Annotated in this window: 40 protein-coding genes and 1 tRNA gene (1 of these 41 cut by a window edge); 3 read left to right on the forward strand and 38 right to left on the reverse strand. The window is 44.7% G+C overall.

The window, feature by feature from the left end; all coding sequences use genetic code 11:
- The 28 genes from rdgB to G632_RS0112745 all read right to left on the reverse strand — a co-directional run.
- Positions 1–354 carry the 5' portion of an RdgB/HAM1 family non-canonical purine NTP pyrophosphatase gene (gene rdgB / locus G632_RS0112605; protein ID WP_022769634.1) on the reverse strand. It extends 270 nt beyond the left edge of the window, so 354 of the gene's 624 nt are visible here — the first part of the coding sequence; it begins with the start codon at positions 352–354; its stop codon lies beyond the left edge, outside the window.
- Positions 351–1349, reverse strand: a complete 999-nt coding sequence (locus G632_RS0112610) for an N-acetylmuramoyl-L-alanine amidase (RefSeq protein WP_022769635.1) — start codon at positions 1347–1349, stop codon at positions 351–353. The genes rdgB and G632_RS0112610 overlap by 4 nt, the downstream gene beginning before the upstream one ends.
- The gene (locus tag G632_RS0112615; protein ID WP_022769637.1) at positions 1346–2500 is read right to left on the reverse strand and encodes a THUMP domain-containing class I SAM-dependent RNA methyltransferase; all 1155 of its coding nucleotides are present in this window, start codon (positions 2498–2500) and stop codon (positions 1346–1348) included. The genes G632_RS0112610 and G632_RS0112615 overlap by 4 nt, the downstream gene beginning before the upstream one ends.
- Before the next feature lie 111 nt (positions 2501–2611).
- Positions 2612–11044 carry a pectinesterase family protein gene (locus tag G632_RS21335; protein WP_022769638.1) on the reverse strand — a complete coding sequence of 2811 codons (8433 nt, stop codon included), beginning with the start codon at positions 11042–11044 and terminating at the stop codon, positions 2612–2614.
- A 337-nt stretch (positions 11045–11381) separates the two neighbouring features.
- Positions 11382–11455 (reverse strand) — tRNA-Arg (locus tag G632_RS0112630).
- 60 nt (positions 11456–11515) lie between these two features.
- Positions 11516–12637 carry an HD domain-containing phosphohydrolase gene (locus tag G632_RS0112635; RefSeq protein WP_022769639.1) on the reverse strand — a complete coding sequence of 374 codons (1122 nt, stop codon included), beginning with the start codon at positions 12635–12637 and terminating at the stop codon, positions 11516–11518.
- Positions 12638–12647: 10 nt separating this feature from the next.
- On the reverse strand, positions 12648–13829 hold the full coding sequence (locus tag G632_RS0112640; RefSeq protein WP_022769641.1) for an acetyl-CoA C-acetyltransferase: 1182 nt from the start codon (positions 13827–13829) through the stop codon (positions 12648–12650).
- Between the two features lie 161 nt (positions 13830–13990).
- Positions 13991–14737 carry an energy-coupling factor ABC transporter ATP-binding protein gene (locus tag G632_RS0112645; protein ID WP_035782702.1) on the reverse strand — a complete coding sequence of 249 codons (747 nt, stop codon included), beginning with the start codon at positions 14735–14737 and terminating at the stop codon, positions 13991–13993.
- A gap of 17 nt (positions 14738–14754) precedes the next feature.
- Positions 14755–15531, reverse strand: coding sequence for a cobalt ECF transporter T component CbiQ (gene cbiQ / locus G632_RS0112650; RefSeq protein WP_022769644.1), 777 nt, complete (start codon positions 15529–15531; stop codon positions 14755–14757).
- A 15-nt stretch (positions 15532–15546) separates the two neighbouring features.
- The gene (locus G632_RS0112655; protein ID WP_022769645.1) at positions 15547–16563 is read right to left on the reverse strand and encodes an energy-coupling factor ABC transporter permease; all 1017 of its coding nucleotides are present in this window, start codon (positions 16561–16563) and stop codon (positions 15547–15549) included.
- 102 nt (positions 16564–16665) lie between these two features.
- Complete coding sequence (locus tag G632_RS0112660) at positions 16666–16995, reverse strand: DUF7021 domain-containing protein (protein ID WP_022769646.1); 330 nt, start codon at positions 16993–16995, stop codon at positions 16666–16668.
- A gap of 18 nt (positions 16996–17013) precedes the next feature.
- Positions 17014–18126 carry an S-methyl-5-thioribose-1-phosphate isomerase gene (gene mtnA / locus G632_RS0112665; RefSeq protein ID WP_022769648.1) on the reverse strand — a complete coding sequence of 371 codons (1113 nt, stop codon included), beginning with the start codon at positions 18124–18126 and terminating at the stop codon, positions 17014–17016.
- Between the two features lie 46 nt (positions 18127–18172).
- Positions 18173–18985 carry a hypothetical protein gene (locus G632_RS21340; protein ID WP_022769649.1) on the reverse strand — a complete coding sequence of 271 codons (813 nt, stop codon included), beginning with the start codon at positions 18983–18985 and terminating at the stop codon, positions 18173–18175.
- Between the two features lie 258 nt (positions 18986–19243).
- On the reverse strand, positions 19244–19387 hold the full coding sequence (locus G632_RS22010) for a hypothetical protein (RefSeq protein ID WP_022769650.1): 144 nt from the start codon (positions 19385–19387) through the stop codon (positions 19244–19246).
- Positions 19388–19428: 41 nt separating this feature from the next.
- Positions 19429–20478, reverse strand: coding sequence for an electron transfer flavoprotein subunit alpha/FixB family protein (locus tag G632_RS0112680; RefSeq protein WP_022769652.1), 1050 nt, complete (start codon positions 20476–20478; stop codon positions 19429–19431).
- Positions 20479–20503: 25 nt separating this feature from the next.
- Complete coding sequence (locus G632_RS0112685) at positions 20504–21298, reverse strand: electron transfer flavoprotein subunit beta/FixA family protein (protein ID WP_022769653.1); 795 nt, start codon at positions 21296–21298, stop codon at positions 20504–20506.
- A 30-nt stretch (positions 21299–21328) separates the two neighbouring features.
- Positions 21329–22489 (reverse strand): acyl-CoA dehydrogenase, encoded by a 1161-nt coding sequence (locus G632_RS0112690; RefSeq protein ID WP_022769654.1) that lies wholly within the window; start codon positions 22487–22489, stop codon positions 21329–21331.
- Positions 22490–22523: 34 nt separating this feature from the next.
- A complete protein-coding gene (locus tag G632_RS0112695; protein WP_022769656.1) occupies positions 22524–23396 on the reverse strand; it encodes a 3-hydroxyacyl-CoA dehydrogenase NAD-binding domain-containing protein in 873 nt (290 codons plus the stop codon).
- Between the two features lie 41 nt (positions 23397–23437).
- Complete coding sequence (locus G632_RS0112700) at positions 23438–24232, reverse strand: enoyl-CoA hydratase-related protein (RefSeq protein WP_022769657.1); 795 nt, start codon at positions 24230–24232, stop codon at positions 23438–23440.
- 79 nt (positions 24233–24311) lie between these two features.
- Complete coding sequence (locus G632_RS0112705; RefSeq protein WP_022769658.1) at positions 24312–25505, reverse strand: acetyl-CoA C-acetyltransferase; 1194 nt, start codon at positions 25503–25505, stop codon at positions 24312–24314.
- Between the two features lie 218 nt (positions 25506–25723).
- Complete coding sequence (gene hpf / locus G632_RS0112710) at positions 25724–26254, reverse strand: ribosome hibernation-promoting factor, HPF/YfiA family (protein ID WP_022769661.1); 531 nt, start codon at positions 26252–26254, stop codon at positions 25724–25726.
- A 442-nt stretch (positions 26255–26696) separates the two neighbouring features.
- Complete coding sequence (locus G632_RS0112715) at positions 26697–28025, reverse strand: C40 family peptidase (protein WP_022769662.1); 1329 nt, start codon at positions 28023–28025, stop codon at positions 26697–26699.
- A gap of 80 nt (positions 28026–28105) precedes the next feature.
- A complete protein-coding gene (gene trxB / locus G632_RS0112720; protein ID WP_022769663.1) occupies positions 28106–29044 on the reverse strand; it encodes a thioredoxin-disulfide reductase in 939 nt (312 codons plus the stop codon).
- A 103-nt stretch (positions 29045–29147) separates the two neighbouring features.
- A complete protein-coding gene (ymfI, locus tag G632_RS0112725; RefSeq protein ID WP_022769671.1) occupies positions 29148–29870 on the reverse strand; it encodes an elongation factor P 5-aminopentanone reductase in 723 nt (240 codons plus the stop codon).
- Between the two features lie 69 nt (positions 29871–29939).
- Positions 29940–30299 carry a response regulator gene (locus tag G632_RS0112730; protein ID WP_022769672.1) on the reverse strand — a complete coding sequence of 120 codons (360 nt, stop codon included), beginning with the start codon at positions 30297–30299 and terminating at the stop codon, positions 29940–29942.
- An 18-nt stretch (positions 30300–30317) separates the two neighbouring features.
- Positions 30318–31205, reverse strand: coding sequence for a chemotaxis protein CheX (locus tag G632_RS21345; protein WP_022769673.1), 888 nt, complete (start codon positions 31203–31205; stop codon positions 30318–30320).
- 94 nt (positions 31206–31299) lie between these two features.
- Positions 31300–32589, reverse strand: coding sequence for an SseB family protein (locus G632_RS0112740; RefSeq protein WP_022769674.1), 1290 nt, complete (start codon positions 32587–32589; stop codon positions 31300–31302).
- 16 nt (positions 32590–32605) lie between these two features.
- Complete coding sequence (locus G632_RS0112745; protein WP_022769675.1) at positions 32606–33880, reverse strand: M18 family aminopeptidase; 1275 nt, start codon at positions 33878–33880, stop codon at positions 32606–32608.
- A gap of 118 nt (positions 33881–33998) precedes the next feature.
- On the opposite strand from G632_RS0112745, the gene G632_RS0112750 reads away from it, so the two are divergent.
- On the forward strand, positions 33999–35144 hold the full coding sequence (locus tag G632_RS0112750) for a glycoside hydrolase family 88/105 protein (protein WP_022769682.1): 1146 nt from the start codon (positions 33999–34001) through the stop codon (positions 35142–35144).
- Here the strand turns inward: G632_RS0112750 and G632_RS0112755 are convergent.
- The 10 genes from G632_RS0112755 to G632_RS0112800 form a co-directional block, all read right to left on the reverse strand.
- Complete coding sequence (locus G632_RS0112755) at positions 35134–37119, reverse strand: glycoside hydrolase family 31 protein (RefSeq protein WP_022769683.1); 1986 nt, start codon at positions 37117–37119, stop codon at positions 35134–35136. The genes G632_RS0112750 and G632_RS0112755 overlap by 11 nt on opposite strands.
- Positions 37120–37125: 6 nt before the next feature.
- Positions 37126–39093 (reverse strand): glycoside hydrolase family 127 protein, encoded by a 1968-nt coding sequence (locus G632_RS0112760; RefSeq protein ID WP_022769684.1) that lies wholly within the window; start codon positions 39091–39093, stop codon positions 37126–37128.
- 125 nt (positions 39094–39218) lie between these two features.
- On the reverse strand, positions 39219–40514 hold the full coding sequence (locus G632_RS0112765) for an ABC transporter substrate-binding protein (protein WP_022769685.1): 1296 nt from the start codon (positions 40512–40514) through the stop codon (positions 39219–39221).
- 106 nt (positions 40515–40620) lie between these two features.
- Positions 40621–42396: a cache domain-containing sensor histidine kinase gene (locus tag G632_RS0112770; protein WP_022769686.1), complete on the reverse strand. Its 1776-nt coding sequence runs from the start codon at positions 42394–42396 to the stop codon at positions 40621–40623.
- A gap of 84 nt (positions 42397–42480) precedes the next feature.
- Positions 42481–43326 carry a carbohydrate ABC transporter permease gene (locus G632_RS0112775; protein WP_022769687.1) on the reverse strand — a complete coding sequence of 282 codons (846 nt, stop codon included), beginning with the start codon at positions 43324–43326 and terminating at the stop codon, positions 42481–42483.
- On the reverse strand, positions 43326–44225 hold the full coding sequence (locus G632_RS0112780) for a carbohydrate ABC transporter permease (RefSeq protein WP_022769688.1): 900 nt from the start codon (positions 44223–44225) through the stop codon (positions 43326–43328). The genes G632_RS0112775 and G632_RS0112780 overlap by 1 nt, the downstream gene beginning before the upstream one ends.
- A gap of 107 nt (positions 44226–44332) precedes the next feature.
- On the reverse strand, positions 44333–45856 hold the full coding sequence (locus G632_RS0112785; protein WP_022769689.1) for a response regulator transcription factor: 1524 nt from the start codon (positions 45854–45856) through the stop codon (positions 44333–44335).
- A 112-nt stretch (positions 45857–45968) separates the two neighbouring features.
- Complete coding sequence (locus G632_RS0112790) at positions 45969–47729, reverse strand: methyl-accepting chemotaxis protein (protein WP_022769691.1); 1761 nt, start codon at positions 47727–47729, stop codon at positions 45969–45971.
- A 120-nt stretch (positions 47730–47849) separates the two neighbouring features.
- Complete coding sequence (locus G632_RS20025) at positions 47850–50549, reverse strand: translation factor GTPase family protein (RefSeq protein ID WP_022769692.1); 2700 nt, start codon at positions 50547–50549, stop codon at positions 47850–47852.
- A 6-nt stretch (positions 50550–50555) separates the two neighbouring features.
- Positions 50556–51005, reverse strand: coding sequence for a DUF6553 family protein (locus tag G632_RS0112800; RefSeq protein WP_022769694.1), 450 nt, complete (start codon positions 51003–51005; stop codon positions 50556–50558).
- Between the two features lie 174 nt (positions 51006–51179).
- Here G632_RS0112800 and G632_RS0112805 point away from each other — a divergent pair, with 174 nt between their 5' ends.
- Together G632_RS0112805 and G632_RS0112810 are read left to right on the forward strand one after the other, a co-directional pair.
- A complete protein-coding gene (locus G632_RS0112805; RefSeq protein ID WP_022769695.1) occupies positions 51180–53198 on the forward strand; it encodes a methyl-accepting chemotaxis protein in 2019 nt (672 codons plus the stop codon).
- A gap of 16 nt (positions 53199–53214) precedes the next feature.
- Positions 53215–54216 (forward strand): substrate-binding domain-containing protein, encoded by a 1002-nt coding sequence (locus tag G632_RS0112810; RefSeq protein ID WP_022769697.1) that lies wholly within the window; start codon positions 53215–53217, stop codon positions 54214–54216.
- The last annotated feature ends 966 nt before the right edge of the window (positions 54217–55182 follow it).

Consider the following 55182-nt stretch of genomic DNA (forward strand, 5'->3'; position numbering starts at 1 on the left):
TACTCCTTCGAGCCTTTCAAGGATTATCCTGTTCTTTTCGCTGTACGGAGTATCTTTTCCCAGATATCTTGCAGAGTAAATTCCGGGTTCACCGTTTAAATAATCTATCTCAAGTCCGGAATCATCGGCCAGTACCACAGTCTGCATAGCCTGCTCCGGCTCTTTTTCCTGAAGGAGCTTATAAATGGCATCTGCCTTGATCCTGGCGTTTTCGGAAAAGGTCTTGCCATCTTCCACAACGTCCTCGAAAACTCCCGCCTCCTTCATGGAGAGTACCTCTGCATCTATACCCCCTAAAATCTGGCGAATCTCCCTCATTTTGTCCTTATTTCCTGTTGCAAATACAATTCTCATTCCATCACCTCAAAAGCCTCTAAAACGGCGTTATAAACGCCTTCAGCCACCTTATTCATATCAGTCTTGCCGGCAGGATCTTGTGCCTCATCACCAGTGGCAGCAATGCCGATCTTAAGCCTTGCCGACGGTATACTTGAAGCAGAAAGCAGATCATCTTCCACGGCCGGCATAACTCCAAACGCCTGCGCGCCGCTTGCCACTGCACAGTTTCTCTCTACCATATCTGCGAACTGGGCGTTGGTAAGTCTTCTTAAGAAAAACCTGTCATTATAATAACAGGTAAGTCCTTCATCCTTCCCCGAATCATCAGCAGAAAGTCCAACGAGAAGGTCCGCCTGGCAATCCTTGACCAGCGCTTTCCTCTGATCCATACTCACATCCTCGTCAGCCTGACTTGTGAAGTAGAACTTGATGTCATTGCTCTGATCCCGGGACGCAATGTTTTTCAGCAAAAGAGCTGTCTCCGAGAGCACTGCGTCCGTATCCACCGCGACTATCCTGTCATACTTCTCAGCGGGCCTTAAAAACTTAACCTCAATGGTACTTGATTCTGTCAATGTACTCTCATTGGCATACAGATTATCAAGATCAAAATCCAGACACACGCTGCCCGTGTCATTCTGCGCAACACATACAGCGTTCTCAATGATATCAAGGTCTGTAACGATGGCATTATCCTTATAAAAGCCCTCTTCTCTGCTGTCGATATAGATCCTCAGCTGATGGTCCAAATATCTGTCTTCCAGCACGATGTTGTCGGAGCTGACGCTCTTTGGAAGAGGAATTATCAGGACATCGCTTTTGCCCTGCGGAACATTTTTATCAACCAAAAGTGTATATGCATTTTCAGAACTGCCCCTCTCAAGCTGTACTCCGGCGGCATCTGTGATCATGATGTGCTTGGTCGCCGATCTGTAGAGCATCAGAGAAATGGAGACAATTGCAAAAACCGATGCCTTGATGGCAACTTTTTTCATTTCCTTGTTAGTCATGCCTCTGTATTTCTCCTGGGAGGTTTGGGACCCATATACTGATAAAAATAGGTCTTTAGCATTCCGTTGTATATCTTTCTGTTCTTATCCGCTTTTCTGCCGATGTACTTCTCAGCAGTTTCAAACCCTGTGATCAGGTACATGGACCAGGAATCAAGAGCTCTGTATCTCTCTCCTATGGTCTTGTACAGCTCAGGAAGCAGCTTGTTGTCACCGATTCTCTCACCGTAGGGCGGATTAGTGATGATAAAGCCGTATTTCTTCCTGTGGCTAAGATCTGCTATGTCCCTGGCCTGGAAGTGGATCATATTCTCCACGCCGGCCTTTTTTGCATTTATTCTGGCAATCTCGATCATCTCAGGATCGATATCGTAGCCCTGAATGTCCGTCTCTACATCTGTCAGGATTTCATCCCTTGCTTCGTCTCTGACATCAATCCAATTCTGCTTGTCTATGATGTGTGTCCAGCTCTCTGCTGTGAAATTCCTGTTCATGCCCGGAGCGATATTGGCAGCCATCATGGCAGCCTCGATCGGAATGGTTCCACTTCCGCAAAAAGGATCCACCAGTATCCTGTCTCCTCTCCAAGGCGTAAGCATAATAAGCGCCGCAGCCAGATTCTCAGCGATAGGCGCCTTGGATTCAAGCTTTCTGTAGCCGCGCTTATGAAGAGAATCTCCGGTGGTATCAAGCGCCACGGTAACCTCATCCTTCATAAGGAATACCCTTACCGGGAAGTCGTCTCCGTTTTCATCAAACCAGTCTGTGTGATAGCTCCCCTTCATCCTCTCCACCATAGCTTTCTTCATGATGGACTGTATATCTGATGGGGAAAAGAGCTTGCTCTTCACACTACTTGCCTTCTTAACCCAGAATCTTCCGTTCTTTGGAATAAACTCTTCCCATGGAAGTGCCTTGGTGCCCTGGAACAGCTCCTCAAAGCTCTCAGCATGAAAACTTCCAACCTTGATAAGGATCCTCTCTGCTGTCCTAAGACCGATATTGGCACGACAAACAGCGTCCGGATCTCCTGCAAAGGTAACTCGGCCGTCTGCAACCTCTGTGATATCGTATCCCAGATCAATTATTTCTTTTTTAAGTACTGCCTCCAGGCCAAAATGGCATGGGGCTATCAGTTCAAATTTCATCATAATAACTGATTATAGCATACCTTTTGTGTATAGCGAAACAGCCCCGGACGGGTTATTCCGAGGCTGTTTCTGAAAGTATTATGAAAGGTGTGCAGTAAATGCAAAACCGCATTACTTAATGATATGAAGGATTGCAAGGAGCTTTGCTAAAAATCCTGTCTTGATGGCAATAGCAACTGCTGCAATTACAAGAACTGCTGCCCCTGCGATTGGAAGTACAGGTGATACAGGTTTATTCTGTGAATCAGGTGTATCTGTTGTAGGAGTCTGTTCATCAGTAATTGTCTGCTGACCATCAGTACCGCCTGTGGTGTTATCTACAGTCTGGTTGTCTCCGCTACCGGTATTTCCGGTATTGTCTGTATTTCCGGCATTTCCGGTGTTGTCGCCGGTTGTTGTCTCTGTAGATGTTCCTGTACCGGTTTCTGATGAATCGCCGGTTGTTGTTCCTGTACCTGTTCCTGTTGAACCACCGGTTGTTGTTCCTGTGTCTGTTCCTGTTGAGCCACTGGTTGTTGTTCCTGTTTCTGTACCTGTTGCAGAACCTGTAGTTGATCCGGATGTTGAGCCGCTTCCCGAAGTGCTGCCGGTGCTGCTTGATCCGCTTGTGCTGCTTGAGCTTCCTGTGCTGCTTGAATCACTGCTGCCGGACTCACTTGAAGAGCTTCCTGAGCCACTTGAAGATCCGCTTCCTGAGCTTGATCCGCTGCCTGATCCTGAGCTTGAGCTTCCGGGCTCTTCGTCTTCCTGATTCTCTTTATCCTTCTCTGCAGCTTCAGATGAGCCATTGATATCTCTCTCATACTGAATTGCTTCGTAGTTACCGCCAAGGTCAGCTGCGATGTCTTTTGCATCAAGGCCTGCATTTGCAAGAGCTGCAAGTCCTGTCTCGGAGAGCTTCATGAAATCGCCAAGATCTATTGAACCGTCTGCATTTCTAAGTCTCTCAGCTACTGCGATAGGATTCTGCGCATCAGCCTTAGGTGCTGAAAGTGATACGAACCAGTCATCTGTTACAGTAAGGCCGTCCTTATTTGAGGACTTTCCATCCTGCCAGAAGAAGTTCAGTGTTCCATAGATGTTGTTTGTATCCTGTGTTCCCTTAGGCTTGATGTTCTCGCTTGTTCCGGTGTTCTCTGTCCTATAGGACATTACTCCGTCTACATAGTAGTTGGTATTAGCTGTGTCATTTGTATAAAGAGCTACGTTGTTTGATCCGTTGTTGAAGGATGTTGAGTTGTAAACCTGAATATCAGGACCTGAGTTGGAATCAATACCCTTGGCCTTGTTGCACCATGCAACAGAGTTAATGAGCTTGTGGTTGCCGGCAATGCTTGAACCACCCATCTTGAATCCGTTACCGTTTCCTTCATTTGTTCCGTCAACGCCATATCCGTTATCAAATGCCACGCAGTTCTGGATTGTAACCTGACCGATTGAGCCTGTCTCTACCTTTGCAAAGAGATCCCAACCATCATCAGCGTTGTTGTAGGCAATACATCCATCAAATACGATACCTTCGCCACATGTAAGCTTGGCAGCAAATCCGTCTGCATCCTCATAGCCTGCATCTGCATTGCTGTAAGATGTGCAGTTGAGGATCAGGTCGTATGAAGGCCAGAGGTCTCTGCTATCTGATGAGAGATATCTGCTTACCTGGATACCTGTGTTTCCGTTCTCGTATGTACGGATATTGTTAAGAGTAATATGACTTCCGGATACCTGAATACCTTTTTGTCCATTGGCTGACTTGGTGCAATCAATTCCACTAATGTACCAGTAATTACCTGCAAGAATGAATCCTGCACATTTTGTTCCAAAGTCGAAGATTGCTCTTCCGCCATCAGTAACCATATTGATCGGCTTATCAGGTGTTCCGTCAATTCCTCTGTCAATTGTAACTGTCTTTGTCAGATTATAAGTTCCGCTTGCAAGGACAATTGTCTGACCGGGCTGTACATACTTAACAGCTGTATAGATATCTACAGGGTCAGCCTGTGTTCCTCTTGCATCTGACTTACCGTTTTGTGATACATAAACCTTTTCATCGCTATTGATGGTTGCATATCTTACAGTGTGTGTGAACTCAGCCATCTCATAAGATGAAAGTTTCTTGTACTCATCGTTTTCAGGGTTAAAGAACTCGTCAGGAATGAACTTTATTGTAAATTTGTTATCGCCCTTAACAAGCTTTGTTGTAACGCTTACAACTTCGCTCTCCTTAACTTCCTTGGCACTTACAAGCTCTTTTCCTGATGCATCGGTAATTGTAAGTACGCCGTCAGCGTTTCCTGTGTACTGAAGCTCATATTTAGCTGTATTTGAATATGTAGCTGAGATTATCTTGTAGCTCGGTACTACATATTCAATTTCTCTCTCCTCTGCAGGAGCATCGTCTGCAGGATCTGTAAGCACAAGTTCAATATCACTGAAGGTTGCCTTCGCTGCTCTTGATGCAAATACTCCGATATATACATTGTTCTCATCAAGATTTGAAAGAGCCTCTGTATCATAGAACTTCTTTGTAGCAATAACATTGTCATTGCCATCAAGGTAGCTTACAAAGTATCCTGTATTGTTCTTCTGAATACGAAGCCTTACTGTTGTAAGAGGATTCTCAACTGTTCCGGGAACTGCTGCAGTAGCATTTCCAAAGAGGTTATATGTTCCGGCTCCGTTTGCACCGCATGAGCTCTCGAGAGGATACATCTTGGATGAGAATTCTCCGGTAACAGTTGCCGTATCGTTCGCCTCTAAGCGAGCGAGGTTTTCTTTTGTAACACCTACTTTCTGCTGAGCGCCAAGTCCATCTTTCATTGTGATCTTAGCTTTTGTGTCATCTTCAGTAGCTTCGCCCTTTTCAGTGTCATAGAAATACTCAACCTTTGTTCCGGATGCCATGTAGGAGTTATTCCAGAACACGCTGCTATCTCCGTTTACACCGACTCTGTCTGCAGCCATGATACCGAAGCCTTCCTGTCCGTTTGTAAATGTCCAGGAATCAATGGTTGCTGTTGCAGTAAAGGTAAAGTTCATATCAGAAGGAACTGATGTATAGTAGTAGCAAAGTCCGTCTGTACTTGCAGGAACCAGCTTGCCCTTATTTCCTGTATTCCAAACAGTTATTGTTCCGTCTTCATTTTCTGTGTATCCACAATTGCTTCCTGTAGAAACGCCCTGTCCGAATGCTGAGAATACCCACTCACGCTCAGATTCTGCAGTAACAACTTTCTCTACTGTTGTTGTCTTGGATGTATCTGTAACTGTCTTTCCGTCTTCTTCTCTGTCTCTTGTTGCAGTGAGTGAAATCTCATAGGTATCACCAACATCAAGTCCAACAAAAGTATATGAATACTCTGTCTTAACATTGTCTACAACTTCGCTTGGCTTGTATGTATCTCTTGAAGATTTGCCATCTGCGTTTGTCTTATTTGTTGCAACGATTGTGTAACCTGTTGCCTCTGCTACAGAGTAGAACTTAACCTGCAGAGTGCCATTACCTTTATTAACAACGCTCTTGAATGCAGGAGCTGTCAGCGGAAGAACAAAGCTGATCTTCTCGTCATTGCTTGTCTTCTTGGTCTCTTCATCATCTCTTATAAGAGCTGCAACAAAATGGTAATCTCCTGATTTTGTAGGAGCAAACGCAAATTCAAACTCATCCTTTTCAGCTGAAGATCTCTGTGTTGTAACTATCTGATCGTCTGTACCAATGCAGTCAAGTTCAAGCCTGTCTCCACCATCTGTGCCAATAACCGCCTTAATGGTAATAACTATCTTGCCATTATCTTCTGCATCAAGGGCAACGTTCTCGATAACAGGAGCTGCAACGCTGCTCCAGTCAGCTCTTACAACTTCTGTAGGAGCTCCGTCCGTAACCTTAACCTTGAAAATGTAGTTGTTGTTTGTAGCGCCGCCAAGGTAATAAGTTCCGGCGTCAGAGAGCTTAAATGATGAATAGTAAGGAGAGTTCTTGATATATGTTCCATCTGTTATAGCAACCGCTTCTCCTGATGAATTCAGAATTGTCATCTGACGGTTGTCATCTCCGCCTTCTACCCACCAAACTTCTACTGTAGACTCTGAAGATGTAGTGAACTTTATAGAGTTCATATCTGTGGTAGCCTTGCCACCAAGATTAAATCTCACACCTGAAGCATAGCCATCTTCCCAGGTCTTTGAGCTTGTATCAACCTTTGACTTTGCGCTGAAGATAACTGAGAAGTAATCGTCTGTTCCACCCTTTACTTCCTCACCATCAGCCTTTGCACCTGCTGCAAAAGTATCAAATGAAGATGCTTCAATTACATATTCTACAGGCTCTGCGGCTTTATCTTCTTCTACTTCAATCTTGAAGATGTAGTTGTTTCCGGCAGATCCGCCGAGGTAATAGGTTCCGGCTGCATCAACCTTAAGTGTTGAAATATATACTGAATTCTTAACGGCTGCATCTTCCGTAGTAGCAACTGCTTCTCCGGATCCGTTAAGTATTGTCATCTGACGGCCGTCACCTCCGCAAGCCCACCAAACCTTAACAGTTGCCGAATTGGACGTTGTAAACTTAACTGCATTCTTCTCAGTGGAAGCTGCTCCACCAAAGTTAACCCTCTGCTCCGAATAATAATCGTCTTCGAAAGTCTTCTTGCTTCCGTCAACCTTACTCTTTGCGCTGTAGATAAGAGTGAAGTAATCCTCTGTTCCGGCTTTTTCTGTATCTCCATCAGCCTTTGCATTCTCACCAAAAGCAGTAAGAGCAGATGACTCAAACACAAACTTTGAAGTTGTGGAAGCAACCGGCTCATCCTCTGCTACAGGAACCTCTCCTGTTGACCCGTCAGGGAAGGTGATCGTCATGTCTTTTCCTTCAAATGGATTGAAATCTCCAAGGAAAGCTTCTGTGCTGATCACAGTGCCATCTGCGCAAACAGCTTCTTTAGGCTGCTGCGCCCATGTAACACGCTGGTCTGCATTGTTCTCAGCTGATACTTCAAAGGTGCCATACTCAACATTTCTTGCTGACTCTCCGGTAAGAGATGCATTCCATCCTGCCGGCTGGATCAGTGAAACTGTAGAGTCTGCATCGTATGTATATGTCTTGCCATCTGAACCAAGTTTCCAGTTTGTAGCCTCAACAACAGTATCAAAGAATACTACTTCTGATGTGTTTGCTGCCCAAGGTCTTCCGAAGAATCCGGGCTTTGAAGTGTACTTGGATGCTGTGTTAACACCGGGCTCTGTGCTCTTAACAGTACAGTTGTACATCAGGTATCCACGAGCTGATGCTGATCCCTGCTGTGCTGCAGTTATGTAAGAAACATCATTCTTGTCTTCACTGGTGTTCATGACAAGGTCGCACTTAGCAAATACTGCTGTCATACCACCAAAGATAAAATCTGTTCCGCCGTATACATCGCAGTCATAGAAACCTGCTGTTGTGCCTACTGCGCCGTAAAGTGTATCCTGGCGTCCGATGAATGCACAGTTATCAAAGAAAGCTTCTTTTGCAGAACTTGTCATAGCCAGTGCTGCTGCTCTCTCAACGTACTTCTTATCCTGAACGGTCACGTCACCTGCTGCCATAGTTGAACGGGCAACAGATCCCTCTTTTGCACCGCTCTGAGGAACGATAACGTCCTCTGCTGCCTTCTCAGACATATACTGGTTAAAAGAGTTCTCGAAGATAATGCCTTCTGCTTCAAACCCTTCGGCACTTACTACAACAGAAGCGTTCCAGTAGCTTCCTGCTGTTGTGCCCGATCCGGGATTTTCGAATGAAGCATATCCGTTAGCCTTGTTAACTGCCAGCAGTTCCTCATCGTACTTGCAGTCACTACCCATACTGTAATATGTGTATCCATGTCCGTAGTACCAAGTAATACGAACTGCGTTAGGATCAATGCCAACACCCTGATCTGTAAGAGCAATGCTGGGTGCAGAGCTTGCATTCTTAAGAGTTACATTAGGAACATCAACTACCAGCATCTCCTCGTAGTTGCCGGGTTCAATGCTGATGGTAACTCTCTTGCCATCTCTGTCCATGAGCCTTACAGCTTCAAGAGCTTCGCCGATGGTTGCAAAGTCAGCATCATCCGATGAACCAACCTTAAGATCCGACTTATACTCTGTCTGATATACCGTAGCAATCTTGGTTATATAAGAAGTTCCAAGAACTGTTATGTCAAAAGAGCCTTCGCCACCCTTATAGTCATACTCAAATGTATCATTTTGACTTGTGGATCCGGTTTTAACATTGACAGAACTCTCATTTTCATTTTCAAAGTAATAAGAATACTGATAATTGCCGGTAACCTGGATCTTGCAATCTCCCTTTACAGGAACAGAAATTGTTCCCGCGCCTGAATAGAGGTAAGTCGCATTGTGAGATTTTCCGTTTGTCCAGGAAAGGCCGTTGTATGTGCCTGATGTAGCGTTTGCAAACTTGGCTGCAAAGGCTGCATCACTGAAGTTCCATTCAGTAATGTCTGAGGCAAAAGAAATCTCTTTTACCACATCAGAGCCGTTAACTACAAGGTCACTTGTACGCTTCTGGACAAAAGCTCCTGCGCCTGTTACTTCAACAACGTACTGTCCGTCTCTGAGTGCAATATTGTCAGTTCCTGTAAACTCATATACATAGCCGTCAGGCTCAAATCCGTTTTCTGTATCAAGTCTTGTGAATGTAAAAGTTGCATCCGCAAGATCAGCAAGTGTAGCTCCCTTAGGAGAAATTGTAACCTTGTAAACAGGCTTTGCTTCAAACTCGATATTCAGGTTGCTGTTATCCTTTGAAACAGTAAGCTCTTTTGTTACGAGGTCATAATCGTCTACAGCTGCATAGTTCTCTGTAGTTGTATCCTCCCTATCAGCAACAGTAACATCGTAAGTTACGCCGCTCTGAAGCTTAAGGTCATAGTAAATGTCTGAACCCTCAGACTGAAGGCTGATCTTAGGTACATATACAGAATCTTCATCCTGCGGCTTAAAAGTAAACTCTGCAGCAGCCACGAAATCCTCGGCATCATCAGCCGCAATTCCTGTAAGTTTACCCGAAACATTTACAAGTTCTACGCCAACAAGATCAAGATCAATGCTCTCATCACCACTGATTGATACAGTCTTGGGAGAAACGATCGCGTAATCATCTGCACCCTCGAGAGAGAGTTCATATTCAAAGCCTTCCGCAAGTGTTGCAGCAAATGCTCCGTCTGAAACTTCTGCCTTAGCAACATTTCCGTTAGCCTTGTTTGTAAATACAACTTCTAAAGTGTCTTTTCCGTTATATCCGTTTACAGTACCTGTAAGTGTGCTGTACTGTGCATGCTCGCGGATAACCCTTGCAAGTACGAGCTTTTCTGTTGCGGAAAAGAGCTTGTACTTACCGTCACTTGATGGATAAAATACCATCTTTGAAGCAGTGCCGCTTCCAAGAGTGTGAACATAAGAAGCGTCATCAGAAGCATCATTAACATTTCTGAAATGTACTTCGGAATCTGTTCCGTTACTTGCAACAAAAGCTGTGATTGTATCATCAGCTTCGCATTCAAGAGCAACATACACGCCATCTGTGCTGCCCTTATTTGAATAAATGTAACCGCCATATACATTACCATCCTCATCCTTGAGGCTCTTAGCATCATATCTGGTCAGCTCGGTATTAGTTGTCCTGAGTCTGTGGGTTGTAGGATAACCACCATCATTAAACTCAAAATCGCCGTCATCAACAGAAAATGAAGCAATATTTACTCCAGTTGAACCTGCAGCCACATCACCATAAAATCCATTTATAGTGTCAACATCAAGTCTGTTGTTATAATCATCGCCAAGATCTTCTGCGCCGAAATCCCATACATCAGCCTTGTCAGCATCAAAGTTCCTGTCATTTTTAGTTGTATCTTCAGGCACTTCGTCACCTGTATTCTCAGTTGCAACAGCATCGAAACTAAGAACAACAGGATCCTGATCATCTGCAACATTCATCTGTTCAAAGTTAAGCGTAAGAAGTTTGTAATTATCCACTCCTTTAAGTTCAAGTGCATACGTCACAAATTTCTTAACCTTAACAGAATAGCTTCCGTCATCATTGAATGAAACTGTCTTTGTCTCAGAACCATCCTCAGGTATGCAGCTTATCACAGCATCCTTCTTAAAGCTCTCAAGATCCTCATCGCTGATTCCCTGAAGCTCAAATTTCACTTCCACAAGTTCCTCAGTTTCATCAGCGACTACAGATCCCCCGTTTGCAGAATCTGTCAGTGCTTCGCTCTCAGAAACTTCGGCATCTGCCTTCTTAACTTCGACTTCCGAAGCCTCAGTAGTCGCAGAATCTGAAGAAGCTGCCTGGACTTCAGCATCTTTTGTCACAGATTCAGTGTCAACTTCCTCTTTAATCTCACTGAAAGTCTGCGCCTGCAAAAGAGTCTCCTCCTCCGCCAGTGTCATTCCTCCGGGCAGAGCCATCGAAACATTGGAAAACGTCAGTGCAGCAGTAAGAACTGCAGCAAAAAACTTCGCTCCGATTCCGCCCTTTCTTCTCTTTTTTGACATATTGTTCCTCCCGTTTGTTCCCCATAAAACTCTGTTTATAGTTTTTTAATAATGTAAACGCTTACATTATTTTCAGAACGTGACCTTATCTTATCATAGTCACTTTGACTAAAACAAGGGGAAAACGAAAGATTTTTTCACCATATTGACTAATTATTAAACAAAATTTCAAGATAATAATTGTGCATTTTTTAGTGTTAGCGTTTTCATGAGGGTGCCGGAAAGTTAAAACTATTTTAGATTGTTTTAATAAATTCCAGTTTCCATGGCTTTTTCGGGGAATAAAAAGCGGACAACAAAAAAGCGATCACATCAAATGATGTAATCGCTTTATGAGTGTGCGTGACAGGATTCGAACCCACGACCTTCTGGTCCGTAGCCAGACGCTCTATCCAGCTGAGCTACACGCACATGAGCCATATCGGCAACAAATAATATTATATTCATGCCGACAGGCTTTGTCAAGAAAATTTACATATTCTTATCTGCTGCCTCTGCAGCCTTGGTCTCAAGGACCAGTTTTTCCATATCCGGCCTTGCAAATTCAAAGCAGGCCAGGAGCTTTTCATTGAATACTCCACACTCTCCGTCCTTGATCATCTCATAGGCTTTATCCATAGGGAACGCTGCCTTGTAAACACGGTCACTGACCAGCGCGTCATATACATCCGCCAGCGCTGTAAGCTGAGCTCCAATAGAATTTTCTTCACCTTTAAGTCCGTCAGGATAACCTCTTCCATCGTATCTCTCATGGTGGTGTCTGCAGATATCCAGACTCATTTCATAGTACTCTTTGTCCTGAACGTCTTTTAAGAGCTCAATGATCTCACTTCCACGGGTGGTATGAGATTTCATCAGATCAAATTCCTCATTGGTGAGCTTGCCGGGCTTAAGAAGGATTGAGTCCGGAACGGATATCTTACCGATATCATGCATAGCCGAAGCTTGAGTAATAACATCTACAAGGTGAGGTGTCAGTCCCAATTCCGGATAGTTATTCATTGCTGAGAGGGCAAGGATTCTGACAAATCCCTTTATCCTCTTTAAATGATAACTTGACTCCATGCTTCTGAATTCTACTATGGTCGCAATGGTGTCTATGACTTTTTCGTTGCTGTTTTTAAGCTTCTCTTCCTGCTTTTTCAGGTAGATGAACTGCTTCTTTAAGACTCTGGTCTGATCATCAATCTGGCTCTCTAAGTTATTCTTGTGGTCATAGAGCTCAATATTTCTTGAGACACGCCTGTCAACGATGATAGGATCAAAGGGTTTGTGAATAACATCCGCTGCACCCTTCTGGTAGCTTGCACGTTCTGCCTCTGTAGAGGTGTCGGCTGTGATCATCAGAACAGGAATAACATCATTTAAGTTATCCCTTTTGCCCATCTCCTCAAGGACCTGATAACCGTCCATCTCAGGCATGACAATATCAAGGAGAACTGCTGCGAGCTTTCCTTCATTCTCCTCCATTATCTTAAGAGCCTCGAGGCCGTCGCCGGCCTCAAGGATATTATATTTGTCTTTAAAGATCTCTCCGAGAATTCCTCTGTTGATCTCGTTATCATCAACTACAAGAATTGAACGATCTGCCATAGGGCCTCCATCAACGTTCTACTATAGCTGCGCATCCCATTCCGCCGCCGACACAAAGAGTAGCAAGTCCCTTGTGAACATCGCGTCTTTGCATCTCGTAAAGAAGTGTTACCAGGATTCTGTTTCCTGAGCATCCAACGGGATGACCAAGAGCAATAGCTCCTCCGTTTACGTTAAGGACGTCTTTTGAGAATCCAAGGTCATGCTGTACAGCTACTGACTGAGCTGCAAAAGCTTCGTTTGCTTCTATAAGATCGAAATCACCGATTGAATATCCGGCTTTCTTCATAACTTTCTGTGTTGCTGCCACAGGTCCGATACCCATGATTCTGGGCTCAACGCCTGCAAGCTCTCCGGCGATCCAGGTACCAAGAGGCTTAACTCCAAGCTCTTTTGCCTTCTCCTCACTCATAACGATGATTGCTGAAGCAGCGTCGTTGATGCCTGACGAATTGGCTGCTGTAACAACTCCGCCGTCCTTCTTGAAAGCAGGTTTAAGATGGGAAATGCCCTCTACTGTAACGCCCTTTCTTGGTCCCTCATCTGTATCAAAGATGATGGTCTCTTTCTTTTTCTTGATCTCTACAGGAACGATCTCTTCCTTGAATTTGCCCTCTGCAATGGCCTTCTCTGCCTTGTTCTGTGACCATGCTGCAAACTCATCGAGCTGCTCCCTTGTAAGATGCCACTGCTCTGCGATGTTCTCAGCTGTGATACCCATGTGATATCCGCCGAAGGCATCTGTAAGTGCATCCTTGATCATCGCATCCTGAAGTTCTCCGGAACCCATACGGTATCCGTAACGTCCCTGCTGCATAAGATAAGGAGCCATTGACATGTTCTCCATACCACCGGCTACGATAATGTCCGCATCACCCATTCCGATGAGCTTGGCTGCGAGGTTTACGCAGTGCAGACCTGATCCGCAAAGAACGTTTATTGTTGTTGCAGGAACTTCAACGGGAATTCCTGCATTTACAGCTGCCTGTCTGGCCGGGTTCTGTCCAAGTCCTGCCTGGATAACGCAGCCCATATATACTTCATCAACCTGTTCCGGCTTTACACCGGCTCTTTTAAGTGCTTCCTTGATTACAATTGTTCCAAGTGCCGGAGCAGGTGTTGTTGAAAGTGCTCCACCCATGGTTCCGATCGCTGTTCTGCATGCTCCCGCTAAAACTACCTTTCTTGCCATTATAATTTTCCTCCATGATATTTGTACATTTGTTTTAATTGGTGCTGCTAGCGCCACTCATACATATACATTTTAACACCTGAAAGTATGCCCCTCAACGTATTTTAGATAATTTTCAGAAAAGAAAAAGGCGCCGGCTTACGTGCCTGCGCCCAATATCTCTATCTGTTTGTCAAACTCAGCGGAAGTTCCAAACCATGTTCTTCAAGCAGCTTTTTATCCGTAAGAATCTCTTCTACACTTCCGTCTGCGATAATTCGTCCTTCATCCAGTAAAAGAGCTCTCGAACAGGTATCCATTATAAAATCAAGGTCATGGGATGTGATTATCTTAAGTGCCTTGATCTCATTTAATATCCCTATAAGATTTCGCCTGTTCCTGGGGTCCAATGCAATCGACGGTTCATCCATTATGATGATATCCGGCTCCATGGAAAGGATTGTAGCTATGGCTGCAAGCTTTTTCTCACCGCCCGAGAGCTTGTAATTGTGCTTATTCCTAAGATGAGAAATGTGGACCTTATCAAGCGCCTCATCGACACGTCTTTTCACCTCTTCGTCAGAAAGCCCGTAGTTCTGAGGTCCGAAGGCAACATCCTCTCCCACAGTTGAGAGAAACAGCTGACTGTCAGAGTCCTGGAAAACATATCCGACATGTTCTCTGATATGGCTCAGATTCTTTTTGTTTACGGGATGTCCTGCCACTTCCAGCTCGCCCTCATAATTAAGGTATAGCCCCACAAGCAGCTTCATCAGAGTGGATTTCCCGATTCCGTTAGCCCCGACGATTCCTATGCTCTCGCCATCGTGAGCTGTGAGATTAAGACCATCCAAAACCTTATTCCCATCCTCATAGGTAAAACTCAAATCTTTTATTTTCAGCAGTTCTCCGCTAATTCCGGTATGCATCTCTTTTTCCTTCCAGATCAAACAATAAATCTTATAACAATAAACGCAGCTATCCAAACCAGGGGGTAGATGTGATCAAAGGCTTTTGGAGATCTCTTTTGCACATTAAAATCACCCTTGAAGCCTCTGAGCACCATGCTCTCATAGACATTTCCTGCCCTGTCCATGCTGCGAAGAAGCCACTGTCCCACCAGCGTTCCCCAGGCTTTGTAGTTAATACCCTTCTGCCTCGGAGCCCTGAGCATATATGCCGTTGTTATCCTGTCCGCTTCATTGCCCATAAGGCCGAAGTATCTGTAGATAAGCAGAATAACGATGACTATTATCTTTGGAATATGCAAAAGGCGCAGCGCATAGCAGATCTGCTCAATCGACGTTGTCGCAATTAGAATATATGCGGAGAGTATGCTGTAGAATCCCTTAAGCATCAGCGTCACCATGGAAATCATTCCGCCGGTAACTTTAAATCCGGGGAAAAGAGGTATCTGCGCCACCACCTGTCTGTCGAAGAAGGGGTTAAATATTCCCACAAATAACACAAGCGGAAGGATTAGCCTCATCCTGTAGAGTCCATCCTTAAGGGACAGCTCTCCGGCGATAAATCCAAAGGCCGGGAACACTGCCATCATTATCATTCCTGATAAGTCATACTTGTTAAAGGATGCTACAAACAAAATGTATGTAACGCAAACAAGCAGCTTTCCCAATGGATGAATCCTGTTCATCCAATGAGAACGCTGCTGCAGATTCTGAAGTTTATTCATTTCATGTAGCTGTTTTTCAATAGACTCCATAAAACCTCTGCCATATCAAGCACTGGCAGAATCAGGCTCCTCTTTCTTCTTAAATAATCTAAATGCGTAGCTTGCACCAACCATAACGCCAACTACAACCAATGATCCCACAATACCCGAGAAGCTTGTACCGGCTGCTGATTCGCTGTCCTTAAATGCATAATCTGGTAAAAGAGATGTGGCATCCTGAATTCCTGCTGCTGTGTCATAAACACCGCCGTCTGCCTCAAGCTCTGTTGTTCCTGCAACCTGCTCCATTGACCACTCAAGGCCGTCAGGGAATGCAGATGCGAATAAAGATACGATTCCGCCTGCAAGGGCTGCCAAAATTGCTATTACGATGATTGTATTTTTAAAGCTGAGCTTTCCTTCTTTAACTTCTGTGCTCTCACCAACACCCCATAAAAGCTCAGGTCTTGCTTCATGTACAAATATAAGTACAGCTGCTGTTATAAGGCCTTCAACAAATCCGATCGCAAGATGTATAGGCTGCATTGTTGCAAGAAATACAGAGAATGGAAGCTCTGTAACTCCCGAAGCAAGAGTCTCCAGCGTAACAGAGAATGCACCAAGCTGCAAGGTAAGAACGCATCCAAGGATAGATGCGAGCGCAATCTTAGCTCTGCTTGCTCCTTTCTTCATTATTGGCTTCCATATCAGGAGAGCCCCTATAAAGCACCCGTAAAAGGCCATATTCCATATATTACAGCCCAGGGCAAGCAGTCCTCCGTCAGCAAATAACAGGCACTGAACCAGAAGTACTCCTATCATGGTAAGGAAACCTGCGTAAGGTCCCAAAAGTGCAGAAAGCATCATACCACCGCACAGATGTCCAGATGAACCTGTACCCGGAATAGTGAAGTTGAGCATCTGGGTTGCAAATACAAATGCACCCATAACTCCCATTACAGGAATCTTCTTTGGATCGTTTTCTTCTCTTACTTTTTTAACTGATACTGTTGCTGCAGATGCTGATAAAACATACATTGTTCCCGCAACTGCCGGTGCCACTAAGGCGTCTGCCATATGCATATGATTGTCCCCCTCGGTACTAATAATTATTCATATCACTAGTACAGTATATTGGGCTGTGCATAGGCGTACAAGCCCCCCGGGGGGATGAAATTTTATTTATTAATCCGGGATATCTGTAATAATAACAGGCTCGTCAAATTCTGCCAGCAGGTTATCCAGATATTCATCCTTAATGTCTTTTTCCAAAAGCTCAAGAATATAGATTCCTCCGAGCCTGTGTGGATTGTTGACATATTCAGGTCCTTCATCGAGCTTCTTTGCTGCAAGACCCTTTATCCTGTAGGCTTTATCTTTTTCAAAGAGGCCAAATACTGTCTTTCTGTCATATTCTTTTTCAGCTACAACATAGCTAAGAGAAGCTCTGGTATCGCTGCGCTTACCTGTAGTCAGATCGATATATCCCAAAATAGGAACACCTATAAGTCCCATGTTCTAACCCACCTGTAATTATTTTTTGATTTCGGAAAAGAGCTTTCGTATAGCCTCATCGTATGGAGCATGAAGTATACCGTACTCAGTTACGATACCTGCGATAAGCTCGTTGTCTGTTACATCAAATGCAGGATTGTAAACGTTAATGCCTTCAGGCGCCATGCGTTCTTTGTACCACATCTCGGTGACTTCTTCAGGCTTTCTCTGCTCGATGTTGATATCAGCTCCGGTGGGAGTGTTGATATCGATGGTCGATGTAGGTGCGCAGATATAGAAAGGAACACCGTATCGCTTTGCAGCAAGAGCAACCATGCTGGTTCCGATCTTATTGGCTGCATCGCCGTTGGCAGCAACCCTGTCACAGCCTGTGAATATCACGTTTACAGCACCGCTCTTCATAAGTGATGCAGACATGTTGTCGCACAAAAGAGTTGTATCAATGCCTGCAGAATGTAGCTCAAAAGCAGTAAGTCTTGCTCCCTGTAAAAGAGGCCTTGTCTCATCACAGTACACCTTGATGTTGTAGCCTTTTTCATGAGCAAGATACATAGGCGCTGTAGCTGTTCCATACTTGCAGGCGCAAAGCTGACCTGCGTTGCAGTGTGTGAGAATGCCGTCTCCGTCCTTTACAAGCGTTACGCCATATTCACCGATCCTGCGGCAAACATCAATATCCTCCTGCTTGATACGCTGGCACTCATCACGCATCTCGTCTATCAGCTTAGGACGAACAGCATCTGAAAATGAGCCACTGACTCCGTCCCTAGGGCTCATTTTGGCGTAGACTTTTTCAACGTGAGCTTTCATGCGCTTAAGTGCCCAGGACAGATTGACTGCTGTGGGACGGGATGAATTCAAGTAATCGCTCTTTTCATCAAGCTCCTTCATGAACTCATCATAGCTTTGAGCCTTGGAATGCTTCATCAAAAGATAAAGTCCCATACCGGCACTTACTCCGATAGCCGGTGCGCCTCTTACCTGCAACAGGTAGATTGCATCCCAGATCTCTTTTGCCGTATGAAGTCTTATGATCTCAATCTTGCCGGGAAGCAGCGTCTGGTCAATGATCTCTAGGGCGTCGTCCTCATCGATAAGTGATACTGTTTCGTAATCTAAAATACTCTTCATCTAACAATTCCTTTCACGTCTGTGTTTTTATTGCATGTTTTCACATTTATTTCAGGTATCGATTTACCAATAGATCAAGATATCTGGCATCAAAAATACTTCCGTTAGTTTCAAATGTAGCAAGGAGCCCATCTCCTAAGGTATATCCACTCAGAGCGTATTCTTCAATCTTCCGGATATTCCTTCTGCAATATCTAAGCTCATCCATCTTGCCAAAATGCTCCAAAAAGAATTCTTTTCTTGTTCTGACATTGAGAGTCGCAAAGTCCGGATAAACCCTTTCACCATCAGTCAATATCACCTCGGGCTCATAAACATAAGGAATCCCCTCAGCATATAGCTTATCTGCAATTATTTTTTCAGACTTGGATCTTACCTGCTCACCTCGCTCGGTGAGAATAATCTCCTTTTTGTCGTAAGTATTTCCTCCGCAATGCCACTTATTGAGCCAGTTATCTAGAAAAACATCATCCGGAACATAGTATGGTTCAACCAAATCGCGTTTGATGTCACTCAGATTATTATATATTATTTCAGGCGTATTGTGTTCGTAACAATCGATCAGGTTTTGAATCCTATATTCCGCTTTTTGCGCCCACGCCAGCATTTTCGAGTCATATCCCTTTTGTGCAAGCTTTTTTGCCACATCGTATTTATCTTTCCCCAAATATATTCCACCCGCATTCTTTTCACGATTCTCTGAAATATACTGATAAAACTGAGTTTTCCTGCCTGTTGTACCATTTACTCTAAGACTTCCCTCCGGCGCATTCTCAAGATTTTCTGTCAGTTTACCCTTAAGATATGTTATTTGTCTTTCTTCTCTTTTCAATTCATTTAATATGTCGCTGTTCAGCAATTCTACTCCTTCCTTTTTCGCTTGTTTTTCTGATGACTCCTATATCACACGAGCTTTTGCTCATGTTTTCACACATATATGGCGTCTGCTTACTTTCAAGCGATAGTTTATATGTCTTTTTGCACGTGTTATTAAAGTTGTATTAAATACAAGCGAAATACACCAATTTTCTTCGCATATATTCCGCATCATTTACCAAATGTGTGACTTTTCCTCCCAATGATCTTTAAACACTTGGCAAGAACCTATTTACACACTTCATTTCAGTGAAATAGCGATATCAGAACCGATATCTCTTTTGACAGGAACCAGGTTGATTCCCATAAGAACAATAAAAATAATAACAGAATCACTAGAACTTGTAAACAGCGTAGAATTATCACCTATGCAAAAAAGAGACATCGGATTACTCCGATGCCTCTCCTTAAATCTCATGTCAACTATCAGCCCTTTGCTGCAAGCTCTTCCTTAAGTCTCTTTGTAAGAGCAGGAACTACCTTGTTGAGGTCGCCTACGATACCGTAGTCAGCAACGTCAAAGATAGGTGCGTTCTCATCTTTGTTGATAGCAATGATGATATCTGACTCTTCCATACCTGCTACGTGCTGGATGGCTCCGGAGATACCGATTGCGAAGTAAAGCTGAGGACGAACTGTCTTACCTGTCTGTCCAACCTGAAGATCCTTGGGCTTCCAGCCTGAATCTACAACTGCACGAGAGCAGGAAACTGTTCCGTGAACAACCTCTGCGAGCTCTTCAAGAATCTTGAAGTTCTCAGGTGATCCAACACCACGGCCGCCTGATACAAGGATCTTAGCTGCCTGGATATCAGCAACTGCTGATGTCTCTTTAACGATCTTAACGATCTCTGTGTAGCAGTCGTTCTTCTCAAATCCGGGATTGTAATCAACGATCTCTGCCTTAGCACCCTTGATAGGATCGATCTTCTGCATAACGCCCGGACGTACAGTAGCCATCTGAGGTCTGAAATCAGGGCAAGCGATGGTAGCGATTGTGTTTCCACCGAATGCAGGACGTGTCATAAGGAGCTGTTTGTGCTTCTGCTCTCTGCCTTCTACTGGCTCAAGAGGGAAGTCTCCGATATCAAGCTGTGTACAGTCAGCTGTAAGTCCTGTGTGTACTCTTGAAGATACTCTTGGGCCAAGGTCACGACCGATGGCTGTAGCACCAACAAGGAGGATCTCAGGCTTGAACTCCTTGATAACAGATGCAAGAGCGTGTGTGTAAGGCTCTGTTCTGTAATCCTTAAGTTCAGGATTGTCTACTACGATAACTCTGTCAGCACCGTACTCTGCAAGCTTGTCAGTAAGTCCCTTAACATCGCTTCCAAGAAGTACTGCTGTAACTTTTTTCTCATCAAGGTCTTCTGCAAGACTCTTTGCTTTGCCCAGAAGCTCAAGTGCGATGCCTGAAAGCTCGCCGTCTACCTGCTGAGCAAAGATAAATACACCTTTATATTCTTCTAAAGACATGACTCTTCTCCTTTTCAATCAAAAATTATAAGATTACGTGTTTCTCCTTAAGCTTGCCTACGATGTAGTCAACTGCTTCCTCAGCTGAATCAGGAGCAACCTTCTCGCCCTGACCCTTCTTAACCTTATCGGAAGCCTTTGCAATCTGTGTAGGTGAACCCTTAAGTCCAAGGTTAGAATCGTCTACATCCTTAAGATCAGCTCTGCCCCATACGGTAACTTCCTGATCAAATGCATCGAATATTCCACCCGGTGTCATGTATCTTGGCTCGTTGAGCTCTGAAAGAGCTGTTACAAGACAAGGCATGTTAGCCTTAACGATGTGGTATCTGTCTTCGAACTGTCTCTTAACTTCAACAGTCTTAGCAGCCTCGTCAACCTTGATCTCCTCAGCATAAGAAATTACAGGAATTCCAAGATGCTCAGAAATCTGAGGTCCAACCTGAGCTGTATCTCCATCGATAGCCTGACGGCCTGTGATGATGAGATCATACTCAAGGTTTCTGAGTGCGCCTGCGATAGTTGAAGATGTTGCCCATGTATCAGCGCCGCCGAGTACTCTGTCAGTTACAAGAACTGCCTTATCTGCGCCCATAGCAAGAGCTTCTCTAAGTACAGCGTCAGCCTTTGGAAGTCCCATTGTAAGAACTGTAACCTCTGCGCCATACTGATCTTTTAATCTAAGTGCTGCCTCAAGTCCTGCTTTGTCATCAGGATTCATGATTGCAAGCATTGCACCTCTATCCAATGTTCCATCGGGTTTGAACTTAACGCCGCCCTTTGTATCAGGGACCTGCTTAATGCAAACTACAACTTTCATTTTATAATCTCCTTTTCGTTATCATCTGGCTTACTTTAAAAGAGCTCCTGAAATAACCATTCTCTGAACCTCAGATGTACCCTCGTAGATCTCTGTGATCTTAGCATCACGCATCATTCTCTCTACTTCGTACTCTCTGATGTAGCCGTATCCACCGTGAAGTTGTACAGCCTTTGTGGTTACATCCATTGCTACCTCTGCTGCGAAAAGCTTAGCCTTAGCAGCTTCTACTGAGTAAACATCCTTATTCTTCTTTGCATCAGCAGCCTGATAAACAAGGAGTCTTGCTGCTTCACACTGTGTAGCCATGTTAGCAAGCTGGAACTGTGTGTTCTGGAACTGGCCAATAGCACGACCAAACTGCTTTCTTTCCTTTACATACTCAACTGTTCTGTCGAGTGCGCCCTCTGCAATACCAAGAGCCTGAGCAGCGATACCGATACGTCCGCCATCAAGTGTGTGCATTGCGATAGGGAAGCCCTTTCCGCGAGCACCAAGAAGGTTCTCTGCAGGAATGTGGCAATCCTGGAAAATAAGCTCGTAAGTAGAAGATCCGCGGATACCCATCTTGTTCTCCTTTGTACCAAAGGTGAATCCGGGTGTTCCCTTCTCAACGATGAATGCTGAGAACTTCTTCTGCTTTCTGCCTCTCTTATCCTCAACGATATCTGTGTAAGCGATGATGATGTAGATATCTGCAACCTCACCGTTTGTGATGAAGCACTTAGATCCGTTAAGAACCCACTCTTTTCCGTCTTCTGTAAGAACAGCCTTAGTCTGAACGCCCTGAGCGTCTGTTCCTGCCATAGGCTCTGTAAGACCGAATGCGCCGAGCTTCTCGCCCTTTGCAAGAGGAACGAGGTATTTCTGCTTCTGCTCCTCTGTTCCGTATGTCATGATAGGATCGCAGCAAAGTGATGTGTGAGCAGATACGATAACTGCTGTAGTTCCACAAACCTTTGCAAGCTCCTCTACGCACATGATGTATGTGAGAGGATCACATCCCTGTCCGCCGTACTGCTTAGGAATCGGGATACCCATGAATCCGTATTTCTGCATCTTCTTAACGGTCTCCATAGGGAAAACTTCTGTCTCATCAACCTCTATTGCGTTTGGCTTTACTTCTTTTTCTGCAAACTCTTTAAAAAGAGCTCTCGCCATTTCATGTTGCTGATCAAGCTGAAAATCCATGATTTAAACCTCCAAATTTATTATTTATGAGTTATTACTTATCTGTTGGAACCTTGTTTCCATCTGCATAGTTGTAGAAGCCGATTCCTGTCTTAACGCCGAGCTTCTTACCACGAACCATCTTACGAAGAAGAGGGCAAGCACGATACTTGGAATCACCTGTCTCTGAGTAGAGAACATCCATAATAGCAAGAACGATATCAAGACCGATGTAATCGCCCAGCTCAAGGGGTCCCATAGGATGGTTGCATCCAAGCTTCATAGCTGTGTCGATACCTGCGATATCTGAAACGCCTTCTGAATAAACAAAGATACCCTCGTTGATCATAGGAACAAGGATTCTGTTTACAACAAAGCCTGCTGCTTCGTTAACCTGTACAGGAGTCTTTCCAAGATCCTCTGAAATCTTCTTGATCTTATCAACCATGTCATCAGGAGTGTTAGCACCCTGGATAACCTCAACCAGCTTCATAACAGGAGCAGGATTGAAGAAGTGCATTCCGATGATAGGCTTTGCAAGGCCTGATCCAATCTCTGTGATTGAAAGTGAAGATGTGTTTGAAGCAAAGATGCAATCAGGGTTCTTTACGATGTTGTCCTGAAGCTCCTTGAAAAGATTCTTCTTAATATCCATAACCTCAAGAGCTGCCTCAACTACGAGATCAGCATCTGCACAGATGTCGTTAAGACCTGTCTGGATCTTAGCTGTGATAGCATCTGCCTCTTCCTGAGTCTTCTTTCCCTTAGCAACCTGCTTATCAAGACCCTTCTTGATCTTAGCAAATCCGCCCTCAGCAAACTCAGTCTTGATGTCGCAAAGATAAACCTTCTCTACGCTCTGAGCCTGAGCAAATGTCTGAGCAATACCTGAGCCCATTGTTCCTGCGCCAATTACTGCAACTTTCATTTCTAATTCCTCCTAATTTGATTTTTCTATTTTGATTGAAGTTATTTATTCTGGAAATCTACAACCTTAACCTTAGCCGGGTCGTCTTTCTTACGAAGGAAGTTAGCCATTCCCTCTCTCTGATCGTATGACTCGAAGCATGAACCAAAGAGCTTCTCCTCGATTACAAGAGCATCGTCGATGTTAACCTGAAGACCATCGTTGATTGCTTTCTTGCATGCTCTTACAGCGATAGGAGCGTTAGCAGCGATCTTGCTTGCCATCTTCTCAGCCTCTGCAAGGAGCTCTTCCTGAGGATATACAGCGTTTACAAGACCGATTCTGTAAGCCTCGTCAGCCTTGATGTTCTTAGCTGTGTAGATAAGCTGCTTAGCCATTCCTGCGCCGATAAGACGAGCAAGTCTCTGTGTTCCACCAAATCCCGGTGTAATTCCAAGACCAACCTCAGGCTGACCAAACATAGCATTCTCTGAGCAGATACGGATATCGCAGCTCATTGAGATCTCACATCCACCGCCAAGTGCAAAACCGTTGATAGCAGCAATTACAGGAACAGGGAACTGCTCGATCTTGCGGAAGATGTCGTTACCCTTCTTACCAAAAGCTTCTCCCTCTGCCTTTGAAAGAGTGCTCATCTCTCCGATATCAGCACCTGCAACAAATGACTTCTCGCCGGCACCTGTAAGAACAACAGCTCTTACTACCTCGAGATCAAGACCGTCAAAAGCTGCCTCGAGGTCATCAAGAACCTGTGAGTTCAGGGCGTTGAGTGCCTCAGGTCTGTTGATTGTAATTACAGCAATTTTGTCTTTTACTTCGCAATTTACAAAACCCATTCTATTTGCCTCCTTTTAAACGTGATAATAGTCTGCAGGGTTTTTTGGCCCCGCAGACCATGCTCACAATTATTTATGATTAGCCTTCGTACTTCTCAACGATTGTAGCGCATCCCATTCCGCCACCGATGCAAAGTGTAGCAAGACCCTTCTTAGCCTCAGGTCTCTTAGCCATTGCATAGAGAAGTGTTACAAGGATACGGCAGCCTGATGCTCCAACAGGGTGTCCCAGAGCAATAGCTCCACCGTTTACGTTAACCTTGCTCATATCAAATCCAAGGTCCTTGGCAACTGCAACTGACTGAGCTGCGAATGCCTCGTTAGCCTCGATAAGATCGATGTCATCAAGTGTAAGCTCTGTCTTCTTAAGAGCCTTTCTTGTAGCTGCAACAGGTCCGATACCCATGATCTCAGGCTCAACACCTGCAAGAGCTCCGCCTACCCATGTAGCCATAGGCTTGATTCCAAGTTCCTTAGCCTTCTCTTCGCTCATAACAACAACTGCAGCAGCACCATCGTTGATACCTGATGCGTTACCTGCTGTTACAAGTCCGCCTTCCTTGCCTGAGCAGCATTTAAGCTTTGCAAGAGTCTCAACAGTTGTTCCGGCACGAGGTCCCTCGTCTACCTTGAACTCAACCATTTCCTTCTTAACCTTAACGGGAACAGGAACGATCTCATCGTCGAATGCGCCTGTAGCCTGAGCCTTCTCGCACTTCTGCTGAGAATTAGCTGAGAACTCATCGAGCTCTTCTCTTGTAAGGTTCCATCTGTCGCAGATATTCTCTGCTGTGATCATCATGTGATAGTGATTGAAAGCATCTGTAAGAGCATCGTTTACCATGGTATCAACAAGTGTTCCATTGTTCATACGATATCCGAAACGTGCATTTGGAAGTGCGTAAGGAGCCATTGACATGTTCTCCATACCACCTGCTACTACGATATCAGCCTCGCCTGCCTTGATCAGGTCAGCTGCCATATTTACACAGTTAAGACCAGAGCCGCATACTACGTTAAGTGTTACTGCAGGAGTCTCAATAGGAAGACCAGCCTTGATTGATGCCTGTCTTGCTACGTTCTGTCCAAGGCCTGCCTGGATAACGCATCCCATAAGTACTTCATCAACCATCTCAGGCTTAACACCTGCGCGATTAAGTGCCTCCTTGATTACGATTGAACCAAGTTCTGCTGCTGGAGTATTGCTGAGGGCTCCACCCATTTTGCCGATGGCAGTTCTGACTGCACCAGCTATAACTACTTTCTGTGCCATAACGTATTACCTCCATTTTGGGGACTCTCTGATCCCAGTTTTTATTAAGTTTCTTCTGCAAAAACCTGCGTTAAAATCGATTGACAAATTTTTATCAGAACAGATTCATTGTAACATAGCACTTAGTCAAATGCAACAAAAATAGCTCCCGGGTGGGAGCTATTTTATTAAAAATCTATGAATTGATATTTAATTAACGGAATCCTATGTGCAATATATCAAGCTTCAGGCTCTATAAGTCCGTAGGTATTTCCTTTTCTCTTATACACTACGTTAACCTGATCTGTCTCGGCATTTACAAATACAAAGAAATTGTGTCCGAGAAGCTCCATCTGTACACAGGCATCCTCAGCATACATAGGCTTGGGATCGAACTTCTTCATACGCTCAATGCGGATATCCTCGTCATCCATGTAGTCTGACTCGATATACTCTTTCTTGAAGTTGCTGGCCTCAGCCTGCTGCTTGTCAACCAGTTTGCTCTTATACTTTTTAAGTTGTCTTTCGATTACCTCCTCTACAAGATCGATGGATACATACATGTCATTGCTGACCTGCTCAGCACGGATGATCTTGCCCTTAACAGGGATTGTTACTTCGATCTTATGTCTCTCTTTGTCCACATTAAGTGTGACATTCGCATTAGTATCGGGAGTGAAATACTTCTCAAGTTTTCCAATCTTTTCCTCAACTGCTGCCTTTAATCCGGGTGTTACATCAATGTTCTTTCCAACGATAGTAAATTTCATGCAATCATCCCCTTTACTTCGCCCAATCGGGACATATTTGTGTTAAAAACATTATAACATTGATACACATACATAAGCAAATTAAAGAAGTCGCATTTGTACAAAATGCACAAAAAATATCTACTGCTTTCTATTGTGCAAAATTAGCTTTTAGATAACGATTTCTGTGGACAATGTGGATAACTTCGTGTATAAGTCGAAAAAACGCGCTTTTTTATCCCGGGATTGTGGATAACTTTTAAAAATTTTATAAAGAAAAAGTTATCTTTCTATGTTGACATTTATATTTATGTGCAAAAGAGAGAAATGCAGAAATCAAAAAATAAGACTAAGTCCAATTCATTGAGACTTAGTCTTATTCTTTGATTTGTATATGGCGAACGACATTCAACGAGGAATGCTCGCATTCCGAGTCTGCATTTCGCTCTTTTGCACTAAATATTTAGAAGATTCTTCTTACAGCAAGTATTGTTCTGTAATCTGCATTAGAGATCTTAATACCTGTCTTGGCTGTAGAAGCATGTACGATCTGGCCGTTACCAATGTAGATAGCAACGTGACCTGAGTAACATACGATATCACCGGGCTGTGCATTTGCAAGTCCATCAACCGCTGCACCAACGCTTCTGTCGGCACCGGAAGAATGAGGAAGACTTACACCGAAGTTCTGGTATACGCTCATTACAAATCCTGAGCAGTCAGCACCATTTGTAAGTGATGTTCCACCGTATACATAAGGATTACCTACGAACTGCTGTGCAAACTGAGCAACTGCAGAACCGATGGAACTTGTAGCTGTTGTATATGATCCTGCGGAATTATAACTCTTAGATCCGCTTGACTCGCTTGAACTCTTTGTGTTCGCCTTAGCTGCCTTGGTAGCTGCTTCTCTTGCTGCTCTTTCCTTGGCAAGACGAGCTTCCTCTTCTGCCTTGGACTCGGCCTTAACGAACTCTGTGGAAAGTGTTACGTAATCCATTGATACGTAACCGTCACCTTCCTCGATACTAACCTTAACCCATCCGTCGAGCTCTTCCTCAACTACGAGCTGATCCTCGATAGGAACAAGGCCAAGCACCTCGGCATCAAGGCTTGCTCCGCCTCTAACCTTAAGTGTTGTGGTTGTTACAGTAGCGATTCTGGTTCCGACTTCCTTGGCAAAATCTACAGCATCATCACCGGTTACACAGTACTCTGCCTTAACGTAACCTTCAACTGATCCTGACTTGATCTTGTACCAGCCGTTGTCCTCCTCGATGAAGGTACCAACTGACTTGTCATAGAGCTTACCGATGATCTCGCCGTCCTCTTCTGAAGGAAGATCACGAACATTGACATAATCGTGAACCTTGGCGATAACGAGAGTCTTGAAGAGCTCATCCTCGGAATTCTCATCTGTGGTCTCTTCTTCTGTTCCTGCACTCTTAACAACTGCGCCGGTAGCGCTCTGAATATCTGAAAGAATCCTGTCTGATAATGTTGATGCAAGAGGTGTTACATTGGTTACAGTATCACTGGAATTGATTGCTTCTGTTGTGGCAGCTGACTTGCTGGTACTTGATGCAGCCTCTGCCTCTGCCTTCTCTGTCTCTACTGTTTCCTGAAGATTTGAAAGTGATACCTGATTGCTTCCAAGAGCATATGTAATACCTGCCTGTGGCAGTACACTTGTTACTTTATTAGATGAAGCGTATGCTGTGATGTTTAAGTTTGTAAATGTCATTGCAGCTACCATAGATAAAGCAGTAAGCTGCACAAATGGCTTTCTCAAAACTAACCTCCAAAATTGTTACGAATTTGTTACATCTTTTAAAAATATACGCCACATCTTCTGATTTGTCAAGGAAACTATCACTTTTCCTTACCTACCATGAAGTCCTGAACGGAAGTTACAGCATTTGCGCCGTCTGCAACAGCAGTGACGATTTGTCTTAAGCGCTTCTTCCTTGAATCACCTGCAACAAATATGCCGGGTGCGGAAGTTGCACCATCTTCACCTGCAATTACATATCCCTGTTCGTCGCACTCTACAACGTTTAAGAAAAGGTCTGTGGATGGATGTATTCCTATTGCGACAAATATTCCATCAATTGTAATATCTGACTGTGAATGATCCTTAACATTCTCTATATTAAGTCCTGTTACTGTATCCTGACCCTTGATCTCTTTTACAACGCTGTCCCAGATAACCTCAACGTTAGGAAGTGCGAAGAGCTCATCCTGAAGGATCTTGGTTGCTCTGAGCTCATTTCTTCTATGAATAAGGTAAACCTTCTTGCAGAATCTTGAGAGGAAGATAGCATCCTCAACAGCAACATCACCGCCGCCGTTAACTGCAGTGATCTTATCCTTATAAAATGCACCGTCACAGGTTGCACAGTACGAAACGCCCTTTCCGATGAACTCCTCTTCGCCGGGAATTCCAAGCTTGGAGTGGTGTGCTCCGGTTGCAAGAATGATTGTGTGTGTCTCAAACTCTCCGTTGTCTGTTACAACCTTATAGACAGGTGCCTTTGTATCTGATCCCTTATCTACGGTTTCAATAGCTGTTACAGAAGCATCTGCAAACTCAGCGCCGAGCTTATCCGCATGCTCTCTGAACTTCATGGCAAGATCAAAGCCGTTTACTCCGGGAATTCCAAGATAATTGTCAACCTCGTAGGTGTCGATTATCTGTCCGCCGCTGACAGGGTTCTTCTCAATGATAAGCATGTTAAGTCCTGCTCTCTTGGCATATACTGCTGCTGAAAGACCTGCAGGGCCTGAACCGATAATTATAAGATCATACATAGTGTATTACCTCCTTTTGGGAAACTTGTTATATAGTTAATAGTTGTATTTCGATTGTGAGCAATTGAATTGTATCACATAATTTTGTTTTGTAAAGTATTTTTTATAACCATCCACCGTCAATTGTAATTATCTGCCCCGTCATGTAGCTTGGAGCCTGGCTTACCATGAGAACAAGCTGTGCAACTTCTTTTGCTTCTCCCATTCTTCCCTCAGGAATTTCTTCGCATAACGCATCAAGGTCTTCCTCAGTAAGGTGGTTTCTGTTCATATCCGTATCGATCACTCCGCAGGCTACTGCGTTCACCGACACTCCGCTGGGCGCAAGCTCTTTTGCCAGAGCCTTGGTAAATGCATTTACTCCGCCCTTACTTGCTGAATAGGCGACTTCACAGGATGCTCCTGCCTCACCCCAGACCGACGAGATATTTATTATCCTTCCGCTTCCGGCTCGCACCATTCCCGGCGCAAAGAGCTTTGTCGTGTAAAAGAGACTGTCCAGATTTGTACCTGTAACCTTTTTCCAGTCCTCTATGTCCATATCTGTCAAAAGACCTATATGCGCCACTCCTGCGTTGTTAACAATAACGTCAACATCCCCCGCCTCGTCATAGAGCTCTTTTACCGCATTATAATCAGACACGTCGCAGGCCACAGCCTTGCACATGATTCCATATGTATCCGTCAGCTCCACAGCGAGAGCCTTTAAATCTTCTATATTATTCTTACAGCACAGCACCAGGTTATCTTTGTTTTTGGCAAAAGAGATTGCGATCTCCCTTCCGATTCCTCTGGATGCTCCGGTTATCAAAACCTTTCTGCTCATATTGCCTTCTTTCATACTATAAAATTAGCCGAGAGCATAGCCCTCGGCTTATATTCTCATGTTTACGCCTTACATCTCGCAGTGCGCCAAAGCTTCTATTACGGTTTCCTCAACAAAAGGCTTAGAAACGAACTCTGTTGCGCCAAGCTTAACAGCTTCCATCATCTTGTCCTTCTGACCTGCGGCTGTTATCATGACAACCTTGGAATCGGGAAAATCCTTCTTGATCTGCCGAAGCGCCTCGATGCCGTCCATCTCCGGCATTGTGATATCCATAGTTACGATATCGGGCAGGAGCTTGGCATAAAATTCGACACCTTCCTTGCCGTTTATAGCTTCACCTACAATATTATATCCGGCTCTCTCCAAAATGTCTTTAAGTATCCTTCTGGAAGTTCTTGAATCATCTACTATAAGTACGTTCTTCATCTACGTGCCTCCTGTATTTCATCCAACCAAAATATCTTTAGACACTGCAATAATGTATTTGATTTCTCCTCCCGCAATATAGACAGGCATCACGATCATCTCATCGCTGGTGGCCTGTGCAAAGTTCACAGAGAAATTAGGTGGTTCAAGCTCTATCTTGGAGTCGTTCCTGCTCTGTTCCGACGCATAAAGACCATTGATACAGTTAATAAGCTCGCACACTGCATCAAGGGCATCTTCCTTGGTCTCGATAAATTCTTCCTTGGTGTACGCGATAGCCATCTTCCTGACATCTTCGTACTTACCGGAAATTGCAACTGCTGCCTGCTGGTCCCCATGGAACTTCTGGTAGCCCATAACCTCATCGTTTATGACTCTGGCAGTATAGGCTTTACCTACATATAAATGGTTGTCCACCAGTCTGTACATGTTTTTCAGGCCCATTGCGAACATTCCGTTATAGACAGGATCATCATTGTCGAGGAATATGGAAACTGCTTTATCAACCTCTCCGCTCTTTAGAACTGCCATATCAGTCTCAGTAAAGCCGTTGGCTCTCTGATAGTCAGCCTCGACCTTCTCAAGCTGTTCCATTGTCAGGATGCCCATATCCACTACAGACTGAAGGAAGGTCAGATATGTATTGCCCTGGAGTCCTAAAAGCCTCTGAACCTGAGTTTCCGTAAGATATCCCTTCTCAACAGCGATATCACCAAAGCGCTTATCCATGGTTGCCTGAAGCATGTTGACCTGCTCAGCCTGAGCTATGGTCATCATCCTCTCAGACACCGCGATAACACCGAGCTTGGCTCTGTCAGATTCCTGTTTTTTGTAAACCTGCATAAGCTGGCTCTTGGTGATCATTCCCTGTTCAACAAGGCTTGTTCCGATTAAACGATCTAGCATTTATGCCGCTCCTTCTTGAAATGTAAATTTCAAATCAACAGATGACGGAACTATACTACAATTTTAATCTAATATACGCACACAAACAAGCATATTATTGATTGTCTTCCTTGCGCATTTCGGCCATCGCCTGGCTTACTGCAGCTGATACAGCATCAGTTGTTGATGCAGCTGCCACCTGTCCTGCCTGATTTTTGGCTCTCATCATTTCAGCCTGTTTACCTGCTACCTCAAGCGCCATGATCCTGTCCTTGGTAAGAACTACGCTCTGGCCAAGAGGATTGATAACAAGACCCTCTCTGTCCTGGATAAAGCGGATAACATCCTGGTATCTGAACACGCCGGCGTTCCAGTCCTTGGTAACACCCTGTTTTGCAAACTCAAAAGGATCTGTATATACAGGAAGGAACTGCTTATCATCCTTGGTCTTGACTACCATGAACTTGAGCTTGGTGTCCTTGCCGATCTTGATCCTTCCATTCTCATCAACTTCCGTAGGTCCCTCATGCTGTGTGGGAACAAGGAGCTGTGCGCCTCTGATAAGAGAGAGCATCCTCATCTCCTTGGCCTTTAAGATGTCGTCTCTCTTTTCATACTTAACAGGCCATCTTACTTCCTCAAGAAAATCGATCATGGCAAAGTTGAGGGCTGAGTTTACAGGCTCAGGCCTTCTCTCTGCTCCGCTCCACTCGCCGGGCGCAGCCACGATCTCATTTCTCTTAAATCTTGCTCTGTAACCGCCGTTATCCACCAGCAGATTCTCAATTCCGATATAGTAGAGATAATCAAAGAAACCGAATTTACCGCCGCCCTTGTAATTGGGATCCTCTATCTGGCACTTTCTTGCTGCAACCTTTCTGAACTGTTTGTTAAAGATCTCAGCTGCCTTTTCCGCAAGCTCCTGCTCAAAATAAACATTTGCAAATCCCTGTTCAATGAAAGGATAGCCGGTGCTCTGATCGTAGAGAACGAAGAGATACTCAGCATCTCTTACTCTCCTGAGCACTTCGTTATAGATGAGCCTGTGATTCTTCTCAAATCCCGGCAGAGCAGCCTTCTTATTAAATACTTCAAGTGCAGTCAAAAGAAATAACAGCTCCTGCCCAGATAATCCCTTAACATACTCGGGGTCTATCTCTTCCTCGTAGATCATGGCGCCGATCTCATCTTTTTTCTCAGAAGGAACGGTCTCCTCTGCCTTTTCACCCTCAGACTCCTTGGTGTTGATAGGATTGATGCGACCGATAACAGGCCACTCCAGACCCTCGTGGGCCTTGATGGCTTCCTCTTTGGCATTTGCCTTCTTTTGGCTCTGTGCCTGCTCAGCTTCCTGCTCAGCAGTCTCCCCGTTTTTCTTGTTTCCGAAAATACTAAAAATTCCCATTTAAAACTCCCTTAAATTACTTGTTGTAAAAGACCTTTGAAACTGCCGCAAGGTACTCAGGATCCCTGCTACCTGCAGATTCATAGGGTGAATGCATAGCCAGCTGTGCAAGACCGATATCCACGGTATTTACTGAAACCTGCGCTGTTGAAATGTTGCCCAGTGTAGAGCCTCCCGGCATATCAGACCTGTTTGTGAAAGTCTGGTAAGGCACATCAGCCTCTTTGCACAAAAGTTTGAACTCTGCTGCAGAAACCGCGTCAGTAGTGTACTTCTGGTTTGCGTTGTACTTGATAACAATACCCTCGTTCATGACAGGCCTGTTAACCGGATCTGCCTTGTCCATATAGTTAGGATGAACTGCATGGGCGTTATCTGCTGATATCATGAAGCTGTTTGCAACAGCCATGTGATACTGCTCTCTTGTCTTGCCAAGTCCGTCGCAGATTCTCTCAAGAGTATCCTTAAGGAAGGTAGAATCCGCTCCCTGCTTGGTTCCGCTGCCAACCTCTTCGTTGTCGAATACGCAGTGCATAGCCACATAGTCTTTTGCCTTGGAATTAACAAAGCCTTCATAGCTGCAGAATACGCACTCCTGATCATCGAGCCTTGAGCCCCCGATGAACTCCTCATTGGCTCCCCAGAAGGTAGGCTTTACTCTGTTGTACAAAAACAGATCGTGCCCCAGTATATCCTCTTTCTTCTTAACCCCTGCTTCCATGGCGATCAGGGCAAAAAAGCTCTCGGCTGCCTTGTCGTCACCGAAGATAGGCAGCATGTCGTTCTGGGCATTGTACTTCATTCCGTCGTTGGCTTCTCTGTTCATGTGGATAGCAAGCGCCGGAAGCATCAGAAGGTCTCTGTCTATGTTGACGAGTCTGGTCTCTGCCTTACCCTTGTTATTAACTACCACTCTTCCGGCAACGGAAAGTGGTCTGTCAAACCACTCAGCACATAGCATTCCGCCGTACTTTTCGACGTTGAGCTTAATGTATGCTCCTGCCTTCATCTCGGGATTCTCCTTGATCTTGAAGGAAGGTGAGTCAGAGTGGCTTGCGATCATGTGGAAGCCTTTAAAGCTCTTTTTCGGAATTCTGAAGGAGATTATTGCTGAATCTCCGCGGCGGACAAAATAGTCACCTGCTGAGAGTTTCCATGCATCGCCCTCAAAAAGCTCTGTAAATCCTCTTTTTAAAAGATCTCTGCTGATATTATCCACAACATGATAAGCTGTCGGTGCGCTGTAGATAAAGTCCAGCATTCTCTTTGTCAGATCATTTTTCTTATTCATAAGCACCTCTATACCGAATAAAATCGTAGAAAATAGTATATCATATTTTTCCTTAATGTGATAAAATGTAAGCACTTACATTTTTGATAGCAAAAGACAAATTTATTGGGAGAAAACTATGACAAGGGAAGAAGCTTTTAAGATGCTGGATGAGTACGTGGACTACCTCCTTGAGAAGTCCGACGCCGAGCATCCCTTTTGGAACATTGAAAAGATCGTCAGTGGCAAGCCAAACAAGTGGAACTACATCGACGGCTGCATGATCACTGCTGTTCTGTCCCTCTACGAGATGACAGGGGACAAGAAGTATCTCGATTTTGCAGACAACTTCATCGGCTGGTTTGTCCAGGAGGATGGCACAGTTAAGACCTACTCCACCGAAGAATACAATCTGGACAATATCAATCCTTTCAAGAATCTCTTTAAACTCTATGATCTTACGGGAAAAGAGAAATACAGAAAGGCCATGGATATCGCAAGAAGTCAGCTGGATACCATGCCAAGGACCAAGGCAGGTAACTTCTGGCACAAGAATATCTATCCTTATCAGGTGTGGCTCGATGGCATGTACATGGCACAGCCCTTCTATATGGAATATGAGAGGCGCTACAACAAGATGCAGGGCTGTCTTGATTCCTTCAAGCAGTTTAAGAATGTAGAAGCTCTTATGAAGGATCCAAAGACTGGTCTTTACTATCATGGATACGACGAGAGCCGTGAAATGTACTGGGCCGACAAGGAGACAGGGCTTAGCCCCAACTTCTGGCTAAGAGCCCTTGGATGGTTCACGGTAGCTTTGGTTGATACAACTGATGCGATGGACGAGTCCATGTACTACGAGAAGCGTTATCTTCAGTCCATGTTAAAAGACCTTGCTGATTCCCTCATCCCTTTCCAGGACGAGAGTGGAATGTTCTATCAGATTGTTGATAAAAAGGGAGACGCTCGAAACTACCTTGAGACCTCAGGAACAGCGCTTATAGCTTATGGACTTTTAAAAGGTGTCAGACTTGGATATCTTCCTAAGAGATTTGAAGAGATTGCCATGAAGGCATTTGACGGCATTACAAACACCTACCTCTCAAGAAATGAGGACGGAACTCCAAAGCTTGGAGGCATCTGCCTGGTGGCAGGCCTTGGCGGTCCTCAGCACAGAGACGGATCTCTTGAATACTACTTCTCAGAGCCCGTTGTGGAGAACGACGCCAAGGGCGTTGCACCTCTTATTCTGCTTTACACAGAGATTTTAAGAATTAACAAGTAATAACTTTTTCATAGACAGGCATGTCTTCTAAAGGAGCATCTGCAGTGATAAACTGACCGCCATCGATGGCCGTGTCAGTACCAATGCGTTTCCAGCTGCAGCCCTTTGGAAGATATACCTGTCTTTTTCTTGCTCCGGCTTCAAATACGGGTGCTACCAGGTATTTATCTCCGAACATGTACTCATCTTCTACATTCCATGCAGTTTCATCCTCAGGGAATTCATAGAAGAGAGTTCTCATGATCGGGCTACCCTTTTCATGGGACTCCTGCATGATTCCTCTGATGTATTCCCTCATGGACTCACGCAGCGCAATATACTTTTTGCAGATCTCAAAGATTTCCTCACCATAGCTCCAGATTTCGTTGGGAGCCCCGGATCTGCATGCTGCTCCGCCCGTCTGCCCATACTGAGGCTGGCGGGGTTCTCTGTCACCATGAAGTCGCATAACGGGAAGAAATGCTCCCCACTCAAACCATCTGGTAAAGAGCTCTCTGAACTCAGGATCGTCGGGATTTCCTCCATGGAAGCCTCCTATATCTGTTGTCCACCAGGGTATTCCTGCGATTCCCATGTTAAGACCTGCTGAGAGCTGGTTTCTCATGGTATCAAAGCTTGAAGCGATATCTCCTGACCATACTAAAGCGCCGTATTTCTGGCTTCCTGCCCAGGCACAGCGAAGCAGGTTTACGATATTCTCCTGTCCTTCTTTCTCCATTCCCTCATAGAAGGTTCTTGCGTATTCTACAGGATAGATATTTCCAACCTCCAGGTCGGTTCCTAAAAAATATCTGTAGTTATCGAAGTCATAAACCGTGTATTCAGGCTCGGCTTCATCAAGCCAGAAGGTCTTTATTCCGAGGTCGTAATAGTTCTTTTTGACCTTATCCCAAAGATATTTCCTGGCCTCGGGATTGGTTGCATCATAATGAATGGTGGCACCCATGAAATTGAGACCTGTCCTGAAGCCTCTCTCGGTACGGATCAGGTATCCCTTCTCCAGCATTTCATCGAAGTTCTCACTCTCCCTGTCCACAGTAGGCCAGATGGATACCATGAGTTCTGTGCCCATGTCCTTTAGCTCTTTTACCATGGCCTCAGGCTCCGGCCAGTAGGTCTTATCAAACTTCCACTCCCCCTGCTTTGGCCAGTGGAAGAAATCACACACGATCATATCAAGAGGAATTCCAAGCTCGTGATACTTTCTTGCAACACCAAGAAGCTCTTCCTGAGTCTGGTACCTTAACTTGCACTGCCAAAAGCCAAGTCCGTACTCGGGCATCACAGGCACAGTTCCCGTAACCTTCGCATAGGCATTAACGATCTCGGCAGGGGTATCTCCAACTACAAACCAGTAATCTATATACTTGGTGGCATAAGCCTCAAAGCTCATGATGTTCTTGCCAAAAACAGCTCGTCCCACAGCAGGGTTATTCCACAATATTCCGTATCCCAATGATGAAAGTGCAAAGGGAACACTTGCCTGAGAATTCCTGTGAGCAAGCTCTAGGTCGCACCCCTTGAGTTCCATTTCCCTCTGCTGATACTGACCCATTCCGTAGATTTTTTCATTACTGTCAAGGGATTCAAAGCGCATTGTCACATGGTAATCCCCCGCCACATTAGGCTGAAACTCTCTGCCCTCAACCTCAATGGAGCTGCACTTCGGATCCGTTATATCTCTTCTGTTTCTCCAGTATTCCTCGAATACTCTGGTGCCATCTTCCTTGCAGATGACTATTTTGCCACCGTTTGAAATCGTGAGGTTGAGCGCTCCGTTTTTCAGCGCCGCTCCATTCTCAAGCAGCTTTATCTCTCCGCATTCCTTTTGCGGTATCGAAAGAGCCCAGTCGCTATCCGGCATCTCTTTATACTTGGTTGCGCGGACTCTGACAGCATTCTCCCCCCAGCTCTCGATCCACAGTTCCTCTGCATCATAGTGATATATAAGTCTGTTGCCATCTACCCTCAGCATATACTCTTACTCCTTCTCGTTTAGCCAAACACGCATTTCGTTGCGACCCCTGTTTGCCCAGGCGTAATACGGTATCATCTTTATCTTTGCAGGCTCAGATGTTTCAGCCTTGGTTGTTCTATAAAGTCCGCCTTCTCTTGCAGCTACAGTTCTAAGGCCGTCAGCTTCTATAACTTCTACACCCTCAAGAAGTTCATCCTGCCAGCTGCACTTAAGCGCAGCGTATTTAGGAAGCATAAGAAGATGCAGGTTATCTCCGTTGTCCACGCCCTCTGCACAGAACACCTGAGGTCCTCTTGCGATGCTCACCTTATTTACATCCTCGGAAACAAGAGGACTTGCATACCATCTCCTGGGAGTCATATCCAGTTCCAGTTCAATGTCAGTTGCACCGGTGCTGCACTCTGTGTACCAGAAGCCTTTTTCTGCAACAACTGCGCAGTCTTCTATCGTGCTCTCGCCATTTCCGGCAACTATCTTACCCCCGGCCTTATCACACCAGCCCGGAACCCTTACGCCAATCCTTACAGCCTCTTTAGTGCTGTTATCAACATGGATCTGCACTTTTCCGCTTCTTGGATAATCTGCATCAATTCTTACAGTAACCTCGCCGTCCTCATATTCTCTGACCATCTCAGACTTTATAAAGAGGTTTACCAAAATGTCTTTTCCTGATTCTGAATACACATAGTCCTCAACGGAAGCGATAAGCCTTGCAAGATTGGGAGGACAGCATGCACATCCAAGCCAGTCCGGGCGAACCACTTTCACATGGCTCTTTGTCGGGTCTTTTTCCGACTTCTCTGGAACAACCTCAAGCGGATTAACATAGAAGAAATGCTTTCCATCCAACGCCATTCCGGCAAGAGCTGTGTTATAAAGAGCTCTTTCCATCACATCACCGAACTCACCGTCTGCACTAAGTCTTAGCATCTGTCTTGCAAAGAAGATGAGTCCTATTGATGCGCAGGTCTCGCAGTACATGGTATCGTTGGGAAGGTCATAGTCCAGGGTAAAAGACTCTCCGTTTACCGTTGAGCCTATTCCTCCCGTGATAAACATTCTCTTATCTACTATATTTCTCCAGATCTTTCTGCAGACTGCTTCGAGGTCTTTATTGCCTGTTGAAGCTGCAACATCTGCAAGAGCCGTGCACATATAGACAAGTCTTACAGCATGTCCCTCGGCGCTGTCCTGTTCAAGGATTGGTGCGTGGATCTGGAAGTATGTCAGAGGTGCATTATAAAGACCTCCGATTGCAGGCTTACCTGTATCTTCTCTGAACTGTCTTTTGAAAAAGTCGGGGTCCTGTCCCCTTTGAAGCAGGAAGTACTCTGAGAGCTTCAAATATCTCTTTTCCCCGGTGAGATGATAGAGTCTCATGAGTCCGATCTCAACTTCCTCATGTCCGTCACATCCATGGATCTTGCCATCTTCCGGTCCGAAGGATGCGTCTATGTGATCGGCGAGCTTAATTGCAATATCCAGTGCTTTCTTACTTCCTGTTGCCTGATGATAGGCTACTGCTGCCTCGATAAAATGTCCTGCGCAGTAGAGCTCATGGCTCTCTCCAAGACGCTTGTACTTGTGGTCCGGCTCCATGATGGTAAAGTAGGTGTTCAGATACCCGCTCTTTTCCTGGGCATCTGCGATAAGGTCCACCACTTCGTCGGTTATCTTTTTAAGATCATCATCCCAGTGATTCTTAAGTGTGTAGGCTGCTGCCTCGAGCCATTTATATACGTCGCTGTCCTGGAACACCCAACCGTAGTGCTCCCCCTTTGTTCTTCCTGCAGCTATCTTAAAGTTCTCGATGGCATGGCTCTTCTCACTTGGGATCGATGCATCGTTTCTTTCTTTTTCAATCTTGATATCAATATCGTCGTTTAATACCTTCCACTGATACGGTATCATTCCGGTCCTTACAAGCTCTTTATACCTGTTCCAGAATGTATCGTTTACAACGGTCTTCATTTATTCTTCCCCCTTCGCATGAAGCGTTTTTGTTTAATTGTACTATATTAAGTACGGGCAGAGATAGCTCTCTGCCCGCATAAAATATAGCATTTTCATCCATTTAAATTACGGTTTGGATAGGTTTAGTTGCCCAGAATTCCATCAATGGTTGCTTGTGCTTCTGCTGCTGCTGCATCAGGTGCACTCTCACCTGTGATGACCTTATTGAATGCAAGGGATATAGCATCTGAAATGTCAGGCCACTCAGGAAGAGGTCCTCTTGCATTTGCGTACTTCATCTCATCTACAAATACCTGATAAACTGCATCGCCCTTGAACTGTGTCTCTGCGATCTTGGAATCTGATGAGATGTATCCCATGTGATCCATCATGTAAAGACATGTATCTCCGCTGGTTGCATACTGAAGGAATGCGATAGCTGCTTCTTCGTTGCCGCCTGCAATTACTGCGTAGTTCTCTCCGCCAAGTCCTGATGCCTGCTGCTTATCCTGAGGGATAGGTGCAACGTTCCAGTTAAGGTCAGGCACTTCCTGACGCATTGTAGGGATCTGCCATGTTCCGTTGATCATCATAGCAAGGTTTCCTGAAATAAACTGGTTCATGGTATCGCCCTGTGTCCAGTTGATTGCTTCCTTAGGGAATGCGCCTGATTCAACAAGACTCTTTTCAAACTCAAGTGCCTTGATTCCGCCCTCGGAATTGATTTCATAAGATGTCTGGCCTGTTGACCATACCCAAGGAAGGAAGTTGAAGGTTCCCTCTTCGTTCTGAAGTGCGCAGTGTGCAAATCCGTAAACATTGCCCTTTGTTGTCTTCTTAGCTACATCAAGGAGCTCATCCCAGGTCTTGGGAACTTCACATCCTGCGTCCTTAAGCATATCTTCGTTGTAGAAAAGAACAAGGTCGTTACTTCCGAATGGAACACCGTAGAGCTTTCCGTCAAGTGTGCAGGAATTAACAGGTCCCGGATAGTAGCTGCTTACATCAAATCTGTCTGTGATATCTGCAAAGATTCCCATTGCAGCGTAGGATGCGTGATCCGGATTATCAAGAATTACGATATCAGGAAGTTCTCCTGCTGAAGCTCCGATGGAGAGCTGTTTCTTGAAATCTGCAAAAGGTACATATTTAGCCTGAACCTTGATGTTTGACTGCTGGTTGTTGAACTCCTGAATGATGTGATCAAGAGCTTCCTGATGTCCTGCTGTCTCCCAGTAGTACCATATTGTTACATCGCCTGAAGCTTCATCGGATGCAGGTATTGGATCTGCTTCTTTTGCTGTTGTTTCTGTCTTGGTCTCTGTTTCTCTTGATGCACCCTGAACCCCCGACTGCTCTGCCTGTGCTGCTCCGCAGCCTGCCATCATGGAAATAACCATTACGGCGCTAAGTACTGTAGCCAATATCTTCTTTTTCATGTGTCCCTCCTTATTGTTTGGTACATTATAAGTTTTGCTTACAATGGAATTATCTCCCATAAATAAGGAGTAAAAAACTCAACAAAACTTAAAAAGGATGAATTTTCTAATCTGTTTTTTTCTTAAGGGGAATTTCGATAATTATAAGGCTTCCTTTTTCCCTGCCGGGCTCTGCTCTCATCTTCCCCTCATTGCCGTAGTACATCTCAAGCCTTGTAACCACGTTACTAATGCCGATGTTTGTATTGCCCTTCAGAGTCTCAAAGTCGCGGCTGTTTATCTTCTCTATGATATCCGGAGCCATTCCTTTTCCGTTATCCTCAATGGTTATCTGAAGGAAATTATCTTTGCAGCCCACATAGACGCCAAGCCTTGCATCTTCCTGATCCGGAGTAAAACCATGCTTGATCGCATTCTCGATAAAGGGCTGCAAAAGGAGCTTGTGCACAATGGCCGTCTGGGCATCAGGCTCCACAAAAGCGTTGTAGGAAAAACTGTTCTTAACCCTGTACTGCTGAAGATAAATGTATTTCCTTAGCCATTCCATCTCATCTCTTATGGTAACTTCCCCGTTGCTGTTCACAATGGCGTATCGCAGAATATTGGCCAGCGCACTTATAGCATTACTTATGTCATACTCATCCTTATCGATAGCCATCCAGTTAATGGTATCCAGGGTGTTATAAAGAAAGTGCGGATTTATCTGGGCTTCCAGCGCTGCAATTTGAGCTTCCTGCTGTTTTGTAAGAGCCACGTTCAGTTTTTTCATCATGTCGTTAAAGGCATCTGCTATGGTCTCAATCTCCGCCGGCATCGCTTTGTCTTTTTCCGCACGGACCGAAAGATCTCCGTTTCTTGCCTGCTTCATTCTTCCTGTCACGTAGTTGACGGACTTAACAAGATTAGCAGAAAGACCTGTGGACATAAGCACAACCAGAGTCATCGCCAGAACTCCGATGATAGCAACCAAAACCAGCTGCCTTCTCTGAAGACGGGTGAGCTCAGAGAGGCTTGTTACATTCACAACGTCCCAGGAGAGCTTCTCATCATGCATCACAAACACCGCCGCTTCTCTTGCCAGCTGAGGGTAATTCTTCTTTAAAAAGAGATCGTAGTCGGAGACTCTTTGTTCCTCAGACCCGGACATGTCCGTCACAGACTTTCCAATAATTTCCGACTCATCTCCGAAGGTGACAATCTGTCCCTTATCATCAACGATAAAGTTAAATATCCTGGTATCATCGCTGGAATTAAGGCAGATATCCTTAAGGAAATCCTCATCCACACTTACGATAACGACTCCGCAGTCCTTGGTCAGGGACTTGTAATCAATGATCCTGTGAGCCATGTGAAACAGGTAGTAATCTTTTTTGGCAAAGTTGGTTCCAAACTCCGTGGGATATAAGTGAACTCCGTTGTCCTGTTCAATATCCTTATAGAGTTCCTCCTGAGTCTTGCTGAAATTATCAAGCCAGGAACTTTTATAGGTGGCAGGCGTCATCTGCTCGTAGGTAACCAGCTCTCCTCCGGGAGTTATCACCGAAACCGCCCTGATGTAGTCCTTGGTGTAAAGGAGCGAACTCATAAAACGGCGCATCTGGTTTACCGCCACAGCTTCATTGGTACCCTCGTCAATCTCGAACACCCACTTGACCATGTTGTCATCGGTGTAGAGCTGGTAGAGCACATCCTCATAGGCTTCAAGGGAAATATTAAGATTGTTATCCAGCTGCTTTAAGCTGCTCTTGGACATCATCTCGGTGTTCCGTGAAAGAGTCACCGACATGCTTATATAGGAAAAGACTCCCAGAATGATGATAGGGAGCATGCTCGTCAAGATAAAGACCCTGATCAGTCTGTTGCGCAAGCTCGTTTTTTTCATACTCTTCTCCACCCCAAAAATGAAAAATCAGAGGATAATATCTCCTCTGATTATCATATATTCCGCGGGCTAACCTTTCAAGAATTATCCCTTAACGGCACCGTTTGTCATTCCGCTTATTATATAGTTCTGCATGAAGACAAAGATCAGCGTGACCGGTATGATGGCCACGATCGCAAAGGCAGTCAGATAACTCCACTTGGTTCCGTACTGGCCCATGAAATTAAAGATACCGGCGGTGATAGGTCTTTTCTCCTGATCCAGTATGAATGTCATTCCGTATGCCAGATCTCCCCAGGCGTAAAGGAATGAGAATATCGCGCACACGATAACACCTGGCTTAGCAACCGGAACAAGTATCTTCATAAACGCCATCATCCTGGTGCAGCCATCGATGTAAGCAGCTTCCTCCAGGGCCTTTGGTATCGATGCAAAATAGTTTTTAAGTATCAAGACGGAGAAAGGGATTCCGATGGTTGCATCTGCCAGGACAGGTGCCCACCAGGTATTGTAGATCTTCATATTCCTAAACATTATGAACATAGGAGTTAAAAGAACTGATACCGGCAGCATCTGTGTTACCAAAAAGCCCAGGAGCATAGCTTTCCTTCCGACAAACTTATATCTTGCGATGGCATAGGATGCCGGAACTGCAAGGACTACAGCTATCAACATCGCGCCTGTTGAAATAACAAAACTGTTAAAGAATGACTTGAACATGTTGAAGTCGCCATTCTCAATCTGAGCTGCGTAGGACTTGGTGTTGAGCTCATGCGGATACCATGTTGGCGGTATCATGAATATCTCTTTTTCTGTCTTAAATGATGTTATCAGTGTCCAGAACAATGGGAAAAGAAGCAGCACCAGTATCACAACGGATACGATACATAAGACCACATTGTTTTTTCCTGTTATTTTCTTCTCGTCCATCAGTCTTCCTCCCCCTGCATAGTGATCTTCAGATATAAGAGTCCCACAAGAAACAGTATCAGGAACAATACATTTGCAACCGTTGATCCTTTGCTGTACTGGAACAGATCAAAGGAAAGCTTGTAGGAATAGGTGGAAAGAAGGTGTGTCGAATTGACCGGTCCTCCTTCTGTCATTACGTATACAAGATCATATACCTTGAAGGTGTAGATAAATCCAAGAACCAGCACCGACTCAATGGTTGGGCGAAGGAGCGGCAGAGTTATCTTTATCAGCTGCTGCCAGCTGTTTGCGCCGTCAACCGAGGCGCTCTCGTACAGCTCCTGAGGAATCGTGGTAAGACCCGTCGCAAGGAGGATTGTGTTAAAAGGAATACCTATCCATACATTTGCAGCAACAACCGCGATCATTGCTGTCCTTGGAGTTGTCAGCCACTCTACATTGTTCTGTATCAGGTGAAGGCATTTTAAGATATAGTTGATGATTCCAACGTCTGTGGAGAACATGAACTTGAACATCAGCGCAGTTACCGTCATTGGCATCATCCAGGGTATCATGGTGAGTCCTCTGACTGTCTTTGCGAATGTGAAGTTCTTATTGAACAAAAGAGCCAGTAAGAATCCTATAAGGAACTGGAAGATAAGGCAGTAAATGGTGAACTTTAAGGTGTTCCCCATTGCCTTTCTGAATACTTCATCCCCGAATATCTGAAGGTAATTGGCAAAGCCCACAAAATGCTTCTGGCCATGCACAAGGTTTTTTACCGATACGTCCTGAAAACTTAAAACGAGGTTACTGAGTATCGGATACCCAACAAAGATCAGCATATATAAAAATGCAGGAAGAATGAACAACAATCCTGCATTTTCATATCTGAAAAATTCCTTTACTTTTTTCATCTTCTTCCCCTTTTCAATATCTCTTTTTCTAAATAATACCTTGGCAAAAGAAATATCAAAACACGATAAATCTGAAAAAGGTGGAATATTCTAATGTGGTTTTATTATCACTTAAGGGACTTTCTGTACTCGGCAGGGAGCTTGCCCGTAACGTCTCTGAAGACCTTGCTGAAGTACTTGGGATCGGAGTAGCCGACTCTTTCCGATATCTCCTTGAGCTTCATTGAAGTGCCCACCAAAAGCTCTTTTGCCTTGCTGATCCTATAGTTTCTGATGTAGGTGCTGAAGGTCTCGCCCGTTTCCTTGTGGAACTGGGTTCCTAAGTACTCCGGAGTTATACCGAGCCTGTCAGCAATTTCATCAAGCGTGATTCCTGTGTGGTAGAACTCATGGATCATGCTCTTAGCACGACGCACAGTAAGCGTCTCCGTATCGGAAGCCTCCTCACTGTCTTTCAGCATATTCAAAATACCCGCGCATACAGATGAAAGTTCGGATCGGAGCTTGGCGTTCATGATACCGTCCAGGAGCTTTTGCTGCTGAAGATCGGCTACTTTTTTGTTTCCGATGTCCTTGGCAATCTCAATGACAGACCAGATAAATCTTACAAAGCACTCCTTGATCTCTCTCGGGTCATAAACCTTTCCGTCATGGAAACCTTCTTCGAATTCATCCATGAGCTTTTTCTGCTGAGGAAAATCCGATGCGCATATTGCTGTCTTCATCCTTGCTTCAAGGTCCTGCGGATAGACGCACAGTGATGTCTGCACCTGGGTTATCTTGGGGTAGGATATCAGAACGTCTTTTTCAAAAGAGATATTCCAGTCCATGTATGGGTATAGATCGTTTATCCCCTGGCTGATGCCACCAATGGAGGTGCATTCGGTAAAGCCCATGGCAGAGCTTCCCTCTAACTTGTGCAGCAGCTGGTACTGGATCCATCTCTCAAAATCAGCGGCGCTTTCATATTTATAGACTATTACAATCAGGGATTTCCTGTATTCAACGTCAAGGATCAGGTACTTAATGCCCTCATAAAATGAAAGAGAATTCGAGAGCTCTTTTTGCTCTCTCTTTGCACTGTTTTCATACTGATTCCCAAGGTAGTCACACAGGATTATGAACTTCTGATCTGCGGTTATTCCGTAATTTTTCTTTAGATAGTTAAAAGCCTCATCGTCAGCGGACATTCGCCCTCCGATTATATCGCGCATAACCTGATCGAGCGTTCCGACCGTAGCAGGCTTTTTTCTCTTATCCTCTTCCATCTGATGTCTGATGTTCTCGAGGGCTGTTGAAAAGTCAGATATATTAAGGGGTTTTAAAAGATACTCCGTAACCCCCAGTTTCATTGCAGTTCTTGCGTATTCAAATTCCGAGTAGGCGCTGAGTACGATGGCTTTAATGTCAAGGCCCTCATCACTGATGGCCTGTAGCATTTGAAGGCCGTCCATCTCCGGCATCTGCACGTCGGTAATGACAAGGTCGGGCTTTTTGGCCCTACAGATCTCAAGCCCTGCCCTTCCGTTTTCAGCTTCTCCCACTATTTCATATTCGTCTCCAAGTTTTCCAAGGAGTTTAAAAAATCCCTCCCTGATGCGGACTTCGTCCTCTACTATAACTATCCTCATTGCTTCTCCCCCACATGCTGCATAAAATGCAGCCATCTTTTTTATATTAACATGACTGCAATAAAAAAGGAGCAGACATTTAAATGTCTGCCCCTGTATTAGTTTTAAAGTATTATGCCTCGTCAGAAGGAAGCTCAACCTTGAAGTATTTAACGTTAGCTGTAAGCTCTTCAGCGATCTTCTGAAGGTCACGTGCCTGCTCAACAACAGATTCCATGTTGGTATCAAGCTGCATAAGGGATGCGCTTGTCTCCTGAGTTGATGCTGCGTTCTCCTCTGAAATACTTGAGAGGGATTCTACGGAATTCATGATGTTCTCCTTGTCGGAGTTCATGGTGTTAACCAGCTCTACGATCTGCTTGTTGCCTTCCTCGGTTTCCTGAAGGAGTGCAAGCATCTGATCGAAGGACTCACTCATCTCCTCAAGAGCTGTTGTCTCATTGGTTATGGCACCCTTGATAGCCTCTGTGAGCTCTTTATTCTTATTGGAGTAATCCGTAATTGTCGAAAGCATGTTGGTGATCTCGCCGGCAAGGTTATTGGTATCTCCCGCCAGATCCTTGATGTTATCTGCAACTACCGCAAAGCCCTTACCTGCTTCGCCTGCTCTTGCAGCCTCAATTGAAGCATTGAGAGCAAGGAGGTTTGTCTGGCTTGCGATGGAGATGATGGACTCAGCAGCTTGTGTGATCTGAGCAACTACGTTAGCTGTCTCATTTACAGAGTCTGCAACCTGAGTAGCCATCTCGTCGTTCTTCTGATCCTGCTCTTTGATCTGCTCGAGCTGTTCCTTAACCTTGGTTGATTCTTCGTAAACCTGACGGCCTCTTTCCATGTTGGAATTAGCGGAATCAAGAACGTTGTCTACGGAAGATCCCATGTTAACTGTGATAGAAGATGTGCTCTGAACATCTTCTGCCATAGCTGTTGCACCTGTAGCCAGATCGTTAACTGCAGAGCTGATATCTGTAGTTGTCTTCTGTGAACTTGTGATGCTGTCCTTGGCAAGTTCTGCCTTGGAATTGACGGTATCAGCATGGTCAATGACTTTAACAAGAGCATTTCTGAGCTCATGTCTCATGGACTCCAGGCCCTTGAGGATTTCCTCGAACTCAATGATCATACTGTCGGTCTTTATCTTCGTTACGAAATCACCGCTGGAAATTCTCCTAACATCCTCGCCCATCTTCTTGAAAGTTTTCAGTATGGCCATAATAATGAGAACAGTTATTATAAGGAGAATAACGGCAATAGCCATAAAGATGCCGGCATTTACATATATGCTTTTTGAAGTTGCTGCTTCTGCCTCTTCTTTCTCGTGAGTAGCCCAGTCCTCTGTGATATCAGTCATATCGCTGATATAATCTCTTGTTGTAAGGAACTGATTGGCAAAAGCTTCAATGTCGCCCTCATTGGCGTCAACGTTATAGGTGGTCTTCCAGGAATTAAACTGTGACTCGAAAGCAGGATAAACCTGTGAGAATGTCCTTCCATCGGAAGTAGTATGCTCCGTCCACAGATCATCATTGGTCTGGGCAAGAGCGACAGCCTGTTTAACCCTGTCAAAGGCCTGATCACAGTTCTCATAGTAATCACTTACATTCTGCTTTATCTGCTCCGGAGGCAAATACTGCGCGTAAGCATTAATATTCAGCACAGCAGTCTCAGCCTGATACAGATCCCTGTCCGCATTGATCAGGTTTGTACTTATGGTATAAAGCATGTCATAGTAAAGCTCTTTATCAGCTTGCTCAATTGATTTCATCTTAGTTGCATTGAGAATGATGCTGATGACAAGCGTTAATACCAGTACTGTTGAAATACCGATAAGCAAGAGTCCAAGTGGTGCCTTAAAGCCTGATTTCTGATTCATGTGTTTACCTCCTTATTCGAATCCCATACCACTATTATATTGCTTTTCGGATTAAAGAATGTGCTTTTTGGCTAAAATTTATACTTTTTTTAGGCAATTTGTTTATATTTAATCATCCGTTTATTTGCCTATTTTTTCCCTTATCAGATCCCCTGTTCTTCTGATCTCTTCCCAGAAGTCCCTGGCGGATAACCTGATCGCCCCGCTTCCCATGACAATTACCTGTTCTATGGCATCAGAAGTGGCCACGGTTACCCTGTATTTCCTGCTTATCTCATGTGCAGCTTTCTCGATATACTGATCTGCAGTCTCTGCCTCTTTTGTATAAATAATCATCAGTCCGCTCTTTTCTTCCACATGTTCCCTTCCGCCGGGAACCTTGTATGCGTCGAAAACAAGCAGCACTTTCTCTCTCCTGAAGCCCTGGAAATTCACCAACGTGTCGATGAGGGTATCTCTTGCAGCCTTTAGGTCATCCCTGGCAAGAGAAGCCATTTCAGGCGATGCATAAATAATATTGTATCCGTCAACCAGGAGATATTCCTTGTATTCATCGGGGTTTTCACCCTTTACATTTTCATATTTCTCACGCTTTTGTCTCTCGACTTCAAGGTCTCTTCTGGCTTCTTTTTCTTCGGCTGTCAGTGCAGTAACTTCTGTCCTGGTCTCTACGTACCTCGGTTTGACCGCTCCGTAGGTCCGCTCAAATATTACCTTTAACTCCTTGTCTTCCATGCGGAGCTGCTGTTCTATTTCGTCAAAAGACCTCGGGGCGTTATCTTGTCTTCTAAGACGCGCCTGAAGCTTTTCAAGGGCTTCCATATCTATGCTGTCAGACAGATCGGTCTTTTTATTGCTGTCGTCAGGGCTCCATCCTGAATCCACATGCATGTAATTTCTGACTTCACTCCAGGGTATAACGGTTCCGGCTCCGTGCATGCAAAATACTGAGTCAGCGGAGTTGTCGATATCAAGCTCGGGATCGTAACCAAGCTGCTCAAGGACTTCTTCCGTGTTATGGCAAGGGGCATAACCACTTAAGGTAGTAAATATCCTGCCCTCGCCTCTTGTGTAGGAGGAAAGCGTGGTGCTGTAATCCCCCAGGCATGCTGCCGGAACAGTTCCTGTAAGGACTGATTTCCCTCCCTCGATGTCCGGGGAAGATACCGTACCGTTCATGCGCTGCATATCACTGAGTGCCCTTCCCACAAACTCCTGCGGAAGTTCAATGCGATAGTCAAACACCGGCTCAAGAAGGATGCTGTTTGCCTGCATCAGTCCCTGTCTTATCGCACGATAAGTGGCTTGCCTGAAGTCTCCGCCCTCGGTGTGCTTTTCATGAGCTCTTCCGGCAAGCAGGGTTATCTTTATATCTGTGACCTCAGACCCTGTAAGGACTCCGAGATGTTTTTTCTCTAAGATATGTGTCTGAATGAGCCTCTGCCAGTTAAGGGCAAGGTCATCGGTACTGCATACGCTGTCAATTGCAATTCCGCTTCCGGGCTCTCCGGGTTCAAGCAGAAGGTGGACCTCCGCATAATGTCTTAGGGGTTCGTAGTGTCCTACACCTTCAACAGGTCCTGCGATTGTTTCCTTATATACTATGTGTCCGGGGCCAAAGCCAACATCAAGGTCAAAGCGGCTCTTTATCAGATGCTTTAAAATTTCCTTCTGAACTTCGCCCATGGTCTGAACCACGATGCTCTTTGTAGCTTCAACATAATTAAGAAGAAGCATGGGTTCCTCTTCTTCCAGGGCTTTTAGTTTGCCGTAAACCTGTATGGCATCAGCCTCCTCGGGAAGAATGAGAGTTGATGAAAGAATGGGCTGAAGAACCTCTGATACCGTCTCGCCTTCCAGGATTCCAAGACCTTCACCGGCTCTTGTATCCAATAAGCCGGTAACGGCACAGATCATTCCTGCCTCTGCCTCGGCTACCGCGGTAAACTTATCTCCGGAGTAAAGCCTTATCTGGTCTATCTTGTCATTACCGATCTGATCTCTTACCTTAAGTCTTCCGCTCATTATCTTCATATGAGTTAATCTGTTGTTGTTTTCATCGCGGCTTATCTTGAATACGCGGGCGCCAAAGGCTTTGTCTGACAGATCTTTTAAAGAGTCTTCTTCTGATTCCTGAAGGTAATCTGACACAAGGTCCAAAAGTTCTTTTACCCCTTCCATCTTAAGGGCAGAGCCAAACCTGCAGGGGAAACACTTACGGGTTCTGATAAGACGGGCGATGTCGCTCTTATCTACTGCTCTGCCTTCAAGAAAACCTTCTAAAAGCTCGTCATCACATACTGCGATCTCTTCCTGAGTTTCTGCATCGGTCATGGGATTTGTGAAGTCAACGACATGGCTGCCAAGGTCAGTCTTTAGCGCCGACATTATGTCCTGCCGGCTGATTCCCTGGGCATCTGCCTGGTCCATCTTATTTACAAATATGATCGTTGGAACGTTATAGTGAGAAAGAAGCTTAAAAAGCACCTTGCCCTGACTTGTGACCTTGTCCGGGGCGCTGATGATAAGAACCGCCACGTCAAGAACCTGCAGAGTTCTCTCCATCTCAGGAGAAAAATCCGCATGGCCCGGCGTATCAAGAAGTGTGAAATTTATTCCTTCATATTCAAAGATAGCCTGCTTGGAAAATATAGTAATCCCGCGGCTTCTTTCAAGTTCGTAGGTATCAAGGAAGGTGTCCCTGTGGTCCACTCTTCCCATGTTTCTGATAGCTCCGCCGAGGTATAAAAGTCCCTCTGAGAGCGTTGTCTTTCCGGCATCAACATGCGCAAGAATGCCGATGGTTAAATTTTTATGCATACTCTTTTACTCTCTGACAGGTTCTACTCCAAGCTCTGCAAGGATCTTGTTCGCGCCCTGGATCTTTTCTGTAAACTTGGTCAAAAACGCGTTGCGGATCAGAACACTCTTTTCCTCAAAGCCAAATCTCTTGGGGATATCATGAGTGATTTCAAGTATATCCTGCGCAAGTCTTGTGGCAGCACCTGCTTCGCTCATTGACATTATTCCGAACACTGCAGTTGAATATGCCTTCGAGGAAAGACAGGAATCAATGAAGTAGTCGGCAAAATCCAGGAGCTTTGCATTTACGTCTCCTGTAATTCCCGGCGATAAAAGAACATCAAGATGATCTTCCATTTCTCTCCTTAGCTTTTTGGAATTAAAGATATTTATGCTGGTTCTTCCGATGACCTGGATCATGAGCCAGGCTTTCATTTCCTCTGCATATTTATTCTCTGCTTCGTTATTAATCATAGAAACCTCTCTAAATGTTGTTGCTTTAAAAACTATTATACAATATCTATTATCGATTCTTAAAATAATATAAACTATAACGAAATATGGTAAATTCTTATTCGCTCAATGCTATAATTATTTATACTAGCTTTACTTATTTTATTATACCTTTTTGAACAGGAGATGAAAAAAATGAGTGAAAATGAGGCAAAAACATCTGCAAATGCTTCTGTGAAGAAAAAGAACAAGAAGATCAGTACCAAGCTCCTTACGTACATACTTCCTGTTGTCATCATCACAGTAGTGGCACTGGTTGTTATCGCAGCAACTGTTTCCAAAAACAGAATGTCTGAGATGGCCACAGAGACACTTGAGTCTTCTATCTCAAACCAGGCGGACAACATCGACGCGTGGCTGAGCGAAAACCTCCAGTATTTCACAACCGTAAAACATACCATAGAAAGTCAGAATCCTACAGAGGCGGAATTTGTTCCTATTCTGGATACTTACTATGGCTATAACGAGAACTCTCCTGAGGGCTTCTATATCGGAACCAGTGACGGACAGTTCTACAAAGCCACCGAGTCCGGCATGGCTGCCGGAAATGTCACCGGAACCACCTGGTTTAAGCAGGGTCTTAGCAGGATCAGAATGGCATACGGTACCGCATACACAAATGAAGCCGGCGATACTGTTATCAGTGCCACCGGTATTCTAAACGACGGCTCCGATAATATCAAAGTCATCGGTGCAGACGTTTCCCTCAATAAGATAATGATCATCGTAAACTCCGGTGTAAAAATGGAGGATGCAAGTTCCTTCCTTGTAGATACCAATGACTACAAGATCCTTGCACACAGAGATAATACCATAATGGGTACGACTCTTGCAGAGTCAAACTCAAACCCTCTCCTTGCAGGTGCTGCTAAATCCATTATCAGTGGAGATCTCACCAGTAAAGAGATTGCAGACAACATGGTTGCTTTCAAAGAAATCCCGGGAACAGACTGGGTTCTTGTATCATACATTCCTACAAGTATCATTCTTAAGTCTGTTTCACAGATGGGAACTCTTCTGTTTATAGTTGGTGGAATAGCAATTGTCCTCATTATTTTACTTATCCTCTTCGTTGTCAGAAGAGTTATTGCACCTCTTGGACATATTTCCAACAACATCACATCAATGTCAGAGGGTGACTTCACTATCGATATCGATGCTTCAAGTAACGATGAGATCGGTGTCATGGGAAGCAGGGTTTCAGAGTTCGTTGCTTCCATGAGAAGCATGCTCTCACATATCAGTCAGGAATCTGACAAGCTGCAGGAAGAATCAGATAACTCAGACAGAGTTTCAAAGACCATGTACGAAGCTTCCCAGTCACAGGCCGAAGCTATGCAGCAGCTCAATGAAACCGTTGATCAGCTGGCTACAGCTGTTAACGATATTGCTCAGAATGCCACAACTCTTGCACAGGTTGTTGCCGATACAAGAGATAACAGTGACAAAGCAAACGAGAGTATGAAAGAAACAGTCGGCATCTCCCAGAAGGGCCGTGAGGATATGGAAAAACTCAGCGTTGCCATGGAAGGTATTTCCGATGCCAACGAAAGACTTGTTGAATCCATCAACAAGGTTGGTTCCGCATCTGAAGAGATCACCAACATTGTCGGCATGATCGGTGAGATCGCCGAGGAGACAAACCTCCTTTCACTGAATGCTTCCATCGAGGCTGCAAGAGCAGGCGAAGCAGGAAAGGGATTTGCAGTTGTTGCTACACAGATTGCAAAGCTGGCCCAGACTTCTGCCGAGAGTGCAAACAATATTTCAAATCTTATCGACGAGGTTCACAAGCTTATCGGAGATGCAGTAGGCCAGGCACATGCAAGTGCTGATAGCATAAAAGAAAATTCCGAACTCATTCATGTTGCGGTTGGAACCTTCGATCAGATCTATACAAATATTCAGGAATCTAACGGACTTATCGAGGCAATGATCGAAGATATCGAGAAGGTTGATGACGTTGCCACCAACGTAGCTGCTATCTCAGAAGAGCAGGCAGCCAGCGCCGATGAGATTCTTGCAACCAGTGAGAACATGGTTGAGATGGCAAACAATATCACAAAGAGCAGCCAGGATGTTGCGGACAATTCACACGAGCTTGCTAATACATCGCAGACTCTTACATCCTATGTTCAGAAGTTTAAGATTTAAGGAGGCATGGAATATAATGAAGAATACAAAATTTAAAAAAATATTTGCATGTCTTTTGACAAGTATTGTTTTGGCAGTTTCTGTTATGGGCTGCGGAAGCTCATCATCAGGCGGAGGCGGCTCAACCAATGGCTCCGGAGTAAAGGTTTATTTCTCAACCATTACTCTTGATAACTTCAAAACACTGGTTATGAACGGCGTAATTGATGCCGGTGCCAAAACCGGAGTTACAGTAGATTGCGGAGAACCCTGTGCTACTGTAGATGCTCAGGTGGCTCAGATCTCCCAGGCAGCCAAATCCGGCTACGACTGCATCATCTGTAATCCTGTAAATGCTGATACAGCCCTTCAGCTGGAAGTTGCAGCAGGCGGTATTCCTATCCTGTTCACAAATACAGAACCTGATGCTGCATATCTAAAGCCCAATAAATACATGTATGTAGGAAGTTATGAAGTTGATGCGGGCATGATGCAGGCTGAATATGTGTGGAACAAGCTTGGTAAGCCTTCAAGCATTAACATCTGTCTCTTCTCAGGTCAGCCCGGACATCCGGCAGCACTCGGAAGAACCAAAGCCGTTAAGAAATATTTCAAACAGCAGGGTGTAAATGCGAACTTTGCATTTAACGATACAGCTTACTGGAATACTCAGAAAGCTTGTGATGAATTTAAGCTCTTCTTAAAAACAAACCAGCCTTATGACTGTGTCATCTGCAATAATGACGATATGGCACTTGGCGTAGTTCAGGCAATGCAGGAACTTGGTATGGATCCTCAGGCAGTTCCGGTTGTCGGAGTAGATGCAACTGTTGCCGGCTGTGAGTCAATCCTCTCTGGTGGAATGCAGTTCACCGTACTTCAGGATGCAGGCGCTCAGGGCGCTGCCTGTGTAGAAACAGCCATCGCCATCGCCAAGAAAGGCACAGCTGCTGATGTTACCGGTGTTACCGAGGACGGTCTCTATGTATGGGTTCCTTTCTCACCTGTAGATAAGTCCAACGCATCACAGTACAAATAATTAACACTCAGACCTCAAATAACTTCATCCCCTTGTGGCGTCTTTCCAGATATTGCGGAACGTAGTATACGGAGAGGCGCCACTTTTTCGCGCCGTCGGATTCTCCCAGGCCGTACGACTTTTCCATTCTTCTACTGTTTCCCGGTAACCATTACTGTCTTGTGCAAGTTTTTCTTCTCAGACAGTAGCTCTCCTGTCCCTGTCCCGATTCCATTACTGTCTTTTAGACGTTTTTACTCTGGGACAGTAACGTTCCAAGTACCTATCCGCACTTTGTTACGGTTTTTTAGGAGTTTTTGCTCTAGGACAGTAACGCTCAGAGCACCTGTTTGCACTTTGTTACGGTATTTTAAGAGTTTTTGTTCTAGGACAGTAGTCCTTCTTTGATCAACCTGATTTCCATTACGGTATATTTCAAGTTTTTCCTCTAGGACAGTAGTCCTTCATCAATCACCCCATTTCCTATTACGGTATTTTTGAAGTTTTTGTTCCAGGACAGTAGTACTTCATGAATCGCATCATTTTGCATTACGGTATTTTTGAAGTTTTTGCTCTAGGACAGTAGTCCTCCACGAATCGTTCAAATTTCCTTACGGTATTTTTTAAGTTTTTCCTCTAGGACAGTAGTCCTCCACGTAAAATGGACCCTAGAAAGTGGACACGTCATTAAACAGTTTAGGCAGTATTTTTGCAGCAGATTCAAGACGTGGACACGAAATGGGCAGTAAAAAAATATACTTTCCTGGAAATATCTATTACATTTCCGATATGTGGACACAGATTAGGCTGTCTTTGCTGATATAATGAGCAAAGGGGGAATCTGTATGAATCCAAAAAGAAAACCAAGCTACACAAACGAGCAAATCGAAGTGATTGCTCAGAATCCGTATACGCATTCTATCACGCCGCATAGGATGACGTTTACTCTCGAATTCAAAGAGTTCTTTGTTGATCAGGTAAAAAACC

Source organism: Butyrivibrio sp. NC2007 (genome assembly GCF_000421405.1).
Lineage (GTDB): Bacteria > Bacillota > Clostridia > Lachnospirales > Lachnospiraceae > Butyrivibrio.

Excerpts from the sequence above, each read along its gene's own strand:
- G632_RS0112750 (WP_022769682.1), top strand. The coding sequence starts at position 33,999 with ATGACAAGGGAAGAAGCTTTTAAGATGCTGGATGAGTACGTGGACTAC.
- G632_RS0112680 (WP_022769652.1), bottom strand. The coding sequence starts at position 20,478 with ATGTCTTTAGAAGAATATAAAGGTGTATTTATCTTTGCTCAGCAGGTA.
- trxB (WP_022769663.1), bottom strand. The coding sequence starts at position 29,044 with ATGTATGATCTTATAATTATCGGTTCAGGCCCTGCAGGTCTTTCAGCA.
- G632_RS0112810 (WP_022769697.1), top strand. The coding sequence starts at position 53,215 with ATGAAGAATACAAAATTTAAAAAAATATTTGCATGTCTTTTGACAAGT.
- G632_RS0112745 (WP_022769675.1), bottom strand. The coding sequence starts at position 33,880 with ATGAATAAGAAAAATGATCTGACAAAGAGAATGCTGGACTTTATCTAC.
- G632_RS0112770 (WP_022769686.1), bottom strand. The coding sequence starts at position 42,396 with ATGAAAAAAACGAGCTTGCGCAACAGACTGATCAGGGTCTTTATCTTG.
- G632_RS0112740 (WP_022769674.1), bottom strand. The coding sequence starts at position 32,589 with ATGGGAATTTTTAGTATTTTCGGAAACAAGAAAAACGGGGAGACTGCT.
- G632_RS22010 (WP_022769650.1), bottom strand. The coding sequence starts at position 19,387 with ATGTCTCTTTTTTGCATAGGTGATAATTCTACGCTGTTTACAAGTTCT.
- G632_RS0112640 (WP_022769641.1), bottom strand. The coding sequence starts at position 13,829 with ATGGCAAGAAAGGTAGTTTTAGCGGGAGCATGCAGAACAGCGATCGGA.
- G632_RS0112730 (WP_022769672.1), bottom strand. The coding sequence starts at position 30,299 with ATGAAGAACGTACTTATAGTAGATGATTCAAGAACTTCCAGAAGGATA.
- G632_RS0112780 (WP_022769688.1), bottom strand. The coding sequence starts at position 44,225 with ATGAAAAAAGTAAAGGAATTTTTCAGATATGAAAATGCAGGATTGTTG.
- G632_RS0112765 (WP_022769685.1), bottom strand. The coding sequence starts at position 40,514 with ATGAAAAAGAAGATATTGGCTACAGTACTTAGCGCCGTAATGGTTATT.
- G632_RS0112790 (WP_022769691.1), bottom strand. The coding sequence starts at position 47,729 with ATGAATCAGAAATCAGGCTTTAAGGCACCACTTGGACTCTTGCTTATC.
- G632_RS0112615 (WP_022769637.1), bottom strand. The coding sequence starts at position 2,500 with ATGATGAAATTTGAACTGATAGCCCCATGCCATTTTGGCCTGGAGGCA.
- G632_RS0112660 (WP_022769646.1), bottom strand. The coding sequence starts at position 16,995 with ATGGGACTTATAGGTGTTCCTATTTTGGGATATATCGATCTGACTACA.
- G632_RS0112705 (WP_022769658.1), bottom strand. The coding sequence starts at position 25,505 with ATGGCACAGAAAGTAGTTATAGCTGGTGCAGTCAGAACTGCCATCGGC.
- G632_RS0112655 (WP_022769645.1), bottom strand. The coding sequence starts at position 16,563 with ATGCATATGGCAGACGCCTTAGTGGCACCGGCAGTTGCGGGAACAATG.
- G632_RS21345 (WP_022769673.1), bottom strand. The coding sequence starts at position 31,205 with ATGCTAGATCGTTTAATCGGAACAAGCCTTGTTGAACAGGGAATGATC.
- G632_RS0112695 (WP_022769656.1), bottom strand. The coding sequence starts at position 23,396 with ATGAAAGTTGCAGTAATTGGCGCAGGAACAATGGGCTCAGGTATTGCT.
- G632_RS0112690 (WP_022769654.1), bottom strand. The coding sequence starts at position 22,489 with ATGGATTTTCAGCTTGATCAGCAACATGAAATGGCGAGAGCTCTTTTT.
- ymfI (WP_022769671.1), bottom strand. The coding sequence starts at position 29,870 with ATGAGCAGAAAGGTTTTGATAACCGGAGCATCCAGAGGAATCGGAAGG.
- G632_RS0112685 (WP_022769653.1), bottom strand. The coding sequence starts at position 21,298 with ATGAAAGTTGTAGTTTGCATTAAGCAGGTCCCTGATACAAAGGGCGGC.
- G632_RS0112645 (WP_035782702.1), bottom strand. The coding sequence starts at position 14,737 with ATGCATACCGGAATTAGCGGAGAACTGCTGAAAATAAAAGATTTGAGT.
- hpf (WP_022769661.1), bottom strand. The coding sequence starts at position 26,254 with ATGAAATTTACTATCGTTGGAAAGAACATTGATGTAACACCCGGATTA.
- G632_RS0112805 (WP_022769695.1), top strand. The coding sequence starts at position 51,180 with ATGAGTGAAAATGAGGCAAAAACATCTGCAAATGCTTCTGTGAAGAAA.
- G632_RS0112700 (WP_022769657.1), bottom strand. The coding sequence starts at position 24,232 with ATGGGTTTTGTAAATTGCGAAGTAAAAGACAAAATTGCTGTAATTACA.
- G632_RS0112775 (WP_022769687.1), bottom strand. The coding sequence starts at position 43,326 with ATGGACGAGAAGAAAATAACAGGAAAAAACAATGTGGTCTTATGTATC.
- G632_RS0112610 (WP_022769635.1), bottom strand. The coding sequence starts at position 1,349 with ATGACTAACAAGGAAATGAAAAAAGTTGCCATCAAGGCATCGGTTTTT.
- G632_RS0112755 (WP_022769683.1), bottom strand. The coding sequence starts at position 37,119 with ATGCTGAGGGTAGATGGCAACAGACTTATATATCACTATGATGCAGAG.
- G632_RS21335 (WP_022769638.1), bottom strand. The coding sequence starts at position 11,044 with ATGTCAAAAAAGAGAAGAAAGGGCGGAATCGGAGCGAAGTTTTTTGCT.
- G632_RS0112785 (WP_022769689.1), bottom strand. The coding sequence starts at position 45,856 with ATGAGGATAGTTATAGTAGAGGACGAAGTCCGCATCAGGGAGGGATTT.
- G632_RS20025 (WP_022769692.1), bottom strand. The coding sequence starts at position 50,549 with ATGCATAAAAATTTAACCATCGGCATTCTTGCGCATGTTGATGCCGGA.
- G632_RS0112760 (WP_022769684.1), bottom strand. The coding sequence starts at position 39,093 with ATGAAGACCGTTGTAAACGATACATTCTGGAACAGGTATAAAGAGCTT.
- G632_RS0112800 (WP_022769694.1), bottom strand. The coding sequence starts at position 51,005 with ATGATTAATAACGAAGCAGAGAATAAATATGCAGAGGAAATGAAAGCC.
- G632_RS0112635 (WP_022769639.1), bottom strand. The coding sequence starts at position 12,637 with ATGGCAGATCGTTCAATTCTTGTAGTTGATGATAACGAGATCAACAGA.
- mtnA (WP_022769648.1), bottom strand. The coding sequence starts at position 18,126 with ATGAAGAGTATTTTAGATTACGAAACAGTATCACTTATCGATGAGGAC.
- cbiQ (WP_022769644.1), bottom strand. The coding sequence starts at position 15,531 with ATGGAGTCTATTGAAAAACAGCTACATGAAATGAATAAACTTCAGAAT.